Genomic DNA, 56,031 nt, shown 5'->3' on the forward strand with positions numbered 1-56,031 from the left:
CTCCGAATCGTAGGAGCCTCAAACGGCGCCCACACCTTGGCACTCTCGCGCCGGTGGAGGAGCCGTCCACAGCATCAATAGCGGACTTCACCTTTAGCCCACCAATTCAAAGTCCGGCAGCTTGAACGTCTTGTTGTTCAACGCCTCCATGGGTCCGTAGCACCGCATCGCCGGTAGTGGGCGCTTTCCCGCTGTTGGTATCCAGTTGGCTTCCAGGCCGTCGGGGGCTTTTGGCCCGGTGTAGATGGTCACGCCGCCATCAGGGTTCTTCTTCATCTTATCGAGGTCGAACGACGACAACGTTGTTCGGTTCGAATTGCTGTAGATGAACGAGCATGTGGCGCGGTCATACACCGTCAGCGCCCAGAACTGCCTGACGGGCATATCCTTGGGCACGTCGATTTTATACGTCTTGCCCGCTTCCAGCCGCTTCCCGTTATTGTCAGCGAGCGCCATGAAATACTGCGTACCCGGATTGTCCGTCAGCATTTTCGGCATATAGGTGCACCAGAAATATTCGGCAGCGCGCTCGATGAGGTCGATCCGGTCGTCGTAAGTGAACGTGAAGGTCCGATTGTCATCTGTCTGGAGCAGCGAGGCGTAGTGCCGGTCTGGCCAATAGAGCTTGTTGGCGGGAAAATTGTCATACCACGATTGCGTGAAGTACCAGGCATCGATCGCGGCCTGCCGCATCGCGCGCTTGGCGGTCGCGTCCGGCGCAAACGGTTTGCCTTTCTCGATGCCGAGCGACTTGATCATGCCCATCATGACCTTGTCGTGCTCCTTTACGGGTTCGACACTCACGATGGCGTGCATGTCCTCGAAGAGCCGCTCGTCATAAAACGGCAGAGTGGGATAGCGCTCATTTGCCGGATCAACGAATTTCTGCTGCGGCGGATTTCCTGCCTCGGAGAGGTAATACATTCGCAGGCGCTTCGCATATTGGTACGCATCAGTCGTCGTCTTGCCCGGTGCTGGAATGGAGCGGAAAGCGAAGGCGACGCGATAATTCGGCGAGGGAACGTGGATGTAACCGTTCGGGACGTTTCCCTTGAAGTCGGGAGGCGTGAAAAGCAACTTTCCGCCCTGTCCCTTGTCGAGACCGGTAGGACCGACGTCGGCGATAGTGAGTTGCCACGCATCGACAACTTGCCCGTAGAGACTGCCGTCGGGTCCAGCCACCGGAAGTTCAAGCACGGCCGGTCCCTTGCGGAGATCCGTGAACGCGGTGATGTAAGGGGTCGTGCTGTTCGCTGTGATAGCTTCCAGCTTCGGTGTCGCGGTCGCCGAATAGGCAATGATGTCATTGTCCTTCATTCCGAGATCGGCGAAAGCCGCGCGTCGGAACGCATAAATCGCACTGGCCTGCATGCACCACAGAACACCCTCGAAGGCACGCTGATATTTGATTTGATAGTCGAAATCCTTGATCGAGCAGGTTGAGCCCGGCGGGGGCTGGCCTCCAAGCGGCTCGCGCCCATCTTGGGCCATGGCCGATGCAACGAACCCGGTTTGCGAAGCCGCATAGATAGAGGCGAGCGCTCCGGTAGCGGTTGGCAGGAAGAACTCTCGGCGGTTCATGGCATTACTCCAAGACTGTTCGGGAACTCGGTAGTAAACAGTATGGCGAACCGCGCGAAGGTTGTCCTGCGACTAATGCGTGCAGCCGTCCGCTCTGGGTCATTCGCGACCGAGTTGGCCATCGGCAAGTCCCGGCATGGTCCGCTATGCCGCCGAAAGCGGAAGTGAGCTATCCTGCGGCGACGCAGCAGGAATGACGCTGATGACCGAGACTATCGCGCCCGTCGCCCAGCCTGTCCCTCGACCGCGATCCAGAAAGCCCGCGACTGTTAGCGCGTCAGCACTGGCGCAGCATCTCGATTGCAGCCGGACCTATATCGACAAGCTCGAAGCCGAAGGCGTGATCCAGCGGCAAAGTGACGGTTTCGATCTCGATGCGGCGCGGGTGGCTTACCTCCGCTTCCTGCGGCGCGAGCGGCGGCAGTCGCCGCGCAGCGAGGCAGACGCCGAGCATGCAAAAGCAAAGGCGGCGTTGCTTCGCCTCCGCATCGCCGAGAAGCAGCGCGAGTTGGTGCCCCGGGCCGATTTTGATGCGGTCATCGATGGCATTGCCGGGGTCGTTCTCACGCACCTAAGCGGCATGGCGGCGCGGTGCTCCAACGATCTGGCGGTGCGGCGCAAGATCGACGCTGTGGTGCATGAGGTCCGCAAAGAAATGGCGAAAGTCGCCCTTGAGATGGTCGACAAGAACGGCGAGCCGCCGCTCAGCTTGCGCGGCCTTCTCGGCCTGTTTCTGCGAAAGCAGCGCGACAAGCTCGGCCGGGTCCATCGCCTTCATGGCGTAGACCTTGCTGCGCGCGACATCGACGCCGAAGGCTGGGCTGTAGTCTCCGATCTTGGTCGAGCACTGCTTGCCGGTCGTGGGATGGGTGAATTTGAAGTTGAAGGCCGTCACGCCGGACGCGGTGCGGCTGATGTACAGGCCCGGGGCTTTGCGGTCGTACACCTTGTCGCGCTGATCGACCCGCTTCTCGCACATGCGGTCGGTCAAGATGATTGCGGAATTGCGGCCCCGCTTGGCGGGCTCGGTGGTCGTGGTAGTATCGGTCATGGTTTCAGGCTCCGTGAGGGTTTGAGATCATGGGCTCGGCTTTGGGCCTCTCAGTCCTTGGAGGGTCGCGAGAGGCTTTAGGGCCGGGCCCTAGATTTGGCGAAACGCACGGAAACGCCCTGCAACAGGCTACGCGAAAACTGCTTGTTTTGAAGGGTTTTGTTGGTTTCGGCGTGTTTCACCGGGCTTCAAAATATAGCCCACACGACTTCGCCGTCCGCCTTGTGCGTGCTCGTCAGTCGGGCAATCGGCGTCCACCGCATCTCACCCAACACCCGTGACGATCGCGAAGCGCCCCTCGATCGGGTGAGACGGACAGGTTATTAAACTGATTTGCACTTCTGAAAAACAGAAATGTCTTTCGTGTCCGGACTTGCCTCGTCGGGCAAATCAGTGATTGAGCCTGGACGGCTCCAGTGGAGCCCGCGTTGCCCCGTGCAATCGGTGGATTACGCTTGGCCCAGAACTGTGTACTCACAAATCTGATGGCGTGACGCGACGAAGCGCATGTCCGCTTTGGTCACAAAGCGGCAGAGGTCGAGTGGCGGAGCAATTGTCAGAAGGCGTAGTATCGCAAAATAGTAAGGCAGCCCCGTTGATCTTGCTCACTATTCCAGTTGAATTGTGGTCGTGGATCCAGATTATTCTTCCGCCCAAGCGGCGGAACGGTGACGGAGGTCCAGCATGCGCGACGTATCGGGCGTCTACCAGAATGCCCGCACGCGCGTGGTGCGGCTCAGTGCTGTCATGTCGGGGTTGTTCGTCCTTCTCAGCATTCCCGTGCTGATCTTCATCCTGGCCTATAACTACCGGCAGAACGCAGCCGCGATCAATGCGACCTTGAACGACGTGGTCACCAAGACAAAACAAGTCGGCATCGAGGACGCGGAGAACCTGATCAATCCGGTCGCGGCTACGTTAAGGTTGATCGCGGCCGCCGCGGCAGAAAACCCGGAGCAATTTCGGAATGAAACGAGCCGGGATATGCTCTACCAGGCGCTCACCTCGGCGCCGCAGGTGGATGCGGCCTTCGTCAGCTTCGAGGACGGCTTTCATCGGGTCGTGACACGGATGGACGACGACCGCAGGCGTTCCGATCCGAACATCCCAGTGTCTGCCAACTGGCATTCCAGCTACATCGACGCCTTCGCAGGGCAACCGCGACGACTCCGGCATCGCACCTTCTACGATACCTGGCCGCATGTCGTGGGGGCATATGACGTGGAGACGATCGAGGACATCAGAACTCTTGCGGGCTACCAAGCGGCAAAGGCGACCCGATCCCTGATCGTTGAGGGACCTTGGCCCAATCCGGACACCGGCTACCCGGTCATTACTCTCAGGTACCCAATCATCAATGACGAGACCTTCATCGGCTGCGCCTCGGCCAATATCACGCTCGACGTGCTGTCCCGGTTTCTCACCACTCATCGCGCGAGTTCGCACAGCACCACGATCATCGCCGACCCGACGAAGGGTACGATCATTGCGTATCCCGACCCCAAGAAAACGGTGCGACGAGAGAGCAATCGCCTCGAACTCACCACGCTTGACACCATCGCCGACGACAACGTGCGCGAAGCCAATCGGCTGCATAGTCAGAACAACAGCGACGATTTCCTGTTCTCCTCGCCTCAGAACGGCGAAGAGATCAGCGCCTCGTTCACCCGCATTCCCGGCAATTTCGGACAGCCGTGGGAGATCATTATCCTGACACCCACCGATGACTTCGTCGGTACGCTCAAGCGGACCAACCGGCAGATGATCGTGCTGATCGCAGCCTTGACCGGCATTGAACTGGTGTTGATCTATTTCTTCGCGCGACGCTTGTCTCGGCCGATCGAAAACATATCGCGGGAACTTCGATCAGTCGAAGACCTTACGTTCTCGCACGCGACACGACCGTCGTCGAAGATCAAGGAGATAAGGGAACTGCAAACGGCATTGTCGCTGTTCGAGACTTCGCTGCGCTCGTTCTCCTGTTTCGTGCCGCTCGACGTGGTCCGCGAACTGATTAAAACCGGAACGCCGCTGACGCTTGGTGTCGAGCCGCGCTTCATGACCGTGCTGTTTGCCGATCTGCAGGATTTTTCCAGTCTGGCCGAGCAGATGACGCCAAACGATCTGCTCGCGCAATTGTCGGTCTACTTCGAGACCGTCTCGCAGGCGATTGCAGAGGAGCACGGCACAGTCGACAAATTCATCGGCGACGGCGTTATGGCTTTCTGGGGTGCGCCCGCTCGGCGCGATGACCATGTGCTGCGCGCGTGCTGCGGAGCGCTGCGGTCCGCACGGCGAATGCAGCAGCTCAATGCGGACTGGCGCGCGCAAGGACGGCCACTGCTGCGGCTCCGCATCGGGCTGCATTGCGCTGAGGTGCTGGTCGGCAACGTGGGTTCAAGCGAGCGCTTGAGCTACACTGTCATGGGCGACGGGGTTAACGTCGCCGCGCGTCTTGAAGGCATCAACAAGACTTTCGGAACTACGATCTGCATCAGCGACAGCGTGGTCGAGGCAGTCGGGTCCGACATCGTCGCCAAGCCCATTACGAAGGTTCAAGTCAAGGGTCGCAAGCACGAATTCATGATTTATGAGCTGTTGGGGATCAGAACCAGCGACGATCCGGAGCTGGCCCCGCCCGAGGGATTCGAAAAACTAGCTGAGATGACCTAGGGCGGCGTAGAGCCGATGACAACGCCTATTCCGCTGAAATCCCGATAAGCGGTGCACAAAGCGCCCCATCAATTGGTAGCCCATCTAGGAAGAGGGAGGTCCGCTTCGGGTCCAACCGCAGATCTCGCACCGCCTGCTCGACCCTCACGCCACGCACTGCGAGGCCTCCGCGGGATCGCGCGCGAATAGGCGCGTATTCTGTGCCTGGTTTTTAGCACGGCCAGCAACACGAAAGCTGCGCCAGGTGATTTTACTCATTCATGAGCGCGGTGGCGGCAACATTCAGAAAACCTCCATGACGACTTCGCCCAATCCATCAACGGTGAACAGCGCGCGGTCTCCGCTCGCAATTGAAACCGTTGGAATAACGCTGCCCGTGATTACCACCATGCCAGCTTTTAAATCACGACCACGCTCGGCAAGATGATTGGCAACCCAGGCAAGCGTTGCGTAGGGATCCTCTGCGTTGCCTTCGCCAACCGTTTTGCCACTAATGCTGAGCCGACCGGCAATGCCGACAAGGTCTCCGGCCTGAACCGCCTGGGGGTTACCCAGGACTATTCCGCCGTTCCAACAATTCTCGACGATCAACGACGAGGCATCGGTGGTGTTGTAGTCCGCGTGCCGGTCCTCGATGAGTTCGAATGCAGGCATCGCGCTCGCGACAGCAGGCGCAACAGCGTCGCGCGTCCAAGGTGCACCCGGTGCGGGCAAATCAGCTCCGAGTTTCAACGCAATCTCGCTTTCGACACGCAGATTAACGAAATCCGCCGCCCGTAGCTTCGCCGGCGACGTATGGATCGTTCGTGCAAAGATCGCTCCGCCGCATGGATGCGTGATGCCCATCAATTTCTGCATCACCTTGGTTGTGGTGGCAATCTTGGCGCCGGCAACGGGGCCATATACTGGCTCCGCAAGCCGATAATAGACCTCTTGCGCTGCGTAGGCCTCGGCGATGGATGTGGGCCGCAACTCGCTGGGCAGATTGCAAAAGGTCTGACGCCGCTGTCTCGCATTCCACATCCATCGCGCCATCGAATCCAGGCGATCGTTGTCATCCATAGTGCTTCTCCGTTGATCCCCGAACGAGATTGGGCCAGGTGTTGCCAGAGACTCGCGACCATCGCAATCCACGCGTCCGCCCCCTGTGCTTAGGAAGCCAATGATCCCGAACGGCTGCCGCGCTTCCGCCACCGCAAGCCACGACGCCGCCGCACCACCCAGAACGCAGAGAGATTGTCGCCTTCTCATGCCCGCTCCCTAAATATACCTCATAGTAATCGCTCGGATCGGCGCTTTGGTAGGGCTGAAACAAGCTTCGCAACCACATGAAGATGCTTGCTGATGCCGCCGCGGTTAAGACTCGGAAGTGTCTGGCAGCCCGATCGTTGGTCCGTTTCTGCTCCAACGTCCGAGGTAGTCGCCACCAATGGAAAGACGGCTCAAGGCCAATTGCGGTCATTCGGGATCACTCGGTCCGGGCTCGCGGTTCAGGTACTGTCCTCGGAAACTCGAGCCGATCGTGAACTGCGGATGACCGCCGGGCTCGGCGCGGCCCAGGTCCAGACTTCAAGTCGACTTGACACATAGCAATGCTAGGCATAGCATATCTATGTATTGGCGACCATCGGAGAGGGCGCACAAACATGCGCAATCGGCGTGACGTACTGGCGCTCGGGTCATTTAGCGCGATAGGGCTCATCTCATCCCGCAACCCTGCTTTCGCTGCCGGGGACCATCCGCCAGCGGTTAGTTCCGAGGCCGTCGGGAGCTCGCTTCTCGATCGGTATGTGGCGGCGGTGAATGCGCATGACACCGCCCTCTTCCCGGAACTGTTCACCGAGACCTACATTCAGCATTCAGGGCGAAGCCAATCCGGCCTCGCTGCTCAGATCGAGAATTATCATCGGATTCTGGCGTCAATGCCGGACCTCCAGTTGCGGGTCGAGGACCGCATCATTGCCGGCGACAAGGTGGTCGCACGCAGTACGTATTCGGCAACTCACACGCAAACGATCCGGGACATTCCGCCAACGGGCAAAGCCTTCACATTCAGGACCATTGATATTTGGCGCATCGAAGACGGCAAGTTCGCCGAGCACTGGGACCTTACAGACATCGCGGACGCGCTGAACAAACTGCGCGGCGGGTAGTTGGGCAGTCGCGTCGCGCTTCAGACGGAGGCCACTCTTGTTTGGGCAGGTGCATTTTCCCCAAACTTGACTGCTCGAGAGGTGAGGCATAGCGTTCAAAAACATGGAAGGAGAAATGCTCAAAGGCCACCTTGACTTGATCATGCTGGCCACTCTGGCGGCCGGTCCGGCCCATGGCTACGCCGTAATCGAGGCGATCAAGCGCAAGAGCGGGCAAGCCTTCGATCTGCCGGAAGGAACGATTTATCCGGCGCTTCATCGTCTCGAGCAAACAGGTCTCCTTTCCAGTCACTGGACGACGGCCGAATCCGGACGAAAGCGGAGGGTGTATGCCTTGACCCGCCGCGGCCGTCGCGTGTTGGCCGAGCGGTGCGCAGTCTGGGAGCGATTTTCCGTTGCAATCGATGGGCTTCTGGAAGGAACGGAGCCATGCAAGAGTCCGGCATGATTGAGGCCTATACGGAATCTCTCGCGGGCAAGCTCAATTTCAATCCATCCCTTTCGCAACGTGTGCGGCAGGAGATTCAAGATCACTTGTGGGAGGCCGCAGCGGCTGACCCTTCGGGCAATGGCCGTGAAGCGGTCCAACACGCCATTGCTAATTTCGGGGATCCGCACGTCATCGCCGCACAGTTTGCGACCGCGTGGCTCGCCAGACAGACTTGGAAGGTCGGCGTCACCATCATTTTGGTTATCACCAGCGTCTTTGTGGCCATGAAAGCCCGCGTAACTTGGTACGCCGCGGCGCAATGGATATTGAGCGATCACGTGAGGGCCGTCGCCAAGATCGTTGGTTTGATCGATGCTTGCGCTTTCTATGTGTCGGTCATTTTGGGGATCGCCGGGTGCGTCTACGTAATCGTCCGCCGTGCGCCTACAACCGCTCTGTGCGCATCGCATTGCAGCAGGCTTCGTCACCTCCTCCTCCTGAGCGCCGTGTCAGCGGCCGCACTCAGCGTCTCGGTGATCGGTGATGGAGTGCTAACTGCACTGCGGGTGGTTGGAAGAGAATTCACCGTCGAGTTCGTTGTCCCGATCTTTTCGATAGCCATCGAAATTGTGTGCGCCGGCATTCTCATCTTTAGCGTTCGAAGTATCGTTGTCCGGATGGTGCACACGGCAGCCCTGCTCAAGGCGTAACATCGACTTCTCCTGTGGACGCCTGACGGCAGCTCAGGCGCAAAAATGCTAAACACTCGAACCGAGCACACTGCGGATCGTTGCGAAGCTCTCCGAGAATGATGCCTTTGCCCGATACCAACTCGGCTGCAGGCTCCCAGGTAGAGAAATATCTTCAGCGTCTTGGAATCGATCGGCCTCTTTTATAGCTCCGTCGACCCGCGCGTTCATTATCACCATCTGATTTGCAGCTGCATCGCCTCCCTGCGAGCGGTCATAGAGCGTTGCTTCGACTATTACCGGTGCGTCGATGTCGGTCGGAACATTCTCAAAAATGATGCCTCATTCTGTGAAAGGGGAACACGCAAGTGCGCGAGTGGTCGCGACAAAAAGCTAAACAAGCACCCATGCACGCAGACCATCGGCAAGCCAGTCGTTCATCATCGCACGATGGTGACAACTCTCGGTGATGTCCGCAAGCGGCGATCGATCCCGAGAGACGAGGCCGAAATCCGACCATTCGGGTCTATCTTCAGATACTCACCGCAAGCGGTGCCGAAATCTGTGGTGTGGGGCAACGCCAAGCATTGCCCCATAAGCCCTGTAGGGCCCAAACCATGGAGCCGCGCCGCCTGGCCGTTCCAGGCCCATTCTGCCTGCTGGCGTCAACTCGCAGTCGTTCAGCACACTCCTATCGGGATATTGCGCATCAAACGAAGCCGGATTTTGAGTCGCCCACGTCGGGCACTGGGCACTTGCAGAGCTTATCACGCCAATCGACATAATCGCTGCAATAATAATAGTCCTGAATCTAATCATAGTCGCACTCCGAACGTCCTCTTTTCGTGCGGAGCATTCGCGCTGGCCGGAATCGGCTGCTCTGTTGAAAGCGTTTCCTTCGAAGTTTTTTGGACAAGAAATATCTAGGAATGCTTGTGAGAAAAGGTACCCGGTGAAAAATCACGCCTGCGCGAACGGCCGATCGGCATGCTCACCATTGCGTGACCCGCGTCCGCATCCCCACAATTGCTGCGAACGCGAACGACAATTGCGCGTTTCCGCTTTTCGTGGCGCGCTTTGAGTGTCACCATCCTCGCAAAGAACGGGAGGGCCGCTATGCGCTGGTGTGTCTCGGTCGGGGCGGTGCTTGTTGCGGGGGCGATGGTCGGAGGTGACATCGCTGGCATTGCCGCGCCGAGCCAGAAATCTCGATTCGTCGACACCAGCCACAATGTGCCATCCGTCAACGTCGAGCTCGTGATCGCCGTCGACATCTCCTACTCGATGGATATGGACGAACTTGCCACCCAACGCGAGGGCTATGCACAGGCTATCGTCTCGAAAGACTTCCTTCAGGCGCTGAGGGCCGGTCCGCGCGGCAAGGTGGCCGTGACCTATTTCGAGTGGTCGATGTCGGGCGACGAAAGGATCATCATTCCTTGGCGAGTGATCGACAGTCCGGAATCGGCGGATGCCGTGGCCGCCGAGATCATGAAAGCACCGGTTCGCCGAGGTTCGAGTACGTCGATTTCCAGCGCGATCAATTTCGCAGTGCAGCTGTTTCAAGAGAATCCCTATCGCGGTCTGCGGCGGGTCATCGATATTTCCGGCGATGGGCCGAACAACGACGGAGCCCCCGTAGTCGGCGCGCGCGACGCCGCCGTGGCGAAGGGCATCATCATCAACGGCCTGCCTATCATGGTGAAGGAGCCATCCTATTCGACGATCGATATCGAAAATCTCGATTTCTACTACGAGGATTGCGTGATCGGAGGGCCGGGCGCCTTCATCATGACGATCAAGGATCGCGAAAAATTCCAGGAAGCGATCCGGACCAAGCTTGTTCTCGAAGTTGCGGGCCTCACACCGGAGCGCCGGATCGCCCCAGCCTCCGACAAAGAGCCCCGGGTGCCCTGTCTGATCGGCGAAAGAAAATGGCAGGAGCGCAGGGGGCGGTAAGTGCCGAGACAGTCCTTCAGAGCCGCCGCACGTACAAATTTGGATCGCAGTTATCATGATCGCAGCCAGCGCCCACGCGCCAGCCCGCTTTGTGACGAGATACCGTTGAAAAGCTGAAAATGTGCCCAGGGCACATTTCTCACAAAGAGCTCGTATGCGTCAGTGCGATCACGCACGTTGACCGAGATCAATGATCGGAAGCATTCGCTGAACCATCCTAGCCGGCAATGTGTGGACGTTCCGGATCGCAGCAAGTGGGCCGCTAGTCCAGATAATCGGGAGGTGAAGCATGTACCGGCACATTCTCATTCCGACAGATGGGTCGGAACTGGCGTGGCGCGGGGTGGCGCATGGGTTGGCGTTGGCGAAATCCGTTGGAGCCAAGGTATCTGCAATCTATGTTGTGGAACCGCTTCTTGCAGTGACAGGCGACTTTGCGAGCGTGCTGGATCGCGTAGCAAATGCGGCCAAGGAGGCTGGTGTATCGTGCGAGACAGTTCAGGTGGAGAACACGCCACCTCATGAAGCCATCATTGCCGCGGCCGCGGACAAGGGCTGCGATCTCATCGTTATGTCATCGCATGGGCTCAGTGGACTTTCCATGCTTCTTATCGGCAGTGTGACAAACAAGGTGCTGACCTACGCGAAGACCCCCGTACTGGTTTGTCGATGAATAGCAGGCCGCTCGATGGGCCAAATTACGGCTAGGGAGACGCTTATTTTTCCCGCGCGTGCTGGTCGAACACGCTCAGCACGGCGAGCGTCATGGCCTCAACCCCGGTCTGGATAGTCGGCTTCGGCACTGGCGCGAACAGGGGCGAGTGGTTGCCGGGCAGTTGCGGACCTGCGCCCTCGCGGGCGGCAGCGACGCGCTCCGGTTCATACACGCCGATATTGAAGAACATCGAGGGTACGCCGGCGTTGATGAATTCCGAATAATCTTCGCTGGGCGCGTTCGGCGGCACAGGCCCGATGAACTTGTCGCCGAACGCCGCTTTCAGCACTTTTTCTGCCGTGGCGACCACGCCGGAATCATTGATCACGGCCTTGGTGCCTTCGGTGATCTTGATCTCCGGCTCCGGCGCATTCGACATGGCGGCGACCGCCTTCGCTGTCCGCTCGATACCGGCGAACATCCTGGCGCGCACCTCCGGCTTGAAGCTGCGAATGGTGCCTGCCAGCACCACATCGTCGGGAATGATGTTTACCGCGGTGCCGCCGTGGATCGTACCGATGCTGACAACGCCAAATTCGGCGGGGTCCTTTTCGCGGCTGATCACACTTTGAACATCGACGACAAAGCGCGCGGCCATCATCACGGGGTCGATGGTCGCCTGCGGCAACGCGCCGTGACCACCGCGGCCGCGGAATTTGATGTAGAGGCCGTCGGCGTTCGAGGAGCCGATCCCGACGCGATAGAGCACGGTGCCATGGGCGAAGGGGCCATCGTGCAAAGCGAAGCCGAAATCGGGCTTCGGAAATCGCGTGAACAGGCCGTCCGCCAGCATGGCCTTGGCGCCCGACACAATTTCCTCGGCCGGCTGGGCGATGAACATCAGCGTGCCGCGCCACTGGTCCTTCAGGCCAACGAGCGTCCTGGCCGTTCCCACCCAGATCGCCATATGAATGTCGTGACCGCAACTGTGGGCCACGAATGTTTCACGTCCTTGCCAGATGGTCTTGTCATGGCTCGCGTAAGCAAGGTCGGTTTTCTCTTCCATCGGCAGCGCATCGAGTTCGGTGCGTACCATGATGGTGGGGCCGTCGCCATTTTTGTAGATCGCAACCAGCCCGGTCTTGCCGACGTGCTCCGTCACCTCGAAGCCCAGGGCCTGCATCTCGGCGGCCAACTTGGCTGCCGTCTTCTCTTCCTGAAAAGCGATTTCGGGGTGAGCGTGGATGTCCTTGTAGAGCGTGTCGAGTTTTGGATAGTCGCTCTCGACCGATCTCTCGATGGCGCTCTTCAGGCTGACGACGTCAAGTTCAGCACGGGCTTGTAGCGGCAGCGAAGCGGACAGCGCAGCGGATGCAAGCAGCGTTGCAAGAAATCTGGTCATGGCAAATCGTTCCAGGTTAAACCCAGGTGTTCGCTAGAGCTTTACGACCTCGCTGGCTCTGGCGAACATTACCATATCTGGTCCTCGAGCATGATCCGGAAAAGTGTATAGCGGTTTTCCCTGGTGACAAACGCGTAGCGTTTGCGCGGAGATCATGCTCAAACAGAACTGCGGCTCGAAGCCGCGTCATGCGTCCCGCGCGTAGCTCTTCAATCGTGCGTCGAGCACCGCGAGGAGATCGTCGCGGGTGGGGTCGCGCGAGCCCTTCAGCCAGGCGGCCGCGAGCGGAAGGCGCCCGGCACGGCTGTTGCGCTTGAGCTTCAACGGCACGAAGCGGACGCCCGAGATCGCCATCCGCGAGGTCCAGCGCGGCACGATGGCAACCCCGAGCCGCGCGGCGACCATGTTGACGATCGTCTGCTTCTCGTCGGCGATCTGGTGGATGCGCGGCGTCAGGCCGGCTTCTTCGAACAGCTTCACGGTGAGATCGTGGCTGTGCGGACGCGCGCGGCGTTCCGGCACGATCAGCGGCTGGTCAGCGATGTCGGGCAGCGTGACCTGCTTGCGCCGCGCCAGCGCGTGTCCCTGCGACAGCACGACGATAGCCGTCTCCTGCAGCAATGGACGAAATTCGATGCGCTTGTCGGCGCGCTCCGGTGGCCGCACGAAGGCGAGATCGAGCGCACCCGAGAGCAGCCTAGGCAGCAGGCGGATGGTCTTGTCCTCGAGAAGCTGCACCGCCACGTCGGGATGATGGCTACGAAAATCGCGCAGCAAGGAGGGCAGCAGCCCGGCCGCGGCGCTGTCGACCGCGCCGACCCGGAAGCGCCGTGTCGACGGCCGGCGCCGACGCTTGCGAAAGCCGTCCTCGATGGCTTCGGCCTGGCCGAGCAGCGCGCGCCCGTCACGCAGCAGCGTCGCGCCGTCCTCGGTCAGCGACACCGCGCGCGTGGTGCGGGCGAACAGGCGAACGCCAACATCCTCTTCCAGCAGCTTGATGTGGCGGCCGAGCGCCGACGGCAGCATCTGCAGGCGCTGCGCCGCGCGGCCGAAATGCAGCTCCTCGGCAGCCGCCACGAAGCAGCGGAGCTGATGCAGTTCCAAGGCGCTTTCCTTTCGCTCCTGTGCGTCCGCCCCCATCATTGCGAGCGTAAGCGAAGCAATCCAAGCTGCCGCGCCGAAAGAACGGATTGCTTCGTCGCATCCGTTCCTCGCAATGACGGCAATGATTATATCATTTTTTTGTATAAACCCGAGTGGATTGAGTGGAAAGGGCCAAGCCTCTTAACCTTCCCGCCGACGCGGCAAAATTGCGTCCCATTCAAGAACAACATGAATCCGAGGGAGGCCCATGGAAAGCGAGCTTCAGACGCGCGTGCTGCGCAAGATTTCCCTGCGCATCGTTCCCTTCATCATGCTGCTCTACTTCGTGGCGTTCATCGACCGCGTCAATATCGGCTTCGCGTCGCTGACCATGAACAAGGACATCGGCCTGTCGCCTACGGTGTACGGCTTCGGGGCCGGAATTTTCTTCTGGGGCTACTTCCTGTTCGAGGTGCCTTCCAACATCATCCTGCACAAGATCGGCGCGCGGATCTGGATCGCGCGGGTGATGATCAGTTGGGGACTGGTGTCGGCGGCGATGGCGCTCGTGCAGGGCGCGACCAGCTTCTACGTGTTGCGCTTTCTGCTCGGCGCCGCCGAGGCCGGCTTCTTTCCCGGCATCATCCTCTATCTTTCCTACTGGTTCCCGGCGCGCCAGCGCGCGGCCGTCACCGCGCTGTTCATGGCCGCGGCGCCGCTGTCGACCGTGCTCGGCTCGCCGGTGTCGGGCGCCTTGCTGGAAATGGACGGCCTGCTCGGCCTCAAGGGCTGGCAATGGCTGTTCGTGCTGGAGGCCGTGCCGGCCGTCCTGCTCGGCTTCGTCGTGCTGGGCTTCCTGACCGACCGGCCGGAGCAGGCCAAATGGCTCGCCGATGACGAGCGCGCATGGCTGGTCAAGACCATGAAGGCGGAAAACGACGGCAAGGCCGCGACCGCAAGCCACAGCATCTGGAGGGGATTGGCCGATCCGCGGGTGCTGGCGCTGTCGCTGGTCTATTTCGGCACCTCTGCGGGCCTCTACACGCTCGGCGTCTGGGCGCCGCAGATCATCAAGCAGTTCGGCCTGTCGGCGATCCAGATCGGCGTGTTGAACGCGGTGCCGGCGACTGTCGCCGTCCTCGCCATGATCCTGTGGGCGCGCCATTCGGATCGCACCGGCGAACGCACCTGGCACGTCGTGCTCGCCTGCCTGGTGGCCGCAGCCGGACTTGCGCTCGCGGGACTATGGACGAGCCTCGCCGCCGTGATCGCCGCGCTGACGCTGGTCAATATCGGCATCTCTTCGTCGAAGCCGCCGCTGTGGAGCATGCCGACCATGTTCCTGTCCGGCTCGGCCGCCGCAGCCGGCATCGCCACGATCAACTCGATCGGCAATCTCGGCGGCTTTGTCGGGCCGGCCATGATCGGCTGGATCAAGGACCGGACCGGCAGCTTTGCCGGCGGACTGTTCTTCGTCGGCGGGCTGCTCGTGATCTCAGCCCTGCTCACGCTGCTGCTGTCGCGCGCAAAAGGCACGCCGGCGCCGGCTGGACCCCAACCAACTCCCGCCCGAACCCGCTAACAACTTATCCGGAGACATCCCATGCGCACTCATTCCATCGCCGCCATTCCCGCCGACGGCATCGGACCCGAAGTCATCTCCGCGGGCATCCGCGTGCTCGACGCGCTGGCCAAGCGCTCCGGCGACCTCGCCTTCACCTTCAAGACCTTCGACTGGGGCTCGGACTATTACAAGAAGCACGGCGTGATGATGCCGGCCGACGGCTTGACCGAGCTCAAGAAGTTCGACGCGATCTATTTCGGCGCGGTCGGCGCGCCCGACGTGCCCGACCACATCACGCTCTGGGGGCTGCGGCTGCCGATCTGCCAGGGCTTTGACCAGTACGCCAATGTGCGGCCGACCAAGATCCTGCCCGGCGTCGCCTCGCCGCTGCGCGATGTCGGCGTCGGCGCTCTCGACTGGGTAATCGTGCGCGAGAATTCCGAAGGCGAATATGCGGGCATGGGTGGCCGCGCGCACAAGGGCCTGCCCGAAGAGGTCGGCACCGAAGTCGCGATCTTCACCCGCGTCGGCGTCACGCGCATCATGCGCTTTGCGTTCCAGCTCGCGCAGTCGCGGCCGCGCAAATTCCTCACCGTGGTGACCAAGTCGAACGCGCAGCGCCACGGCATGGTGATGTGGGACGAGATCGCGGACGAGGTGTCGCGCGAGTTCCCCGACGTGACCTGGGACAAGATGCTGGTCGACGCCATGACGGTTCGCATGACGCTCAATCCAAAGAGCCTCGACACGATCGTCGCAACCAACCTTCATGCCGACATCCTCTCCGACCTCGCCGGCGCGCTGGCCGGCAGCCTCGGCGTCGCGCCGACCGGCAACATCGATCCGCAGCGCCGCTTCCCATCCATGTTCGAGCCAATCCACGGCTCGGCTTTCGACATCACCGGCAAGGGCATCGCCAATCCGGTCGCGACCTTCTGGACCGGCGCGCAGATGCTTGAGCATCTCGGCGAGAAGGAGCCGGCGGCACGGCTGATGGCGGCGGTCGAGAAAGTATGCGCGGCCGGCGTGTTGACGCCCGACGTCGGCGGCAAGGCGACGACGAAGGAAGTCACAGAGGCCGTGATCGACGCGATCCACGGATCGAACGTGTAAGCCGAGAAGCCGGGTACCGCATCTTCTCCCTCGCCCCGCTCGCGGGTCGAGACGAGCGGAGCTCACGCTTAGAGGGTTGGGGTGAGCGGTGCCTCAGCGCGGCCAGCCATAGATGACTCGCGGACATCCGCCTCACCCGGATCGCATCTCCGATGCGATCCGACCTCTCCTCGCAAGCGGGGCGAGGTGACTCCGAGGTCAACCCCAAAAGCAAACCGCCCGCTTGCTTTCGCAAACGGGCGGCTTCGCGGCCATTCAGGTGTTATGGGGGCATATCGCCTGAAGGCTCAGCTCTGCGGCGGCTGATCGTTCGGCGGGGTCGGACGGGTCCGATGCTGCGCCATGAAGGCATCGAACTCTTCCTTGTCCTTGGCGTGGCGCAGGCGATCGAGGAAGTTCTTGAACTCGACCTGCTCCTCCTCGAGCCGGCGCAGCGTTTCCATGCGGTACTCGTCGAAGGCGCGATTGCCGCTCGACGGCGGACCGAAGCCCCAGCCGAAGCCGCGGCCCTCCATGCGGCTCTTCATCCGATCCATCTTGTACTGCATGCGCTCCATCTTGCTCGCCCAGCGATCCCGATCGTGGTGGCTCCAGCAACCCATCTTTCTGCTCCCGAGTGTGAAAAAGAGAAGGGCAAGACCAATCGGCCACCAGATGATGAAGCCGAGGATAGTCACGGCGATCCAGCCGGGATGCCAGGGGCTCTCCAGCATACGCGGGCGATAGGGCTCTTCCACCGGACCGCGCCAACGATTGACATCTGCGGTGTAGGACATTTCCTTCTCCATGACGGCATCACGCCGTTGTGAATGTAAATAACATTTACATAGGTAGCCGATCCCGAGGGAAAGTCAAGCGGAGCGGATGACGCACCTGCCCAATTATTTTTGTAATTTTATTTCGGCCTGCCCCAGGGGCCCGCCGGCTTTTCCTCCGCAGCGGCAGCCTCTGCCCTGCGGTCGATCGGGAAGCCGAGGCCGCGCAGATAGATCAGGACCTCGGCCTCGAGCAGATCCTCTGGCGACATCGGCAGTTTGCGGCGTGCGGCGTCGCCGCGGCCGAACAGCGAGGCAACGCCATGCGACATCGACCAGATGTGCAGCGCCATCATCATCGCCGGTGGACGCGGCATGCCGGGCGGCGCCAGCGCGGCGAGCCGTTCGGCCGCGGCGCGAATGATTGCAAACGCGCGCTCGCTTGCGGCCATCAGCGTCGGGTTGGAGTCGACAGGCACACCGGATTCGAACATCGCCGAGTAGAACGCGGGCTCCTCGCGCGCGAAGCCGAGATAGGCCTTGCCGACACGCTCGAACGCCGAGATCGTGTCGGGGCGGCCGTCGTCCCAGGCCTGCGTCAGCACCGATTCGAACTGCTCGAAACCGCGCTGCGCGATGCTGGCGAGCAGTTCGTCGCGATCGCGGAAATGCCGGTAGGGCGCGGCGGGGCTGACGCCCGCCATCCGCGCGGCATCGGCAAAGGTGAAGCCGGCCGGCCCCTTTTGCGAGATCAGGTTAAGGGCGGCCTGTAGCAACGCCTCTTTCAGATTGCCGTGATGATAGCCGCGCTCGGCGCGGCGTTCGTCCTTGCGCCAGCTCATGTGAACGATCTTTACATGAGCCGGCGGGAAAGGTCACTAGCGGCTGGCCGCAGACCGGGCCCCTGGTTCGGAACGCGCGTTTCGCGCTCCTCACCAAGAGGGCTTGTTGGCGAATTAGCGGCCCGGAATCGGCAACACCGGCATGATCTCCACGGAGTCCCCCGGGAAGATGGCGAAGTGCGGGTGATTCTCGAACAGTTTGGCGGCGGCCTCCTGCGAGGGCGCGCGCACCACGGTGAAGCCGGTCAACTGGTTGACGACATCAGCGGTCCCACTGGCATCGATCTTCTTGGTCTTGCCGAGCGGGCCGCCCATCTCAACGATCACGCCCTGGTGCTTCTCGACCCAGGCTCCCCACGCGGCCATCCCCTGTTGCTCCTTGGCGCGCCGTTCAGCCTCCGGCATCGCGTGCCAGGCCGCCATCCGCGCGCCGTTCTTGCTGCCGAGATAAACGGCGAGGAAGGTGTCGTTGGTGCTCATGCTGCTTCTCCTCTGCGGTTGATAAATTGACGATCGTCGCGTGGCTTAACGGAGTGCCCTTCCCCAGCCCTGCGGCGCCTCGAAAGTAGCAGCGGCTTGCTGCACCTCCTCGGAGAAATCGGACATCTCCTGTACCTGGCGGATCTCGATGATCTCGTTGGCCGAGGCCGGACACTTCTTGGCCCAATCGATCGCCTCCGCGCGCGAGGCGACGTCGATCATCCAGTAGCCGCCGATCACTTCCTTGGACTCGGTGAAGGGACCATCGGTGACGACCGGCCTGCCCGTGGCAAACGACACCCGCGCGCCCGATGAGGGCGGATGCAGACCGTCCAGCGTGATCAGCACGCCGGCATCCTTGAGCGCCTGGTTGTATTTCATCATCGCGGCGACGCGCTCGGGATCGAGATCGATCTCCGGCGGCGCGGTCTCATAGCCAAGCGGGATCATCAGCATCATGAAACGCATGTGGGGTCCTTTGGTTTTCGCGTAACAATCTCGGACTTCCGGTTCATCGCGGAGGCGATCGCCCCGGAATGACGCTGTGCGTCACTTCTTCGCAGTCTGCGCGCGCAGGCGCTCCTCCTGCTCGCGCAGTTCGGGGGTGAGCGCCTCGCCAAAATCCTCGACGGCGAACACCTGGCGGATCTCGACCTCGGAGCCGCCATCGAACGGCGCGCGCTTCATCCAGTCGAGGGCCTCATCGAGCGACTCGGTCTCGATCATCCAGAAGCCGGCAACGAGGTCGCCGGAGAGGGTGAACGGACCGCGGGTGACGGTGCCTTGCCCGCCTGCATATTTGATGCGCGCGCCCTTCGCGGTCGGGTGCAATCCCTCGCCGGCCTGCATCACGCCCGCCTTGACCATTTCCTCGTTGAACTTGCCCATCGCAGTCAGGAGTTCCGTGCTCGGCATGACACCGGCCTCGCTCTCCCTGTTCGCCTTCACGATCACCATGAACTTCATCGTCCTGTGCTCTCCTGTACCGGGCCGTCGGAGCCCGCGCCTGGCTGAAAGACGAAACCGGTCTTAAATTGCCGACATCGCCGGGACAATTATTTTCCAGGTCATTGACGTCGCAGGCGCGGCAGATTCGCGGCCCGGAATCAGCGCTCCTGCCTGACAAGTGCGCCGTCCAGGTAGGACGGGCCGAAATAGACGTCGACCCGCTTCACCTTGTCGCCGTCGAAGACGAAGAATTCGGTGTTGCGAAAATTCTTGCCGTCCCTGGCGACGCAGCGATAGGTGACGTAGGCCTCCGGCCCGTCGACCATGATCCGCTCGATCTCGTGGCGGCTGATCCAGTCGCTGGTCCGCCAGCACCGCGCGAAATAAGTCGGCTTGTCGATGCCTTCGCCATAGGGCGTGTTGAAGCAAAATTCCTCTGAAAACGTCTGCTCGACCGTCTTGCGGTCGTTCGCAAGATAGGCGGCGAAGATGGCGCGGATGATCTCCGCCTTGTTGTCGGCCGCTGCCATGTCATCTCCACGCGCTGCGGTCTACGGCGATCGCAGGGAAAATCCCCCAATCGTTGAGACCTCGTCTGGAAGACGAACGGCAACGCCCGAACACGACACTAAGGCCGGGAATTTTGCGAGTGCGCGCGCCGGGCCGGAACCGCCCTCAGCCCTCCCTCGGCACCATGCCGAAATAGGGCTCGGCCTCTTTGAGCACGCGGGCGAAGGACGGTCGCGACGTGAGACGCTCCAGATAGGCCGCAAGACGCGGATGTCCGTCGCTGAACGGCTCATTCATGTTGCCGTAGAACAGGGCCGGCGCGGCCGCGCAGTCGGCCAGCGTGAAGCGCTCGCCCACAGCCCAGCCGCCATCGGCGAGCTGCTGCTCGAGCATCGCATAGGAGGCGCGGAGCCGCGTCCGCGCTTCGGCCACGCCGTACGGATCCTTTTTGTCGGCCGGGCGCAGCCGGTCGAGCACGATCTTCTGCATCGGCAAATGGACGTAGAGATCGAACACGCGGTCGCTTAGCCGCGCTTGAAGCGCGAGCTTGGGATCATCGGGGACGAACCTGGTGGCGCCGGGATAGTGCCGGTCGAGATAGTCGATGATGACGCTGGATTCCGGCACCGTCTCTCCCCGCGTGCTGTCGCCGAGCACGGGAAATTTGCCGATCGGCCACAGCCTGAGCAGCGCCGCGCGCTCGGCGGGATCACCCAGATTGACCAGGTTTGGCGTGAACGGCGTGCCGTTGTCGTAGAGCGCGATCAGCGCCTTCCAGCAGAACGACGAGAGCGGGTGGTAATGCAGTGTGAGCGACATCGAAACTCCCAATCATTGGTCAGCGGCCACAGGACGGGGTGCCGGCGGCCGGGCCGACATATCGTGCTGGAATTATTTCGCTGGAATCCGTGTCAGTTGACACGTCCCGGTAAAGATCGCAGACGGTCTAGCTCGTCCGCAGCCAGCCGTATACCCAAACGATCGACCCCGCCATGACCTCGTCTTCGCCCAAAGTTGCCCTCGTGACTGGCGCCGCGCGCGGCATTGGGCTGGCAACCGCAAAACGCTTTCTTGCGGAGGGCTGGCGCGTCGCGCTGCTCGACATCGAGGGCGCATTGCTGGAAAGCGCGGTCGCGGCGCTGAAGACTCCCGGCAACACCCTCGCGCTGACCTGCGACGTCTCCAACGCCGAGGGCGTGGCGGTGGCAATCGCGGCGATCAACCAGCGCTTTGGCCGGCTGGATGCGCTGGTCAACAATGCGGGCGTGGCGGTGTTCGCGCCGGTGCTGGAGACTCCGGATGCCGACTGGAGCCGGATCATGGCGGTCAACCTCACCGGCCCGTTCCTGTGCACCAAGGCGGCCGCCCCTTTGATGCGCGAGCATGGCGGCGGCGCGATTGTCAACATCACCTCGATCTCGGCGGTGCGCGCCTCGACGCTGCGGGCGGCCTACGGCACCAGCAAGGCGGGGCTCGCGCATCTGACCAAGCAGCTTGCGGTGGAGCTCGCATCCGTCGGCATCCGCGTCAACGCGGTCGCGCCGGGGCCCGTCGAGACCGCGATGGCGAAGGCGGTGCACACGCCGGAAATCCGCGCCGACTATCACGACGCAATCCCGCTCAACCGCTACGGGCTGGAAGGCGAGCTGGCCGAAGCGATCTTCTTCCTGTGCTCGGATCGCGCGAGCTACATCACCGGACAGATCCTTGCCGTCGACGGTGGCTTCGATGCCGCCGGCATCGGGCTTCCGACACTGCGCGGCCAGCGGCGGAACGGCTAACGCGCGATGAGATCAGGATGAATCATCATCGCGCCCTAGCTTGTTGTTTGCGCATGATCTCCGCGCAAACGCTAAGCGTTTGTCGCGAGGGAAAACCGCTACACACTTTTCCGGATCATGCTTTAGCGGCTGACAAATTCCGGCCGCATCCGCCAGCGTAACTGGCGGAGACGATGTCAACCGCAAGGGAACCGCCGATGCGCAAGATGGCGATGAGTATCCTGGCGGTGGCTGCGCTGGCCACTGCCGTCGCGCCCGCCCGCGCCGAAGTGCGCATTCTCGCGAGCCCCGGCGGACAGGTCGGCCCGTTCCTCGAATTGTTCGAAATGGTGCGCGCATCGGGCGAGCGCGTCGTGATCGACGGTCCATGCCTGTCGGCCTGCACGCTGGTGCTCTCGATGGTGCCGAACGACCGCATCTGCGTGACGCGGCGTGCGGTGCTCGGCTTCCACGCCGCGCGCTCCGTCGACCGGCGCGGCCGGATGTATGCCGAGCCGGAAGCATCTCTGGAGGTGCTGGACGCCTATCCAGCCGCGGTGCGCGGCTGGATCATCCGCCGCGGCGGATTGACGTCGCGGCTATTGCTGCTGCGCGGGCGCGAGCTCGCTGCGATCTATCCGCGGTGCCGGTGAGGCGCTCCCTGCGCCGGTCATCCTTGAGGTGCTCGCGAAGCGAGCCTCGGCGATGAACAGCCCCGCCGGTGGCCGTCGCCCTTCGAGACGCGCTACGCGCTCCTCAGGGTGACGGTACAGGAGCGCGGCTGCCGACCGAACTGACGCCTACGTCCCCTCCATCGGGCAGTTCACCATCCAGGGGATACCGAACTGGTCGACACACATGCCGAAGCCGTTGGAGAAGAAGGTCTTGCCGAACGGCATGGTGACGCTGCCGCCCTCGGCGAGCGCCTTGAACCGCCGCTCGGCGTCGGCGGGATCTTCGACCTGCAGCGAAACGGAAAAGCCCTGCGGCTTCTGGAAATGGCCGGGCGGAGAGTCCGACGCCATGATGATTTCGCCATCGATCGTGATCATGGCGTGCATGATCTTGTCTTTCCAGTCCGGCGGCATCTGCATCTCCGGAGGTCCCTCCCCGTAGGGAAACGTCGCCTCGATCTGCGCGCCCAGCACCTTCTGGTAAAATTTCAGCGCCGCTCCGCAATTGCCGTTGAAGTGGAGATAGGGGTTGACCTGCATCGCATGCTCCTTGGGCTAGCTACTTTTCGGTCAGCTTTTTCAGATTGGCGAGACCGGCCTCGAAATCCTTGCCGATCATGTGGTCCAGGTTGATGAACACCTGCATCAGCTTCGACATGAAGACCGCCGGACCATACATCGTCCATGTGACGTTGGTCGCATCCTCCTGCGGCAGCATTGTGAATTCGGCGGTGTTGTGCCCCTCGAACGGCTTGAAGAAATCGAGCTTGATGACGACCTTCGATGGCGCCGATGCCTCCAGGATCTCCATCCGGCCGGAGCCGACATTCTTGTCGCCGTCCCAGGCATAGACCGCGCCCTTGCCGCTCTCCGTGCCGCTGTAGCTGCGCTTCATCGCGGGATCCTTGTTTTCGTAGGGCGACCAACGCGTCCACTGGTGGAAGTCGCTGATCAGCGGGAAGATCCGCTCCGCCGGGGCCCTGATGCTCGCCGCGCGCGTGACCTGCAACGTACTCGACTTGGCCGCCGCGAGGACGAGGACGACCGCAATCGCGATTGCGAGGATGACGGCGATGATGGCAACGATCTCGAGCATGACTGTCTCCGTGAGGATAAATTCAGGAACGATTTAGCGGCGAAAGGAAATCAGGTTTCGCAGGTCGCGCGGCCCTACACCATCAGGCCGAGATTGGCTCTTGGAATCGTCGGCATGGCGGGCTCCGCAAGGCCTGGTGACGCTCTGTCGCCACGACGAACGGGCGAACGCAAAGCCGACAAACTGAGCGAGGTTTTTTGTGAGTTCGTCAGAGCCGGGCTCATGCCGGCCATCCACGTCTTCGCTTGCTGCAACAAGGACGTGGAGGCCGGGCATGACGACGGAGCAAAACCTGACTGCTACTTCCCAGCCTTCGCGTTGCGCGGCTGGCTGTCGCGCATCAGGCGGTCGATATGCATGCGGATGTGGGCGGCTTCGGCGGTGGTGTTGGCGAGCGCGATCGCGCGGTCGAAGGCGACGCGGGCCTCGTCGTTGCGGCCGAGTTGCATCAGGAAGGCGCCGCGCACGCCGAAGTAATGGAAATAGTTGGAGAGCCGCGGCGCGAGCGGCTCGATCATCTCGAGCGCAGCCTCGGCGCCCGTCACCTTGGAGACCGCGACCGCGCGGTTGAGCGTCACCACCGGCGACGGCTGCATGATCTCGAGTGCGCCATAGAGCAGATCGATCTGCTTCCAGTCGGTATCGTCCGGCGTTTCGGCGCGGGCATGCAAGGCGGCGATCGCCGCCTGCACCTGATAGGGTCCGCTCCTGCGATGCCGCATCGCCTTGTCGATCAGTGCGAGCCCCTCGGCGATCAGCTTCTGGTTCCAAAGGCTGCGGTCCTGATCCTCGAGCAGGATCACCTGGCCATCCGCATCGAAGCGCGCGGCCGCGCGGGCATGCTGCAGCAACAAGAGCGCCGTCAGCCCCATGATCTCTGGCTCGCTCTGGAACAGGCGGAGCAGCAACCGCGCCAGGCGGACTGCCTCCTCGCACAGGGGGCTGCGGATTTCCGCGGTGTCGCCGCTTGCCGAATAACCCTCGTTGAAGATCAGGTAGATCATCGCGGCAACGGAGGCGAGCCGCTCGCTGCGCTCGGCCGCGCCCGGCGTATCGAACGGCACCTTGGCACCGGCGACGCGCGCCTTCGCCCGCGTGATGCGCTGTTCCATCGCGGCCTCCGAGACCAGGAACGCGCGCGCGATCTGCTTCACGCCGAGGCCGGAGACGATGCGCAGCGCGAGCGCGATCTGCTGCGTTGCCGGCAGGTCCTTGTGGCAACAGATGAACAGGAGCCGCAGGATATCGTCGCGGTAATGCGAGCCATCGAGCCGTTCGGCGATCTCGTCCTCGGCGTCGTCAAGGTCGGAGATCGCCCGGTCATCCTCGGGCAGCGGCTGCTGCTTCTTGTTGCGTCTGATATCGTCGATGGCGACGTTGCGGCCGACCATGATCAGCCACGCCGCGGCATCGCGCGGCGGGCCGTTCTGCGGCCAGCTCTTCAACGCCCGCAGGCAGGCATTCTGAAACGCTTCCTCGGCGGTATCGAGATCACGGAAATAGCGCAGGAGGGCGCCGACCGCCTGGGGACGCGCCGAGGTCAGCGCGGCATCGATCCAGGCGGTATCGGTCACGTTCCAGCCCTCCCCGGGTTGAAGACGCCGACCGGGCGGATCTCATAGGCGCCGCCGGGATTGGCGGCGCCGAGATCGCGTGCCACATCCAGCGCCTCGTCAAGGTCCTTGCAGTCGACGATGTAGAAACCGAGCAGTTGCTCCTTGGTTTCGGCGAAAGGGCCGTCCAGCACCAGCGGCGGGTCGTCCTTGCGCATCGTAGTGGCCGCCGTAGTCGGCAACAGCCGCGCCACCGGGCCGAGCCGGCCCTGCCTTGCGAGCTTCTCCTGCACGAGGGACAATTTTTGCATCACCGACGCGTCCTGCTCCTTGCTCCAGGAACCGACCATGTCTTCGTCGTGATAGCAGAGGATGGCGTACAGCATCGAAAGGGCATCTCCGTTCATCTCAAGGACGCACGATTATGCCCGTTACCGACAAGGGCGCGAAAGAAATTTTGCCCACGGTTCCGGCACCTGGAGCATTATCGGTTCTGATGGAATCAGAACCGAAGCCTTGTATTCTGGTTTTGACGCGTTTTCTTCACGCGAACCGGTGGGCCGCTTCGCTCGAAAACGCTCTGGTTGGAGGTACCGAAATGAGCAAGGGCGCGCTCGCGCTGCTGGTGCATGGTGGCACCGAGAATTGGTCGCCGCAGCGCTGGAAGGTGCGGTTCGACGATGTGTGCCGCGACCGCCGCGTCCTGCTGTTGCCGGACCCCGCGCTCGATCCGGCCGAGGTGTATTATGCAGCGGTGTGGAAGCCGAAACCCGGCGAACTCGCCGCGTTCGGCAATTTGCGCGTCATCTTCAATCTCGGCGCCGGCGTCGACGCGCTGATGGCTGACGGCTCGCTGCCCGACGTACCGCTGGTGCGGGTCGCGGTCGATGACCTGACCGAGCGGATGACCGAATATGTCGTGCTGCATGTGCTGATGCATCACCGCCAGGAGCCCTATTTGCGGGAATCGCAGCGCGTGAGGCGCTGGGCGCCTCGATATCAATGGGCGGCCAACGCGCTCACCATCGGCATCATGGGCCTCGGCACCCTCGGCGCCGCCGCGGCGCGCGCGCTGCGCGGGCTCGGCTTCCGCGTGGTCGGCTGGAGCCGCAGCGGCAAGCGGATCGACGGCATCACATGCTTCCACGGCGCCGCCGGATTGGACGCGTTCCTGCGCGAGACCAACATCCTGGTCTGCCTGCTGCCGCTGACGCAGGATACGCGCCACATCCTCGACCGCGACGTCTTTTTGAAGCTGAGCCGCGCGTCTCCACTTGGCGCGCCTGTTCTGATCAATGCCGGACGCGGCGGCTTGCAGAACGAGGTCGACATCCTGCATGCGCTCGACGATGGCACGCTGGGCGCAGCCTCGCTCGACGTCTACGAGACCGAGCCGCTGCCCGAGGATAGCCCGTTCTGGAGCCATCCCAGGGTGGTGCTCACGCCGCATAACGCCGCCGATACCGACGCCGATGAGATCTCGAAATATGTCGCGCGCCAAATCGGGCGGTTCGAGGCTGGCGAGCCGCTTGACAACGTGGTCGATCGCGAGCGGGGCTACTAACTTGGCCGCCCCCGGCGACGGCTAGGCTTTCGCCGGCAGCGCGTGGGCGAAACTCCAGGAATGGCCGAACGGATCGATGATGCGGGCGTAGCGGGCGCCCCAGAAGGAATCCCATGGCTCCAACGTAACGGTTGCGCCGGCGTCCATCGCCCGCTTCACCGCTGCGTCGCAATTCTCGACTTCGAGATGCATGGTGACGGACGTGCCCTTGATCCGGTCCGGCGGGAACACGGCGTCGACGCTGTGTTGGCCGCGATGCTCCGGGAAATCGTCCACCAGGAAAATCCGCGCGCCATTGACGCGGATTTCGGCATGCATCAGCCGCTTGCCATCCTGTGCCGGAACGCGCATGACCTCGGTGGCGCCGAGCGCCTTCTTGTAGAAGTCGACGGCAGCATTGCCGTCGCGGACGACGAGATGCGGAGTGACAACCTGCACGGGTTCGGACATGATTCAAGGCCTTTCCTGAAAGACAGAACGCGGCACGGCGCCGCCACGGCACCATGACGAATGCGGCGGTCTGCATCCGACATAGGGTCGCACATTTTTTCGGCCTGCGTGCTCAGGTCGCCATGGCCGAGACCACGTCGATGCCGGACTCGAGCCGGACGCCTGTTCCAACTGAAGACGAGCGGAAACGCCTCAGCCCGACATCGAGCGGGAAGAAAACCGCGACGGCTATTTGGGCCCGCACATCACGTCGAGGGCGCCCTTCACGATCGCTTCGAGCTCCTTGCGCGGAACGCACGCACGGGCGCGGATCGCGATGGTGTGGATCGTGCTGGAGGCGAGATGCGCCAGCGCGGTCGTATCCGCGCTCCCGGCCAGCTCGCCGCGTTCCTTGGCGAGGCGGAAGCAGTTGGCGAACGCCTTGTCGAGCTCGGTCAGGCCTTCCAGCACCATGGCGCGGATCGCGGGATCCGACACCGCCTCGGACCCTGCGGTCATCACCGTGAAGCAGCCGCGCGGACCTGCCTCGCCGGACAGATAGATGTCGAGCGCGATCGCGTAGATGCGCTCGAGCCGCTGTCTGAGCGGCGCCTCGTCGCGAAATACGGCGCCCATCGCGGCGCGCGCGTCGTCGCGATAGCGCCGGTAGCTCTTGATGTAGAGCTCGCGCTTGTCGCCGAACGCGCCATAGAGGCTCGGCCGATTCATGCCGGTCGCGGCGCTGAGGTCGTCGAGCGAGGTGGCGGCAAAGCCGGCGCGCCTGAACAGGTCGAGCGCCTTTCCGAGTGCGACGTCGGGCTCATAGGCGCGAGGCCGCCCGCGCCTCTTCGGAACTGCGGGCGCTCCAATTTTGGCAGCAGGTGGCGGCTTATTCTTTTGTACCATTTTGAACAAAAATCCTTGACCGAACCAATATTATGCACAACAGTACAAAAATCAATCGGCCGGGAAACCCGCGCCATACTGCCAAGGAGGCAAGCATGGACCTTTATTTCTCGCCCCTCGCCTGCTCGATGGCAACCCGCGTTGCCCTCTATGAAGCGGGCCAGCCGGCCAACTATCTCGAGGTCGACCCCAGGACCAAGCAAGTCCGCAACGACGGCTCCGACTTCATCAAGATCAATCCGCTTGGGCTGGTGCCGACGCTGCGGACTGACGACGGCGTGGTGCTGACCGAGAACGCGGCGATCCTGCAATATGTCGCCGACCGCTTCCCACAAGCCGGTCTCGGTACTGCCTCGCCTGCCGAGCGCTCGCGGCTGCATCAATGGCTCTGCTTCATCGGCACCGAACTGCACAAGGGGCTGTTCGTGCCGTTGCTCGACAGGAAGGCGCCACCGGACGCGAAGGCCTATGCACTCGAGAAGTACGTATCGCGGCTCGATTATCTCGAAGACCACCTGAGGGGCCGCGACTATCTGCTCGACCATTTCAGCGTCGCCGACGCCTACCTCGTCACCGTCATCAACTGGACCATGGCGACGCCGCCGGTGGAGCTTGCGAAGTGGCCGGCGCTGAAGGCCTATTATGAGCGGCTGCGGGCCCGGCCTTCGGTCGCCAAGGCGATCGCGGAAGAGTTCGAGCTCTACAAGGCCGAGCTCGCCCGGCGCAAGGCGGCGGCGTAAGCCTCGCTTGCTCGCTCTCCCCGTTCTTCACGGGAAGAGCGAGATGGGCTCTCGCCGCGACGGCAAATCAAAACGGGCTGTCTCCCAGGCCCGGCGCATCTGCCGGTCGCGGGCCCGGTGCGGACCAGTGGAAGCGGCGGTCCTGTTCGGCGATCGCGATATCGTTGATCGAGGCCTCGCGGCGGCGCATCAGGCCGTGCTCGTCGAATTCCCACTGCTCGTTGCCATAGGAGCGGAACCAATTGCCATCCGCGTCATGCCATTCATACTGGAATCGCACCGCGATGCGGTTGCCGTCGAATGCCCAGAGATCCTTGATCAGGCGATAGTCGAGCTCCTTCGCCCATTTGCGCGTCAGGAAGGCCACGATCGCCTCGCGGCCCTGAAACACTTCGGAGCGGTTGCGCCAGCGACTGTCCTCGGTATAGGCGAGCGCAACGCGGGCGGGGTCGCGCGAATTCCAGGCATCCTCCGCCATGCGCGCCTTCTGCGCGGCGGTCTCGCGGGTGAACGGTGGAAGCGGCGGGCGTGACATGGCGGACCTCAGTCGTTGTTGACGCGCGAGTTTATCGCGATGCGAACTGAAGTCGATGGCGAGGCGGCTATCGGCTGATGACTAAATTTTGGGAACGGAGCACATCGTTTTATCCGCCCAGCCATGTGACCGGGTCTGCGAACAAACGACGACGGCTGCAATCTAGTGCGGCGCGCAGTATTGCAGATGAAACCACATAATTCTTGTCCGTCCCGAGCTTCCACGCGATATCAACCGCACGTTGAAACTTTGCTCGTATGGAGAGGACGCAAATGTCCCGACTTCTCAACCGGCGCAAATTCATTCAGGCTTCGCTGGCGACAGCGGGTGGGCTTGGTCTGCCCGCGGCGCGAGCCGGCCGTGGTGAACACGACTCCTATGTGGAGGCGATCGTCATTGGCAGCGGCTTCGGAGGGGCGGTGGCCGCGTTGCGTCTTGGCGAGGCTCGCATCGAAACCATCGTGCTGGAGCGCGGAAAACGCTGGCCTATCACGCCAGCCGGCAACACTTTCAGCAACAAGGAAAATCCGGATGGCCGGACCACGTGGCTGAGCAACACGACAATCCTGCCCAGTCCTCCATTCCAGGACTTCCCCATCGACGTTTTCACCGGCGTTCTCGACCAGAAGAAAGCGGTGGACAGCGGCCTCGCGGCATACCGCGGGGCGGGCGTCGGCGGTGGTTCGCTGGTCTACGGCGGCATCGCGCTCCAGCCACCCAAAGAGTTCTTTCACAAGATCTTCCCCCGAACGCTGGACTATGACCGGCTGAACCGCGTCTACTATCCCCGCGTTCGCGCGATGCTCGGTGCAACTCCGATCCCCGATGACATTCTTCAGACGGACGCTTTTCTGTCGGCCCGCCTTCTAATTGCGCAGGCGACAAAGGCCGGCCTCACCATCACCAAGCCCGACATGGCGTTTGACTGGCACGCCGTTCGCGAAGAGATGGCGGGCAAACGGGTTCCATCCGTCATTGCCGGTGAGATCTACTTCGGCACCAACAGCGGAGCCAAGAACAGCCTGGATCGCAACTATCTTCCGAAGGCTGAAGAAACTCGTCACGTCGAGATTAAGCCGTTGCATCTGGTCACCTCGATCGAAGAATCCAAGCGCGGGTACCGCGTCTTCGCCAACGAGTTGAATGAGCGGGGTCACGTCATCTCACAAAAATCCTTCGAGTGCCGTTACCTGTTCCTGGCGGCGGGATCGATTGGAACTTCGGAGCTGTTGGTGCGTGCGCGGGCCCATCGCACCTTGTCCAATCTGAACGACGCGGTGGGTCAATTCTGGGGGCCGAATGGAGACTCCGTCGCGGGCATCGTCACCCCCCAACAGACAAACATCAATCTTGGAGTTGGCGGTGTCGTCAAGGTCAACGATTTTGACAACCCGATTGCTCCAGTAGCGCTGGAAATATTTTCGGCGGTGCCCCTCGCTCCGGCAGGGGTGCTTTTTGTATTGGGGCAGCAGATATCCAAACCCGACGGCTACCTAGCCTATAACAAGTCAACACAATCCGTCGATCTGTTCTGGCCGAGCACCTCGCAGGACACTGTGAAAAATGCTGCGGCCATCACGAAAACTTACAATCGGTTGAACCAGGCAAACGGCACATCCCTGGCCGGTCCTGTGGATTCCCTGGTCAGTGCGCATCCGCTCGGGGGCGCTGTCATCGGCGCAGTCTGCGACAACTTTGGAGAGGTCTTCGGCCACCGTAATCTGTTCGTCATGGATGGTGCGCTCATCCCGGGATCTGCAGGTTGCGTCAATCCGGCGCCTACGATTGCCGCTCTGGCTGAGCAGAGTATGGATCACTTCCTCGATCATTGAGATCGGCCAGGGAGCACGGTTTCGCGTCACAACTTATGTCGGCGAGCGGACCGCTGCCCACAGGTGTTCCTGATGTCTCGAGGGACCGGCCCAGTTTCACTCGCTGTATGACTCGAGCGCTACCGGATTTTGACACGGCCAAACTAATCAATATCCGCCTTCATCAGCGCCCGGATCCCCTTCGGGATCGGCTGCGCGCGGCCGCCGCTGATGAAGGCGACGCGGACCTGCGCCTTCACGAGCACGTCATGGCCGCGCCTGACCTCCTGCGCCAGCATGATCGAAGCACCCTTCACCGCGATCGGCCAGGTCACGACATCGAGAATGTCGTCCATCCGCGCCGGCTTGAGGAAGTCGAGCGTCATCGAGCGCACGACAAAGGCAAAGCCACCGGTCTCCTGAGGCGTCTCCTCGAACAGCGCCTGTTGCTCGGCACCCATCAGCCGGAGATGGTTGGTGCGCCCGCGCTCCATGAAGCGCAGATAATTGGCATGATAGACGATGCCGGAAAAGTCGGTGTCCTCGTAATAGACGCGGACTCGCATATGGTGGCGGCCGTCGCGGATCTCGCCGTCTAGGTGAGGTGCTGTCACGCCTATTCCCCGGAATTTTTCGCCTCCGGGGGAATTAGCGTAGCCGGGACCGAGCGTAAAGCGCCGCAACCGGCCGAACTCCGGCCGCTCAATGCGACAATCTCAGTTTCCGCATCTCGCATAGACGAGACAGGCAATAGGCCCGGTACAATCGGTTGATGAATTCCCACATGATCGCACCCTCTGCAGGATCACGGCGAGACATTTCATGGGATTACAGCGATAGGTTCCTCGCGCTCTGTTTCCTGCTGATTTCCTCGGATCAGGAAAATGGTTTCATCTGGCTTCCCGACAACGAAACGCACGGCCTCGTGAACGGGAACGCATCAGATGAGGGTCAGGAGACGACCGTCCCCTTCGTGCCCAGCGTCACCTGCACGATTTCAGGGGGAACACCGAGGCGGAACGGCATGATGCTGCAGCCGAGGCCGCCGGAAACGATGACATCGCATTTCAGCTTCAGATGTCCGTACACAAGCTTCACGCCGCGCTTGGCCGGCACCGCGGGCGACCAGCCGAGCAGCCGGACCTGCCCGCCATGGGTGTGGCCGGACAGTTGCAGCGCGACGCGCGAGGGCACGCGCAGCGCGATGTCGGGCTCATGCGCCAGGAGAATGACCGGCGCATCGTCGGTGACCTTGGCGAGCGTCGCGCCGAGATCGTCGACGCCGACGCGACTGATGCGCCGGTAGCGCCGTGCCGGCAGATAGGCGAGCTGGTCGCCGAGCCCGGCGAGCCAGAACGGATGGCCGTCCTTGGCGAGGCGCACGACGTCATTTTCGTAGACGGGAATCCCTGCGCCTTCGAGCGCGCGTCGGGCAATCGGCATGCCCTGTCCCTGCCGCTGCACGGTCTTGTCTTCCCAGTAATCGTGATTGCCGAGGATGGCATGCACGCCGAGCGGCGCCTTCAGACGCGCGAGCACCGCAGCCCACTCGGAGGCCGGGATGAAGCGCGTGACGTGGCGATGGCCTGCGACATAATCGCCGAGCATGACGATGATGTCTGCGTTCAGCGCATTGGTGCGTTCGACGATCGCCTCGATGTGATCGAGCGACATCCAGGGATCGCAGGCGTGGACGTCAGCGAGAACGGCGATCTTCAGGGGGAAATCCGCCGGCCATTGTCGCGGCGACAGCTCATAATTGACGAGACGGAGCCGGAACACCGGCTCGCCAAACCCGTAAGCAGCAGTCGACGCGCTGACGGCGGTCAATCCGCCAACGGAGCGAAGAAACTGACGACGTGAAATCATGACCGTCGGATCGGTGATGCTTGATCCAGTCCGACCACGATGCGATCGCGGTTCGGCCCTCCATTTGAGCATGATCTCCGCGCAAACGCCATGCACTTGTCGCGAGGGGAAGGCCGCTCCACACCTTCCCGGACGGTGCTTTAGCCCCGCAATTGAAGCGGAATTGAGCCCCCGCTTGCGCAGAAAGCCGTCAAATGCCCGCCGGCAGCTTGGAGCGTGCGCTGCGTCAACACGCATTTTCAACTTTTCGGGAAACCCGCTCAGTCGTCGTCGCCATTGCCGCCAAACAGGCCGAACTGCGCCGGATCGCGGTTTGGCTCGGCGAGGCCGAGATGGCGGAAGGCGTGCGAGGTCAACAGGCGTCCGCGCGGGGTGCGCTGCAAGTAGCCGCACTGAATCAGATAGGGCTCGATGATGTCCTCGATTGCATCGCGCGGCTCCGACAGCGCCGCTGCCATGGTCTCGACGCCGACTGGTCCGCCGCCGTAGTTCATCGCGATGGTGGTGAGGTAGCGGCGGTCCATCGCGTCGAGGCCGGCGCTGTCGACCTCGAGGGCGCTGAGCGCGCGGTCCGCGATGCCGCGATCGACGGAAGTGGCGTCCGCGGCGGAGGCAAAATCGCGCACGCGGCGCAGCAGGCGGCCGGCGATGCGCGGCGTGCCGCGGGCGCGCCGCGCGATCTCGTTGGCGCCATCCGCGGTCATTCCGATATTGAGCACGCGGGCGCCCCGGGTGACGATCTTCTCGAGCTCTTCCACGGTATAGAAGTTTAACCGGATCGGAATGCCGAAGCGGTCGCGCAACGGATTGGTCAGCAGGCCCGCGCGCGTCGTCGCACCGACAAGGGTGAATTTTGCGAGTTCGATCTTCACAGAACGCGCCGCCGGTCCCTCGCCGATGATCAGGTCGAGCTGGAAATCCTCCATCGCCGGATAGAGCACTTCCTCGACCGCCGGGCTCAGGCGATGGATCTCGTCGATGAACAATACGTCGCGCTCTTCGAGATTGGTCAATAACGCCGCAAGGTCGCCGGCCTTGGCGATGACAGGCCCCGACGTGGCACGGAAGCCGACGCCGAGTTCGCGCGCCACGATCTGCGCCAGCGTGGTCTTGCCGAGGCCGGGGGGACCGACGAACAGCACGTGATCCAGCGCCTCCCCGCGCTTGCGCGCCGCCTCGATGAAGATCGACAGATTGGCCCGCGCCTGCGCCTGCCCGACGAATTCGGTCAGCGACTGTGGCCGCAACGCGGTGTCGCCGACATCGTCGGAGCGGCGCTCGGGCGTGACCATGCGAGAGGGCGTGTTCACTTCGACAATTCCTTCAGGCCGAGCCGGATCAATTGCGCGGTCTCGGCCTTCTCGCCGGCGCTGCGCGAGGCGGCGGCAATCGCAGCAGCGGCCTGCGGCTGGCCGTAGCCGAGATTGACCAGCGCGGAGATCGCGTCCGTCACCGGACGCGGGGCGCGGTTGTTGTCGATCGCGCCGGAGAGCTGCACCACGGCGGGATCGACGGTGGCAAAGCCGGGCGCCTTGTCCTTCAATTCGCTGACGATGCGTTCGGCGACCTTCGGACCAACGCCCGGCGTGCGGGCGACCGCCGCCTTGTCGCGCAGCGCAATCGCGTTCGCAAGGTCGGTCGGCGGCAGTGTGCCTAGCACCGCAAGCGCGACCTTGGCGCCGACGCCCTGTACGGTCTGCAGCAGGCGAAACCACTCGCGCTCGTGATCGGAGCGGAAGCCGAACAGTTTGATCTGGTCCTCGCGGACATAGGTTTCGATCGACAGCACGGCGGCCCCGCCCGGCGACGGCAGCGCCTGCAGCGTGCGGCCGGCGCAATGCACCTGATAACCCACGCCGCCGACGTCGAGGATCACATAGTCCTCGCCGTAAGAATCGATCAGGCCCTTGAGCTTTCCGATCATAGGCTCGCAACCCTGAGCCGCAGCGCGGCGCCCTGACGGTGATGGGCATGCGTGATCGCGATCGCGAGCGCGTCCGCAGCGTCAGCGGATGGCGGTTCGGCCTTCGGCAAGAGGATCTTCAGCATCACCTGAATCTGGTTCTTTTCGGCATGTCCGGCGCCGACCACGGTCTTCTTGACCTGGTTCGGCGCGTATTCGGCGACCGATATGCCAAATATCGCGGGCGCCAGCATGGCAACTCCACGCGCCTGCCCGAGCTTCAGCGTGGCGACGCCATCCTTGTTGACGAAGGTCTGCTCCACCGCAGCTTCCGACGGCTTGAGGTCGCCGAGCACCGCCGCGAGCCCCTCATGGATCGCGAGCAGGCGGCTCGCGAGAGGGAGATGGTCTGGCGGCGCGACCGAACCGCAGGCGACATAGACCAGCCGGTTGCCCTCGGTCTCGATCACGCCCCAGCCGGTGCGGCGGAGGCCCGGATCGATACCGATGATGCGGACAGGGGAGCGAATCGACTGGGATGTCATGGGGTAGTGATACCGCCATCGCGCAGTGAACGAAAACATAAAGAGAACGTCATCCCCTGCCTCAACCAGTCATCCCCGTGAAAGCGGAGCCCCAATACGCCGGGATCTCACGTCTCAAATACGGGTCTCTGGAATCGCCGGAAGGGACGGGCAATGACAGTTGTGCGGCTGGCTTACCCGGTCATCTTCGCGATCAGCGTCTCGGACACCTCGAAATTGGCGAACACGTTCTGCACGTCGTCGTGTTCGTTGAGCATGTCCATCAGCTTCAACAGCTTTTCGCCGGTCTCGTCGTCGACGGTCACGGTGTTCTGCGGCTTCCAGGTCAATGCCGCCTTGCGCGGCTCGCCGAACTTCGCCTCCAGGGCCTTGGCGACCTCGCGGAACGTCTCCTGAGAGGCGTAGACCTCGTGGCCGGCTTCGCTCGACTGCACGTCATCGGCGCCGGCCTCGATCGCGGCGTCCAGCATCGCGTCGTCGGAGGCAACGCCTGAATCATATTCAATGATGCCGGTGCGGTCGAACAGGAAGGCGACCGACCCGCTTTCGCCGAGATTGCCGCCCGACTTCGTGAAGAAGGAACGGATGTCCGACGCGGCACGGTTGCGGTTGTCGGTCAGCGCCTCGACGATCACGGCAACGCCACCGGGGCCGTAGCCCTCGTAGCGGATCTCGTCATAGTTCTCGCCCTCGCTGCCCAAGGCCTTCTTGATTGCGCGCTCGATGTTGTCCTTGGGCATGTTCTCGGCGCGCGCCGCGACCACGGCAGCACGCAGCCGCGGATTCATCGCCGGATCCGGGGTTCCGAGCTTGGCCGCCACCGTGATTTCGCGGGCAAGCTTGCCGAAAAGCTTCGACTTCTGGGCATCCTGCCGGCCCTTCCGATGCATGATGTTCTTGAATTGGGAATGGCCGGCCATGCGAGTCTCTTGGAAGCGGAGGTCAGATGGGTTGAAAACGCGGCTTATAGGCCCGTCGCGGGCCAAAATCAAAGATCGGCGAGCATTGCGCTCAAGCCAGCGGTATCGCGTGCTGGAATAAGAGGCAGTTGTTAACCCTGACTTCATGCCCGGATGCGAGGATTGCGCTGTCCTATCCTGACGTCCAAGAGTTTCCCAAGAGCAGCCCAATGGCTTTCGGTTTGTTTCGCAAGCGAGGACCGGAGCCGGTTGCACCTGTCCTCGAACCAAGGGTTCCCGTGGCGGCACCGGCGTCCGTCGCTCCCGCCTCCGCTGAAAGCGATTCGGCCAGGGAAATCCTGGAGCTTCTCGAGCTCGAGCTCGGCGCGATGATCCGCCAGCTCGAACGCGCTGCCGGTTCGGTGGCCGACGGGGCCGAGGCGACCGCGATGACGCTCGCCACGATTCGCGCGCGCACTGACGCCCTCACCGGCCGCACCAGCGCCGCCCAGACCACCGCGACGACCTTCTCGGAGGCCGCCGATCGGTTCACCCATTCCGCCGAAGGGATCGGCCAGCAGGTGCGGAGCGCAAGCCAGCTTGCCGACGATGCCGCAGCCGCTGCCCGTGAGGCCACCGCCAATGTCGATCGCCTGCGCGAATCCTCGGCCGCGATCGGCAACGTCGTCAACCTGATCGCGCAGATCGCGCGGCAGACCACGCTGCTTGCGCTGAACTCGACGATCGAGGCGGCGCGTGCCGGCGCCGCCGGCAAGGGATTTGCCGTCGTCGCAACCGAGGTCAAGGCGCTGGCGGTCCAGACCCAGAACGCCACCGAGGAGATCACGCGGAAGATCGAGGCGTTGCAAAAGGATGCGACGGGGTCGGCCGACGCCGTCCATCGCATCTCGCAGGCGATCGAGGCGATCCGACCCGTGTTCGAGCACGTCAACGGCGCGGTCGCCGAGCAGAACCAGATCACTGGCGAAATGGGACAGAACGCGGCCTCCGCCTCTCATTTCATCGCCTCGGTCGGCGACAGCGCCGGCGAAATCGACAGCGCGACGAGGCAAGCCGAGGCGCATGGCGACGATGTCGCCAAGGCCGGCAAGGCGGTGACGGCCTTCGCCAAGAAGCTCAGGGCGCGCTGCGCGGTGCTGCTGCGGCAGAACGAACGCGGAGATCCGCGCAAGAACGAACGCCTGCCCTGCAGCCTCACGATCGAAATCAAGACCGCGCGCGGCGTGATCACGGCGCCGGTCTACGAGATCGCCATGGCCGGCATCCTGATCAGTGGGCCCGATGCCGACAGGCTGCCGATCAACGAGAGCCTCGAGGCGACGCTGCGGGATGTCGGCGCATGCCGGATCCGCGTCAGTGAGCGCTCCAAGGCGGGCGTGCAGGCGCGCTTCGAGGCCACCAATACCGCGCTGCGCGACAAGATCGAAGACAGGATGTGGGCGATCCACGAGGAAAACGCCGAGTTCGTCACCCGCGCGATAGAAGCCGGCGCGGCATTGACAGGGATCTTCGAGGACGGCATCGCGAGCGGCGCCATCACGATCGAGGACATGTTCGACACCAACTATGTCGAGATCGCAGCCACCAATCCGGTGCAGTACCGCACCAGGATGCTGGACTGGGCGGAGAGGACGCTCCCGACTTTCCAGGAGGCGTTCCTCGCCAAGGACAAGCGCATGGCGTTCTGCGCCATGGTCGACCAGAACGGCTATCTGCCGGTACACAACAAGATCTACTCACATCCGCAGCGGCCGGGCGACGTCGCCTACAACACAGCCAACAGCCGCAATCGCCGTATCTTCAACGATCCCGCAGGCCTTGCCGCCGGCCGCAACCAGCGCGCCTATCTGATCCAGAGCTATCCGCGCGACATGGGCAACGGCAACACCGTGATGATGCGCGAGATCGACGTCCCGGTCCGCGTGCGGGGACGGCACTGGGGCGGCTTCCGGACCGCCTACCGGCTCTGACCGGAAATCAAGGCGCGATGAGATTGATCGAAGCTCTCGATCGCGCGTTCGGCCTCGCCGCACATCAACGAGACCAACGCGCGAAAACTAAGCCAAGCCAAAGTTTGGATTGAGCGCGATCACCTGCTCAATTTGGCGTGAGCCCAGTGGGTCTCATTCACCGCTTTGAGGGCGTTGAGGTCGGTCGCCGGGTTGCTCTATTACTGGTTGTGGTGGTAAGGCCTTCCCGCCCTCAGTCAGGGACTGGAAATGCGCTGGAATGCTTAATCCTAATCGCTTGATGGACTTCAACGTCAGACCGCTTTCATTCTGGCGAAGGCAGCCGAACCACCTGATTGAATTCGAGGTCAAAAGGATATCTCGCGAGATCGGCACAGCGGGATTTGCCGCCAAGTATGGCGGCGGCGTGATTCTGCTGATCAACCGTGAACTAGCTGAGCACATGATCGACCGACTCGATGTCACGGCCCCGTGCCTGATCGCATTCGAGGCTGAGTTCGGCGGGAGCTCAACCCTTGTCATCAACGAAGAGATGCGAACAAAGATGCTCGCTGAACTGCGAGCGTTCCTCGATCCATCAGCAAGACCGACCAGCCAGACCGCCCAATGATTTTTGATCTCATCCGGGCATCGGCAGCGCTGATGGTCCTGTTCGGTCACGCCTTCGCGATTTTCCCACAAAGCTTTGGACCACTCGAATGGCCGCAGCAGATCGGCGTCGTCATCTTCTTTCTCTTATCCGGATATCTCATCTCGCAGACCTTGCATCGCCGGTTGCTCGATCCGAACTCTACGTTTCTTGACTATGCGATCGACCGTTGGTCCCGGATCTATTCCGGTTTCTTGCCCGCGCTCCTTCTGGTCGCGATGCTCGACTATTACAGCATCTCGCATTATCCGGGCACCAGCTCCGAAACAGTTGCCAGATTTACGCTTCCAGAGTTCCTTGCCAACGCTTCTATGTTGCAGGCGCCCGCCGTAATTCTGCCTTTCGGGTCCGCCGCACCATTCTGGACGGTCGCGATTGAGTTCTGGATTTATATGTTCGTTGGCTTGCTGGCCTTCGCGATCAGAGATGGCCTCACTGTGCCCGTCATTATCGGCATAGTTCTTTCAGGACTGATCCCGATACAGTCCCTCACCGAAAACAATGTCGTGCTCGTCCCTTGGCTGCTTGGAGCAGGCAGCGAACAGTTGATCGCCTCCAAAACGATCCGGCTCATACCCAAGTGGGCATTCTGGTCTGCGGGGATCGGTTCGCTAATCTGGCTCGCAGTCCAGATTTGGGGGGGGCAACCGATCTACTCCTATCCGGTCTTTTTCCTCTCCGCCGCGACCCTCGCCGCGTTCCTGGCGCTTTGGGATCGCACAAAACCCACACCACCGGCCATCCTCAACGACGGCGTCAAATGGTGGGCAGATTGGTCATATTCGCTGTACCTGTTGCACCATTCGATCCTGATGTTTAGCGCTACCGCCTTCAACGGCACTTATCGAATGCTGGTGGGAATAATCGGATCGATCATCGTCTCAATCGTTTTCGCAAAATTCACGGAAGCCCACCACAGGAGATTAGCTGCCTATCTCAAAGCGCTGGCTAGGCGTCGATTGTGCCACTCTGTATCCATGTTCCGGGAGCCCCGCTAGCCACGGCACTCCGGGAAAGGCTAGCTGAGCCAGAATGCCGGCGCCGCGGGCGCGAGCCGCCCCCCAACCCGCACCGGTGCAATCTTCACGGCGAGGCCGGTCGCGTCGTCGGTCTCGACCGCGACGCCGCTCAACGTCGCGGGCCCGGAGGCCGGCTCGAAGCGGCCGGACGGGATTCCTGTAAGGAAGCGCTGCAGCGGCTCTTCCTTCTGCATCCCGATGACAGAGTCGTAATCGCCCGTCATGCCGGCGTCACTGATATAGGCGGTGCCGCCAGGCAACACCTGGTGGTCGGCCGTCGGCACATGGGTATGAGTGCCGACCACGAGGCTGACGCGTCCGTCGCAGAAGAAGCCCATGCCTTGCTTCTCGCTGGTCGCTTCACCATGAAAATCGACCACGATGGCGTCGGCCGCCTCGCGCAACGGACAGGCTTCGACCTCACGCTCCACCGCGCTGAAGGGATCGTTGGACGGCTCCATGAATACCCGGCCGATCGCGTTGATGACGAGCGCGCGCTTGCCGTTCTTGGTCTCGATCAGCGCGGAGCCGCGGCCGGGCGAATGACGCGGGAAATTCACCGGCCGGATCAGGCGTGGCGCGCGGTCGATGAAGACCAGCGCCTCTTTCTGATTCCAGGCGTGGTTGCCGAGCGTGATGGCATCGGCGCCGGCATCGACCAGCTCCTGATAGATCGACTCGGTGATGCCGAATCCGCCGGCGGAATTCTCGCCATTGACGATGACGAGATCGAGCGACCAGTCCTTCACCATGCCGGGGAGATGATCTGAAACGGCGGTACGGCCGGTCCTGCCGACGACGTCACCAACGAAGAGAATGCGCAATGCTAGGAACTCCGGAAATCGAATGTCTTGCGCTCCGTTAGCACATAATCGAGCGCGACGTCGTGCGACAACACCGGGATCGCCTTGGTTTCCTGCACGGCGAAGGCAAGGCCGACGCCGATCACGTGCTTGGCCTTGCGCAGATGCGCGAAGGTATAGTCGTAATAGCCGGCGCCATAACCGATACGGTGGCCGATCCGGTCGAACGCCGCGAGCGGGACCAGCATCACGTCCGGATGCACCTCGGCCGCGGCCGGCGACGGCTCGGGGATTCCGAGTGGCCCGAGCATCAGCCGCTCGTGCGACGACCAGGCGCGGAAGGTCAGCGATTGGCCGCGCGCGTTGATGCAAGGCAATGCCAGCCGCGCGCCGTGCCCGACAAGCTTCAGCATCAGTGGCATCGGATCGATCTCGCTGCGGATCGGCGAATAGCCCGAAACGATCATGCCCTGCTCAACAGCAAACGGCGTGCCGCGCCTGGCGAGAGCTTCGGCTGCCGCGCTGCGCTGCGCGTCGCTCAGCGCGTCGCGTTTGGCGAGCGCAAGGGACCGGAGTTCGGCCTTTGATGGGGATGCGTGCATGACCATCTTCCGCTGTCATCGTCTGCCGCAACAGCGGACGATCCGGTATTCCAGAGACGCTTGCATTCTTGCGGCCAAGCCGCGGCGTACCGGATACCCCGCACGCGCAAGGGGGCATTGCACTGCAATCGGACCGCCGCAACGCGACGACAAGGCAACAGCAAAAAAACAGAGTGCGAAGCCGCAGAGGCCGTTGGAGCGCTCGATCCCGGAGTTCCCTACGAAAGTAGGTGGGCACCATATGTCCGGGTCCACGGACCCGGCCAGGGACAGTTCCCTAAAGGATCGATAAGGCCCCGGGGATATATGGCTCCTGACGCGCGACGCAGCTTCGCGGAGCCAATGTAGCGACGAAGTGGCTTCTCCGCCAGCGGCAAGGCTGCAATGTTGGAGGTTGTGCGCAATCCTCTTCACCTTCCACCGGAGGGGAGGCAGCGCATCACCCAATCGCGATCCCGCCGCCGATCGTGCGGTTGAGGACCTGTGTCGTACGCTCGATCCGCTCGGCGGCGGCGTTGAGCGCATTGGAGACGGCTACCTGGGTTGCGCGGGCGCCATCGGCGGCAGCCGTGCGTGCATTGCTCAGCGCCTCGACCTCGTCCTCGAGTTTGCGAATGCGCGAACCGGCATCGAGCAGTTCGTCGCAGGCGGTGAGCGCCGCCATTACCGTAAGCCGCGCATCGCCGATCTCGCCGAACTTGCCGCGCAGGGAATCGATGCGCGTTTCCAGATTCTCGGCGAGCTTGAGCAGGCGTACCTCCTGGCCCTCCTCGCATGCCATCCGATATTGCCGGCCGTTGATCGTGACGTTGATGTAGCTCATTTGCTCTCTCCGCCCTCAAGCACGGCGCGGACCGCGCCTATCGCCGCGTCGAGTTTTTCTGCGATCTCGCGATTGGTGCGTTCGAGCTTGCGTGTCTTCACCAGCGAGCCGTCGAGTTCATCGGCAAGCCTGGATCGATCGGCGCCGAGCGCCTGGATCCGGCTTGCGAGTTCATTTTCGTCGCGATCGGCCTCGCGCCGCCGCTCCACCGAACTCTCCAGCGCGTCAAGCGCCGCCATCAGCCGTTTGGTGGCGGCGTCGATATCGGCGAGAGGTGCCTCGACGTTGTTAGACCCGTTGGCGGGACGATCACTCATGAGACGCGGCGCGGACCCTTCGTATCAACCTGCAGGGTAAGCCTGCTGGACAAGCCTGCCGCACGGCAAAACCGGCGTTTCGGCAAGCCCTTAGGGGATGAAATTTACGTGGCAAGCGAGCCCAGCGCAACGCCACCGCAGAACTATGCACCGATCAATCGACTTGCCCGGTTTTGGGCAACTTTTCTCCGTTCCAGCGTGTTTGATCGCCTTGGACTTGGGGAATTGAGGTGCTAATCCACCCCGAACCCCGTAAAGGCCCTCACGCGCGCCTCGTGGCTGCCCGCCCCGATGTGTCCTGCAAGCAAGCTCCTCATTTCACGCGGATTTTCATCATGTCGCAGGTCGATCATACCCGTATGGCCAATGCGATCCGTGGCCTCGCCATGGACGCCGTCGAGAAGGCGAAATCCGGCCATCCGGGGCTGCCGATGGGCGCCGCCGACATCGCGACAGTGCTGTTCACGCAGTTCCTGAAATTCGACGCCGCCGATCCGGCCTGGCCCGACCGCGACCGCTTCGTGCTGTCGGCCGGGCACGGCTCGATGCTGCTCTATGCCTTGCTCTATCTTACCGGCAACAAGGCGATGACGCTCGACGAGATCAAGCGCTTCCGCCAGGTCGATTCGCTCACTCCAGGTCATCCGGAAAACTTCCGCACCAACGGGATCGAGACCACCACCGGCCCACTCGGCCAGGGCATCGCGACCGCGGTCGGCATGGCGCTGGCGGAGAAAATGCTTGCAGCGGAATTCGGCAAGAAGATCGTCAACCATCACACCTATGTGCTCGCCTCCGATGGCGATCTGATGGAAGGCATCTCGCAGGAAGCGATCGCGCTGGCCGGCCACTGGCGGCTGAACAAGATGATCGTGCTCTATGACGACAACGGCATCTCGATCGACGGCCCGACCTCGATCTCCGACTCGGTCGATCAGGTGAAGCGTTTCAAGTCCGCCGGCTGGGCGGCCGAGCTGATCGACGGCCAAGATCCGAAGGCGATCGCGGCGGCAATCACCCGCGCGCAAAAATCCGGCAAGCCATCGCTGATCGCCTGCAAGACCACGATCGGCTATGGCGCACCGACCAAGGCCGGCACCGCCAAGGCGCATGGCGAAGCACTCGGCGCCGACGAATTGAAGGCCGCCAAGGAGAATCTCGGGATCTCGCTCGAGCCGTTCTCCGTCCCCGATGACGTGCTGAAGGCCTGGCGCGAGGCAGGCAGCCGCGGCGCTGCCGCGCACAAGGACTGGGACGCGCAGTTCGCGCAACTGGGTACGCGCAAGCGCGCCGAGTTCGAGCGCCGCCTGCGCCACGAGCGTCCGCAGTCGCTGGCGAAGGCGCTGCGCGCGCACAAGAAGGCGCTGCTCGAGAACCCGCTCAACGTCGCCACCCGCAAATCGTCGGAAGCCGCGATCGAAGTGATCGCAGCCGCGATGCCGATGGAGTTCGTGGCCGGCTCCGCCGACCTCACAGGCTCCAACAACAACAAGGCAAAGTCGGCAGTGGCATTCGGCGCCAAGACGCCGAAGGGCCGCTTCATCCATTATGGCATCCGCGAGCATGGCATGGCGGCTTGCCTGAACGGCATCTTCCTGCACGGCGGCTTCGCGCCGAATGGTGCGACCTTCCTGGTGTTTACCGACTATGCGCGCGGGGCGATGCGGCTGTCGGCGCTGATGGGCACAGGGGTCGTCTATGTCATGACTCATGACTCGATCGGCCTCGGCGAAGACGGGCCGACGCACCAGCCGGTCGAGCATCTTTCCGCGCTTCGCGCGATGCCCAACATGCGCGTGTTCCGCCCTTGCGACGCAGTAGAGACCGCCGAGTGCTGGGAACTTGCGCTCAATCGCATCGACGGGCCGACGGTGCTGGCGCTGACCCGTCAGAACTTGCCGCAGCTCCGCACCAGTGCGCCGAACGACAATCCCTGCGGTCATGGCGCCTATGAGCTGGTCGCCGCGCAAAGTGATGCAAAAGTGTCATTGTTCGCCTCCGGTTCCGAGGTCGAGATCGCGGTCGCCGCGCAGAAGCAGCTTGCCGAGCGCGGCATCCCGACGCGGGTGGTTTCGGTACCCTCGCTCGAATTGCTGCTGTCGCAGCCCGCGGAGCGGCAAAACGCCGTCATCGGCAATGCCCCGGTCAAGGTCGCGATCGAGGCCGCGGTGCGCTGGGGCTGGGACGCCGTGATCGGCCATGATGGCCTGTTCATCGGCATGCACGGTTTTGGCGAGAGCGGGCCGGCCAAGGATCTTTTCAAGCACTTCGGAATTACTGCCGAGGCCGTCGTTAATGGTGTTCTGAAGCGCGTCTGACGCCGCCCTGGAACGCGGCGGCCGAAGGTTGAGCTTGACGCGAAAAAGGACTACCTAAGCTGCATCTTTTCCGCCCGCGCCCGGCCGAACCGGGCGTTCCGCCGTAAAATCCTCGTGGGAGCGCCTCCTGCGGGGCTGGCACCAGCTTAGAGGAGATACGAGCATGGCAATCCGCGTTGGCATCAACGGTTTTGGCCGTATCGGCCGCAACATTCTGCGCGCCATCGCCGAGTCCGGCCGCAAGGATATCGAGGTGGTCGCCATCAACGACCTCGGCCCGGTCGAGACCAACGCGCATCTGCTGCGCTTCGACTCCGTACATGGCCGCTTTCCCGGCACCGTGACGATCGAAGGCGACTCGATCAACCTCGGCAACGGCAGGATCAAGGTCACGGCCGAGCGCGATCCCACAAAGCTGCCGTGGAAGGACCTCGGCGTCGACGTTGCTCTGGAGTGCACCGGCATCTTCACCTCGAAAGACAAGGCTTCCGCACATCTCACCGCCGGCGCCAAGCGCGTGTTGATCTCCGCGCCGGCCGACAACGCCGATGCCACCATCGTCTACGGCGTCAACCACGACAAGTTGACCAAGGACCACATGGTGATCTCCAACGGCTCCTGCACCACCAACTGCCTCGCGCCGATCGCCAAGGTGCTGAACGACACGGTCGGGATCGAGACCGGCTTCATGACCACGATCCACGCCTACACCGGCGACCAGCCGACGCTGGACACCCTGCACAAGGACCTCTATCGCGGCCGCGCGGCGGCGATGTCGATGATCCCGACCTCGACGGGTGCCGCAAAGGCGATCGGCCTGGTGCTGCCGGAGCTGAAGGGCAAGCTCGACGGCGTCGCGATCCGCGTGCCGACCCCGAACGTCTCGGTGGTCGATCTCAAGATCGTCGCCAAGCGCGCGACCGATCCCAAGGAGATCAACGAGGCGATGAAGCGTGCCTCCGAGCAGCAGCTGAAGGGTATCCTCGGCTACACCACCGCGCCGAACGTCTCGATCGACTTCAACCACGATCCGCACTCCTCGACCTTCCACATGGACCAGACCAAGGTCATGAACGGCAATCTGGTGCGCGTGATGTCGTGGTACGACAACGAGTGGGGTTTTTCGAACCGCATGGCCGACACGGCTGTCGCGATCGGGAAGCTCGTTTAAGAGAGATTATCCGTCATGCCCGGCCTCGCGCCGGGCATTCTCGTCTTGGGCCTTCGCATTCAAGACGCAGGAAACGCCTCATGACCAAGACATTCCACACCCTCGACGACGTCAACGTGAAGGGCAAGCGGGTGCTGCTCCGCGTCGATCTCAATGTGCCCATGGAAGGCGGCCGCGTCACCGATGCCACACGGCTCGAGCGCGTCGCTCCCACCATCACCGAGCTCTCCGACAAGGGCGGCAAGGTCATCCTGCTCGCCCATTTCGGCCGGCCCAAGGGCCGCGATCCCAAGGACTCGCTGAAGCCGGTCGCCGAAGCGTTGTCAAAGGTCATCAAGAAACCGGTCGCGTTTGCGGACGACTGCATCGGCGAGGTGGCGGCCAAGGCGGTCGGCGCCATGAAGGACGGCGACATCCTCTGCCTGGAGAACACGCGTTTCCACAAGGAGGAGGAAAAGAACGACGCCGGTTTCGTCGCCGAGCTCGCAAGGCTCGGTGATATCTGGGTCAACGACGCCTTCTCGGCGGCGCATCGCGCGCATGCCTCGACCGAAGGCCTGGGCCACAAGCTGCCGGCCTATGCCGGGCGCACCATGCAGGCCGAGCTCGACGCGCTGGAGAAGGCCCTGGAAGCGCCCACCAAGCCTGTCGTCGCGATCATCGGCGGCGCCAAGGTATCGACCAAGATCGACCTCCTGGAAAATCTCGTCACCAAGGTCGATGCGCTCGTGATCGGCGGCGGCATGGCCAACACGTTCCTGCACGCGCAAGGCATCGCTGTCGGCAAATCGCTCGCCGAAAAGGACCTCGCAGCAACTGCGCTGCGGATCCTCGAGAAGGCGAACGCCGCCAATTGCGCAATCATCCTTCCCGTTGACGCCGTCGTGGCCAGCCAGTTCGCTGCCAACGCCCCGTCGCACGCCTACGGGCTCGACGCGATTCCCGCCGACGGCATGATCCTCGATGTCGGGCCGCAATCGACCGCGCGCATCCACGCGGCGATCGACGATGCCGCGACCCTGGTCTGGAACGGCCCGCTCGGCGCCTTCGAGCTGACGCCGTTCGACCGCGGCACCGTGGTATCCGCCAAGCACGCCGCCGCGCGCACCAGGGCGAAGAAGCTGATCTCGGTCGCCGGCGGCGGCGACACGGTGGCGGCGCTCAACCAGGCCGGCGTCGCCGGCGATTTTTCGTACGTCTCGACCGCGGGCGGCGCGTTTCTTGAATGGATGGAAGGTAAGCCGCTGCCCGGCGTTGAGGTTCTGAAAAAGCGCTGAATCATATCGAGACGCGCGAAAGGCGCTGCAAGTACAGGGAGAATTCGAATGGCTCGCATTACGTTGCGGCAACTGCTCGACCACGCGGCCGAACATGATTACGGCGTACCGGCGTTCAATATCAACAACATGGAACAGGCGCTGTCGATCATGGAGGCGGCCTCCGCGGTGGACGCGCCCGTCATCATCCAGGCCTCGCGTGGTGCGCGCTCCTACGCCAACGACGTCATGCTCAGGCACATGATGGACGCGGTGACCGAGATCCATCCGCAGATCCCGGTCTGCGTGCATCTCGACCACGGTAACGAGCCCGCGACCTGCATGACGGCGATTCAGGCCGGCTTTACCTCTGTGATGATGGACGGCTCGCTGAAGGCCGACGGCAAAACCCCCGGCGATTGGGACTACAATGTCGGCGTGACCAAGACCGTGACCAATATGGCCCATCTCGGCGGCATCTCGGTGGAGGGCGAGCTCGGCGTGCTCGGGTCACTCGAGACCGGAATGGGCGACAAGGAAGACGGCCACGGCGCCGAAGGCAAGCTGTCGCACGATCAGCTTCTCACCAATCCCGACGAAGCCGTGAAATTCGTTCAGGAGACCAAGGTCGACGCGCTGGCGATCGCAATGGGCACGTCGCACGGCGCCTATAAGTTCACCCGCAAGCCCGACGGCGACATCCTTGCCATGAAGGTGATCGAGGAGATCCACCGCAAGCTGCCGAACATGCATCTGGTGATGCACGGCTCGTCATCGGTGCCGCAGGAGCTGCAGGAAATCATCAATGCCAATGGCGGCAAGATGAAGCCGACCTGGGGCGTCCCGGTCGCTGAGATCCAGCGCGGCATCAAGAACGGCGTGCGCAAGATCAACATCGATACCGACAACCGCATGGCGATGACCGGCCAGATCCGGAAAGTCCTGAAGGACCATCCGGAGGAGTTCGATCCGCGCAAATACCTGAAGCCCGCGATGGAAGCGATGACCAAGCTGTGCAAGCAGCGCCTGCAGGAGTTCAACACCGCAGGCCAAGCCAGCAAGATCAAGAAGGTGCTGACGACAGCGGAAATGGCCAAGCGCTACGCCAAGGGCGAGCTCGACCCGAGGATCGCCTGATAATCCTTCCTCTCCCCGCTCCGCCGGGGAGAGGGTCGGGATGAGGGTCCAATTCCGCCTCATTAGCCTCCCCCTGCGACGAACGTTAACTCGGCAATTGCCCGAGAACGGTCTATTTTTGCGGGCAAGCCGGTATCGATTTGGGAGGACTTCTCAATGAATCTGACTGACCTCAACAAAGTTGCCCTCGCCATGGTCACCCCGGGCAAGGGCATCCTCGCCGCCGACGAATCCTCAGGCACCATCAAGAAGCGCTTTGACGCCATCAGGGTCGAATCGACCGAAGACAACCGGCGCGACTATCGCGAGATGCTGTTCCGCTCGCAGGAGGCGATGAGCAAGTACATCTCCGGCGTCATCCTCTACGACGAGACGATCTGGCAGAACGCGAAGGACGGGACGCCGCTGGTCAAGCTGATCGAGGAGAGTGGCGCGATCCCCGGCATCAAGGTCGATGAAGGCACGCAGGCGCTGCCGAACTGTCCGGGCGAACTCGTCACCGTCGGTCTCGACAAGCTCGCCGAGCGCTTGAAGAAATATTATGAGCGCGGGGCGCGCTTTGCGAAATGGCGCGCGGTGATCGATATCGGAGCGGGAATCCCGTCCATGACAGCGATCAGCGTCAATGCGCACGCGCTCGCGCGCTATGCCGCGCTGTGCCAGAACGCGCAGATCGTACCGATCGTCGAGCCCGAGGTGCTGATGGACGGCGACCACGACATCGACCGCTGCTACGACGTGACGCAGCGCGTGCTGAACAAGACCTTCCAGGAATTGCGGGTGCAGCGCGTTGCGCTCGAGGGCATGGTGTTAAAACCCAATATGGCGATCGCGGGCAAGAAAAGCCCCAAGCAGGCGTCAGTCCAGGAAGTCGCCGAGAAAACCATCCGCCTGCTCAAAAGCTGCGTGCCGGCCGCGGTGCCCGGCATCGCCTTCCTCTCGGGCGGCCAGAGCGACGAGGAGGCGACTGCGCATCTTGACGCCATGAACAAGATCGGTGGTCTGCCCTGGCGGCTGACCTTCTCCTACGGCCGCGCGCTGCAGGCGGCGCCGCAAAAGGCGTGGTCCGGCAAGACCGATAATGTCCCTGCGGGCCAGCGCGCCTTCTCGCATCGTGCGAGGATGAATGGCCTCGCCAGCACCGGCAAATGGGCCGCCGGCCTCGAAAAACAGGCGGCATAGTTGGCCGCCAAACCCTTACCGGGCCGGCCGACGCCGCGTCTTTATCTGGCGACGCCGCTCGTCGACGATCCAGCGCAGCTCGCCGCAGATCTCCCAGGCCTGCTCGCCGCCGTCGATGTGGCTGCTGTGCTGGTGAGGCTTCGCGAGACCGATCCGCGCGACATGATCTCGCGTGTCAAGGCGTTGGCGCCGGCCATCCAGAATGCCGGCGCAGCGCTGCTGATCGACGGCCAGCCCGAACTCGTGGCACGCGCCGGCGCCGACGGCGCGCATCTGACCGGCCTCGCCGCGATGGAAGATGCCATGCCGTCGCTGAAACCCGACCGCATCGTCGGCGTCGGCGGGCTTGCGACGCGCCACGACTCGATGGCCGCGGGCGAAGCGGGCGCCGATTACCTGCTATTCGGCGAGCCCGACGCCAAGGGACAACGGCCGTCGTCGGAGGCGATCGTCGAGCGGCTGCAGTGGTGGGACGAATTGTTCGAGCCACCCTGCGTCGGCTTCGCCGCTTCACGCGACGAGGCCTATGAGTTCGCCGCAGCGGGCGCGGATTTTGTGCTGGTTGGTGACGTCATCTGGTCCGATCCCCGCGGCGCGAGTGTGGCCCTGATCGAAATCGGCGAGGCGATCGCGCGGGCGCATGCCGCGACATTCGGAAAAGTCAGGGCCGAGGGATAACGCCGGAATGAAGCTGCTGCGCCCGATGGTGGTTGCGCTCGGCGCGATAGTCGCGAGCGGCGCGATGGCGCAGCTGTCGATCGCGCCGCCGGCTGCACCGGCCGCCAAGAAGGAGGCTCCCAGGGAGAGCGCCAAACCGAGACACCACTCCCCGACGGCGAAGAAGGCTGCGCCCAAACCGGCGTCAACCCCCGCGCCCTCGCCGTCCCCGGCTCCCTCAACGTCCCCGGCGCAAGTCTTCGAGGATCCAAACGTCGATCTCGTCTACGGCGCCTATCAGCGCGGGTTGTACAAGACCACGTTCGACCTCGCGATCGCGCGCGCCCAGTACAACAACGACGCCAAGGCAATGACGATGCTGGGCGAGCTCTATGCCAACGGCTTCGGTGTCAAGCGCGACTACGTCAAGGCAACCCAGTGGTACCAGCGCGCCGCCGATGCCGGCGACCGCGAGGCCATGTTCGCGCTTGCGATGATGAAGATCGCCGGACGCGGCGGACCCGTGAACAAGGATGAAGCGGTCAAGCTCCTGGCGTCGTCGGCCAAGCTCGGCGAGCCCAAGGCGGCCTATAACCTCGCACTGCTCTATCTCGACGGACAGACCTTGCCGCGGGACGTGAAGCGTTCCGCCGAGCTTCTGCGCATGGCCGCGGACGCCGGCAGCCCCGAAGCGCAATATGCGCTCGCGACCTTCTACAAGGAAGGCACCGGCGTGCCGAAGGACATGGAGACCGCGGTGCGGTTGCTGCAGGCAGCTTCGCTCGCCGACAATGTCGATGCCGAGGTCGAGTATGCCATCGCACTGTTCAACGGCAGCGGGACGCCGCGCAACCAGACCGCGGCGGTGGCACTGTTGCGCAAGGCGGCCCGCCAGAACAGCGCGATCGCACAGAACCGCCTCGCCCGCGTGCTGGCGACGGGTCAGGGCGCGCCGCAGGACAAGGTCGAGGCGCTGAAATGGCACTTGATCGCCAAGACCGCCGGCCGGGGCGACCCCGAACTTGACGAGATGTTTGCCGACATGAGCCCGGCCGACCGCGCCAAGAGCGAGGCGGCCGCCCGGAAATGGATCGGAAACAACGTCAAATGACGCCTTGACGACGCGAGCTTCACAAGGCACCCAGTCCGCAACTCAAGGCGGTCTGTGTCGTTCCCTTTGCCCCGTCATCCTGAGGAGCGAGCGGAGCGAGCCTCGAAGGCTGCACGGCCCAGGCCGGCATCGTCCTTTGAGACGCGCTTCGCACTCCTCAGGATGACAGGTAGAGTTTTGCGTAGCTGCCTCCAACCACCTCCACAGTTCGAGTCACAAGCCTCATCATGCTTTATTCCGCCCTCATCAATGTCATGGTCAAGGCCGCGCGTCGGGCCGGCCGCAGCCTCAAGCGTGACCTCGGCGAGATCGAGCATCTCCAGGTGTCGCTGAAGGGACCGGCGAATTTCGTCTCGCTCGCCGACAAGCGCGCCGAGGAAATGCTCTACACCGACCTCGCCAAGGCCCGCCCCGGCTATGGGTTCATCGGCGAGGAAGGCGGCACCCGAGAAGGAAGCGACACGAGCCACACCTGGATCGTCGACCCGCTCGACGGCACCACCAACTTCCTGCACGGCATCCCGCAATTTGCGATCTCGATCGGCTTGGCGCGCGAGGGCACCGTGATCGCAGGCGTGATCTACAACCCCGCCAATGACGAACTCTACATCGCCGAGCGCGGCAAGGGCGCCTTCCTCAACGACCAGCGGCTACGCGTCGCCGGCCGCCGCAAGCTCAACGAATGCGTCGTCGCCTGCGGCCTGCCGCATATCGGCCGCGGCAATCACGAACTGGCTCTGCAGGAGATGGCCGCGCTGCAGACCAAGGTCGCGGGCTTCCGCCGCTTCGGCGCCGCCTCCCTCGACCTCGCCTTCGTCGCCGCCGGCCGCCTCGACGGCTATTGGGAGCGCAACCTGCAGCCCTGGGACATCGCCGCAGGCCAGATCATGGTGCGCGAAGCGGGCGGCATGGTGTCGGGCATCGAGGGCAGCGACGATCCGCTGCAAACCGGCCATGTGGTGTGCGGCAACGAGTTCGTGCACGGCGAGCTGATCAAGATTCTGAAGCCCCTCGGGCAGTAGCGCGGCCATTCGCTCTAGGCCTAATCATCATCATCCTCATCGCGAGATTCACCACCGAGGGTCAGGCCCTCGATGGTCGTAGCGCCATTCGCCTTGATCACCCGGCGGAGCGGGACCGAACTCTCGTTTCGCAACGCCTCCATCAGAGGTTCCGAATGGGTGACAATCCAGATGTCGGCACGGCGCGACGCCTTGGCGATCAGCCGCGCCAACGGTGCCAACAGCGATGGATGCAGGCTGGTCTCGGGTTCGTTCAGCGCGATGAACGGCGGCAGCCGATAGCCCATGAATACGGCCAACAGGCAGATGTATTTCAGCGTCCCATCGGATAGCTCGTGAGCCTTGAACGGACGCGGCATATCCGCCAGCCGCAGCTCAAACTCACACCAACCATTTCCCTCCCCTGCGCTGAGCTCCGCACCCGGGAATGCATCGTCGATCGCGTCCTGCAGGTCGGACGCATCTTGCCTGATCGTGTAGAGTGTCGCGAGAGCGGCAGCCAGATCGCTGCCATCGGCACTCAGAGAGGGTGTGGTGATCGCGAGACAAGGCTTGCGGATCGGCGACGCCGGATCGGTGCGGAAGTCGTGATAGAATCGCCAGCTCTGCATGGCGTTTCTGATCAGGTCGATCTCGGGACAAGTCTTGCCGTCGACGAAACTGGCAAGCGCGGTTTCCGACGGCAGGACCGCATCCTTGTGGTCGCTCCATGCACCGCTCTCGCCGCGGACGCTGACGAGCGAATTCGTCCGCTCCATCAGCAGAACTTTTCGCTTGCCGTTAGTCGCCTCGATGCTTTCGGACTTGATCATCGGCTCGCCGGAAAATGCCGCCTCGAGCGGACCCGGAAATCCGAGCTCGATGGAATATCTGAAGTTGTCGAATCCGGTTGCCAATCGCAGCCGTCCATCCTCGCCGCGCTTGCGAATACCGGACCAGCAGACGGAGTTCAATCCGCCCTCGTCGGCTATCGTACGCGTGATCCGGCCCGTCGCCGCGTCGCGCAGCAGCGACAGGGACTTGTATAGATTGGATTTGCCGACACCGTTCTCGCCGACGAACACGGACAGAGGCTGGATAGGCATGAAGAGCCGGCGAATCGAACGGTAGTTCGAGATCGAAATATCGGTCGGACGCATGCCTTGTTATGAATGCGCAGGTTGATTGCGCGCTCCCCGTTCAATCCAGAGGTGTAGTCTGGATTACCCATCGTGGGAAAGCAAGCCGGGAGCCCATCAGCGGCCGCGACTTGCCGGCGTCGGCGGACCAAAGGCTTCGCTCTTCTCCGCGACCTTCTCCCGGTCCCCAGCCAGCACGCGCTGGACGCTGACGAAGAACACCGGTACCAGGAGCAGCGCGAGAATGACGACGGCGATCATGCCGCCCATCACGCTGGTGCCGAGCGCCTGCTGGCTCGCGGCGCCGGCGCCGGTCGCGATCACCATCGGAAGCACGCCGCAGACGAAGGCGAGACCGGTCATCAGGATCGGACGGAAGCGCAGACTGCACGCCTCCACCGTCGCCTCGACCAGCGGCTTGCCCTGTGCGCGCAGGTCCTTGGCGAATTCGATGATCAGGATAGCGTCCTTGGCCGCGAGGCCAATGATCGTGATCAGGCCGACCGTGAAATAGACGTCGTTCGGCAGGTCCCGCATCGTCGCGGCGACCACGGCGCCGAGAATGCCGAGCGGCACCGTGAGCAGCACGGCGAGCGGAATAGTCCAGCTCTCGTAGAGCGCGGCGAGCAGAAGGAACACGACCAGCACCGACAGCGCCAGCAGGAACGGCGCCTGCGAGCCCGACAGCTTTTCCTGCAGCGACTGGCCGGTCCACTCATAACCGAACCCGCGCGGCAGCTTGTCGGCGAGCCGCTCCATCTCGGCGATCGCATCGCCCGAGGTGAAGCCGGGCCTCGCCTCGCCCGAGATGCGCACCGCCGGATAGTAATTGAAGCCCGCAATTTGCGTCGGCCCTTTCGACCACTCGATGGTGGCGAAGGCCGAAAACGGTACCAACTGCCCGCGGCTGTTCTTGACGTTGTAGTTCAGGATGTCGTCCGCGTTCATGCGGCTCGTGCTGTCAGCCTGCACGATGACGCGCTGCATGCGGCCGCGATTCGGGAAGTCGTTGATGTAGTTCGAGCCGAGGTTGGTCGAGATCGTGTTGTTGATGTCCTCGAAGGTGACGCCGAACGCGCCCGCCTTCTCGCGGTCGATCATCAGATTGACCTGTGGCGCCGGCGGCAGGCCTTCGACATAGACTTTCTGCAGCACAGGACTCGCATTGGCCTCGGCGACCAGTTGCTCCGATGCGGCAATCAGGGCCGGATAGCCCTTCTGGCCGCGGTCCTGGAGGCGGAACGAGAAGCCCGAGGAGTTACCGAGGTTGTCGATCGGCGGCGGCTGAAGCGCCGAAATCCTGGCGTCGCGGACCGACGACAGGTCGCGGTTGATGTCGGCGACGATCGCGGCCGCGGAATCCTTCGGGCCGCGCTCCGACCAGTCCTTGAGGGTAATGAAGGCCTGCGCCGTGTTCATGCCCTGGCCGAGGAAGCTGAAGCCGGTGAGGAACGTCACGTTCTCGATTCCGGCCCGCTCCATCAGGTATTTTTCGACCTTCTCGACCGCGGCTTCGGTTCGCGCATAGGAGGATTCGGACGGCGTCTGCACGTCGGTCGTGATAAAGCCCTGATCGTCCACGGGAAGGAAGCCGCCGGGCAGGCGCACAAAGCCGAACGCAACGCCGATGAAGAGCGCGGCATAAATCAACATCAGCCGTCCGGTCCGCTTCAGCGAGGTCTGCACCGTGCGCGTATAGCCGGCGCGGCCAGAGTCGAGCACGCGGTTGAACCAGCCGAACAGGCCCTTGCGCGCATGGCCGTGCCCTTTCTGCACCGGCTTGAGCAGTGTCGCGCACAGTGCGGGCGTCAGCGACAGCGCGAGTAGCGCCGAGAACCCGATCGCCGCGACCATGGTTACCGAGAACTGGCGGTAGATGATGCCGACCGAGCCCGGGAAGAACGCCATCGGCACGAACACCGCCATCAGCACCAGCGTGATGCCGATGATCGCGCCCGTGATCTGCGACATCGCCTTCTTGGTCGCCTCCTTCGGCGGCAGGCCCTCTTCGGCCATGATGCGCTCGACGTTTTCGACCACGACGATGGCGTCGTCGACGAGGATGCCGACCGCGAGCACCATGCCGAACATGGTCAGCATGTTGATGGAGAAGCCCGCGATCATCAGCGTGGCGCAAGCGCCGAGCAGCGCGACGGGCACGACGATGGTCGGGATGATGGTGTAGCGGATGTTCTGAAGAAACAGGAACATCACGATGAAGACCAGCACCACCGCCTCGACCAGCGTCATCAGCACCTTCTCGATCGAGGCCTCCACCACCGGCGTGATGTTGTAGGGGATCTCGTAGGTGATGTTGGCCGGGAAGAAGCGCGACAGCTCCTTCATCTTGGCCTCGACCGCGCTTGCGGTCGCGAGCGCATTGCCCTTCGGCGACAGCAGCACCGAGAGGCCGGCGGTCGGCTTGCCGTTGAGGCGGGTGTTGAACTGGTAGCTCAGACCGCCGACCTCGATCCGAGCGACGTCGCGCAGCCGCACCGTCGAGCCGTCCGGGTTGGCGCGCAGGATGATCGCGCCGAACTCGTCGGGCGAGGAGAGCTGGCCCTTCACCAGCACCTGCGCAGAAATTTTCTGCGTGTCCGTGCTCGGCTCCGCGCCGATGCTGCCCGAGGCGACCTGGGCATTCTGCGCCGTGATCGCCTTGTTGACGTCATCGGCCGAAAGG

Annotated in this window: 56 protein-coding genes and 1 other RNA gene (1 of these 57 only partly in view); 24 read left to right on the top strand and 33 right to left on the bottom strand. The window is 62.9% G+C overall.

Going from position 1 to position 56,031, the window contains the following annotated elements; all coding sequences use genetic code 11:
* Nucleotides 1–93 precede the first annotated feature (93 nt).
* The 3 genes from JQ553_RS25085 to JQ553_RS25095 form a co-directional block, all read right to left on the bottom strand.
* Nucleotides 94–1,581, bottom strand: a complete 1,488-nt coding sequence (locus JQ553_RS25085; protein ID WP_212502715.1) for a DUF1254 domain-containing protein — start codon at nt 1,579–1,581, stop codon at nt 94–96.
* A 277-nt stretch (nt 1,582–1,858) separates the two neighbouring features.
* A complete protein-coding gene (locus tag JQ553_RS25090; RefSeq protein ID WP_212502716.1) occupies nt 1,859–2,152 on the bottom strand; it encodes a hypothetical protein in 294 nt (97 codons plus the stop codon).
* Nucleotides 2,153–2,632: a DUF4102 domain-containing protein gene (locus JQ553_RS25095; protein WP_212502717.1), complete on the bottom strand. Its 480-nt coding sequence runs from the start codon at nt 2,630–2,632 to the stop codon at nt 2,153–2,155.
* Nucleotides 2,633–3,316: 684 nt separating this feature from the next.
* Here JQ553_RS25095 and JQ553_RS25100 point away from each other — a divergent pair.
* The gene (locus tag JQ553_RS25100; protein WP_212502718.1) at nt 3,317–5,305 is read left to right on the top strand and encodes an adenylate/guanylate cyclase domain-containing protein; all 1,989 of its coding nucleotides are present in this window, start codon (nt 3,317–3,319) and stop codon (nt 5,303–5,305) included.
* Nucleotides 5,306–5,587: 282 nt separating this feature from the next.
* Here JQ553_RS25100 and JQ553_RS25105 read toward each other — a convergent pair whose 3' ends face one another.
* Nucleotides 5,588–6,367 (bottom strand): 2-keto-4-pentenoate hydratase, encoded by a 780-nt coding sequence (locus JQ553_RS25105; RefSeq protein WP_212502719.1) that lies wholly within the window; start codon nt 6,365–6,367, stop codon nt 5,588–5,590.
* Between the two features lie 584 nt (nt 6,368–6,951).
* Here JQ553_RS25105 and JQ553_RS25110 point away from each other — a divergent pair.
* The 5 genes from JQ553_RS25110 to JQ553_RS25130 all read left to right on the top strand — a co-directional run bounded on the left by JQ553_RS25110 (nt 6,952) and on the right by JQ553_RS25130 (nt 11,209).
* Nucleotides 6,952–7,458, top strand: coding sequence for an ester cyclase (locus tag JQ553_RS25110; RefSeq protein ID WP_249144581.1), 507 nt, complete (start codon nt 6,952–6,954; stop codon nt 7,456–7,458).
* A gap of 115 nt (nt 7,459–7,573) precedes the next feature.
* Entirely contained in the window at nt 7,574–7,906 is a 333-nt protein-coding gene (locus JQ553_RS25115; protein WP_212502721.1) for a PadR family transcriptional regulator, read from the top strand.
* On the top strand, nt 7,888–8,598 hold the full coding sequence (locus JQ553_RS25120; RefSeq protein ID WP_212502722.1) for a hypothetical protein: 711 nt from the start codon (nt 7,888–7,890) through the stop codon (nt 8,596–8,598). Before JQ553_RS25115 ends, JQ553_RS25120 begins: the two co-directional genes overlap by 19 nt.
* A gap of 1,095 nt (nt 8,599–9,693) precedes the next feature.
* Nucleotides 9,694–10,536 (top strand): DUF1194 domain-containing protein, encoded by an 843-nt coding sequence (locus JQ553_RS25125; RefSeq protein ID WP_212502723.1) that lies wholly within the window; start codon nt 9,694–9,696, stop codon nt 10,534–10,536.
* A gap of 289 nt (nt 10,537–10,825) precedes the next feature.
* Nucleotides 10,826–11,209, top strand: coding sequence for a universal stress protein (locus JQ553_RS25130; protein ID WP_212502724.1), 384 nt, complete (start codon nt 10,826–10,828; stop codon nt 11,207–11,209).
* A 43-nt stretch (nt 11,210–11,252) separates the two neighbouring features.
* Here JQ553_RS25130 and JQ553_RS25135 read toward each other — a convergent pair whose 3' ends face one another.
* Together JQ553_RS25135 and JQ553_RS25140 are read right to left on the bottom strand one after the other, a co-directional pair.
* Nucleotides 11,253–12,593: an amidohydrolase gene (locus JQ553_RS25135; RefSeq protein ID WP_212502725.1), complete on the bottom strand. Its 1,341-nt coding sequence runs from the start codon at nt 12,591–12,593 to the stop codon at nt 11,253–11,255.
* 186 nt (nt 12,594–12,779) lie between these two features.
* Nucleotides 12,780–13,697 carry a LysR family transcriptional regulator gene (locus tag JQ553_RS25140; protein WP_212502726.1) on the bottom strand — a complete coding sequence of 306 codons (918 nt, stop codon included), beginning with the start codon at nt 13,695–13,697 and terminating at the stop codon, nt 12,780–12,782.
* Between the two features lie 247 nt (nt 13,698–13,944).
* On the opposite strand from JQ553_RS25140, the gene JQ553_RS25145 reads away from it, so the two are divergent.
* Complete coding sequence (locus tag JQ553_RS25145) at nt 13,945–15,258, top strand: MFS transporter (RefSeq protein WP_212502727.1); 1,314 nt, start codon at nt 13,945–13,947, stop codon at nt 15,256–15,258.
* A 21-nt stretch (nt 15,259–15,279) separates the two neighbouring features.
* Entirely contained in the window at nt 15,280–16,353 is a 1,074-nt protein-coding gene (locus tag JQ553_RS25150) for a tartrate dehydrogenase (RefSeq protein WP_212502728.1), read from the top strand.
* Between the two features lie 287 nt (nt 16,354–16,640).
* Here the strand turns inward: JQ553_RS25150 and JQ553_RS25155 are convergent, their stop codons facing one another.
* From JQ553_RS25155 to JQ553_RS25185, 7 genes are all read right to left on the bottom strand, one after another.
* Entirely contained in the window at nt 16,641–17,129 is a 489-nt protein-coding gene (locus tag JQ553_RS25155) for a DUF2852 domain-containing protein (protein WP_212502729.1), read from the bottom strand.
* 119 nt (nt 17,130–17,248) lie between these two features.
* Nucleotides 17,249–17,950, bottom strand: coding sequence for a TetR/AcrR family transcriptional regulator (locus JQ553_RS25160; RefSeq protein ID WP_212502730.1), 702 nt, complete (start codon nt 17,948–17,950; stop codon nt 17,249–17,251).
* 114 nt (nt 17,951–18,064) lie between these two features.
* On the bottom strand, nt 18,065–18,430 hold the full coding sequence (locus JQ553_RS25165) for a YciI family protein (RefSeq protein WP_212502731.1): 366 nt from the start codon (nt 18,428–18,430) through the stop codon (nt 18,065–18,067).
* 45 nt (nt 18,431–18,475) lie between these two features.
* Nucleotides 18,476–18,898: a YciI family protein gene (locus JQ553_RS25170; RefSeq protein WP_212502732.1), complete on the bottom strand. Its 423-nt coding sequence runs from the start codon at nt 18,896–18,898 to the stop codon at nt 18,476–18,478.
* A gap of 81 nt (nt 18,899–18,979) precedes the next feature.
* Nucleotides 18,980–19,396, bottom strand: coding sequence for a YciI family protein (locus JQ553_RS25175; protein ID WP_212502733.1), 417 nt, complete (start codon nt 19,394–19,396; stop codon nt 18,980–18,982).
* Nucleotides 19,397–19,536: 140 nt separating this feature from the next.
* Nucleotides 19,537–19,908, bottom strand: coding sequence for a nuclear transport factor 2 family protein (locus JQ553_RS25180; protein ID WP_212502734.1), 372 nt, complete (start codon nt 19,906–19,908; stop codon nt 19,537–19,539).
* A 145-nt stretch (nt 19,909–20,053) separates the two neighbouring features.
* On the bottom strand, nt 20,054–20,707 hold the full coding sequence (locus JQ553_RS25185; protein ID WP_212502735.1) for a glutathione S-transferase family protein: 654 nt from the start codon (nt 20,705–20,707) through the stop codon (nt 20,054–20,056).
* Between the two features lie 173 nt (nt 20,708–20,880).
* On the opposite strand from JQ553_RS25185, the gene JQ553_RS25190 reads away from it, so the two are divergent.
* Together JQ553_RS25190 and JQ553_RS25195 are read left to right on the top strand one after the other, a co-directional pair.
* Nucleotides 20,881–21,669: an SDR family NAD(P)-dependent oxidoreductase gene (locus JQ553_RS25190; protein WP_212502736.1), complete on the top strand. Its 789-nt coding sequence runs from the start codon at nt 20,881–20,883 to the stop codon at nt 21,667–21,669.
* A gap of 197 nt (nt 21,670–21,866) precedes the next feature.
* Nucleotides 21,867–22,301 carry a hypothetical protein gene (locus tag JQ553_RS25195; RefSeq protein WP_212502962.1) on the top strand — a complete coding sequence of 145 codons (435 nt, stop codon included), beginning with the start codon at nt 21,867–21,869 and terminating at the stop codon, nt 22,299–22,301.
* Between the two features lie 147 nt (nt 22,302–22,448).
* Here JQ553_RS25195 and JQ553_RS25200 read toward each other — a convergent pair whose 3' ends face one another.
* From JQ553_RS25200 to JQ553_RS25215, 4 genes are all read right to left on the bottom strand, one after another.
* Nucleotides 22,449–22,862: a VOC family protein gene (locus tag JQ553_RS25200; RefSeq protein WP_212502737.1), complete on the bottom strand. Its 414-nt coding sequence runs from the start codon at nt 22,860–22,862 to the stop codon at nt 22,449–22,451.
* Between the two features lie 19 nt (nt 22,863–22,881).
* On the bottom strand, nt 22,882–23,418 hold the full coding sequence (locus tag JQ553_RS25205) for an SRPBCC family protein (RefSeq protein WP_212502738.1): 537 nt from the start codon (nt 23,416–23,418) through the stop codon (nt 22,882–22,884).
* Nucleotides 23,419–23,717: 299 nt separating this feature from the next.
* Nucleotides 23,718–24,992 (bottom strand): RNA polymerase sigma factor, encoded by a 1,275-nt coding sequence (locus tag JQ553_RS25210; RefSeq protein WP_212502739.1) that lies wholly within the window; start codon nt 24,990–24,992, stop codon nt 23,718–23,720.
* The gene (locus JQ553_RS25215) at nt 24,989–25,357 is read right to left on the bottom strand and encodes a YciI family protein (protein WP_212502740.1); all 369 of its coding nucleotides are present in this window, start codon (nt 25,355–25,357) and stop codon (nt 24,989–24,991) included. Before JQ553_RS25215 ends, JQ553_RS25210 begins: the two co-directional genes overlap by 4 nt.
* Nucleotides 25,358–25,569: 212 nt before the next feature.
* On the opposite strand from JQ553_RS25215, the gene JQ553_RS25220 reads away from it, so the two are divergent.
* Entirely contained in the window at nt 25,570–26,535 is a 966-nt protein-coding gene (locus tag JQ553_RS25220; protein WP_212502741.1) for a glyoxylate/hydroxypyruvate reductase A, read from the top strand.
* A gap of 21 nt (nt 26,536–26,556) precedes the next feature.
* Here the strand turns inward: JQ553_RS25220 and JQ553_RS25225 are convergent, their stop codons facing one another.
* The gene (locus tag JQ553_RS25225; RefSeq protein ID WP_212502742.1) at nt 26,557–26,985 is read right to left on the bottom strand and encodes a VOC family protein; all 429 of its coding nucleotides are present in this window, start codon (nt 26,983–26,985) and stop codon (nt 26,557–26,559) included.
* Between the two features lie 228 nt (nt 26,986–27,213).
* A complete protein-coding gene (locus tag JQ553_RS25230) occupies nt 27,214–27,870 on the bottom strand; it encodes a TetR/AcrR family transcriptional regulator (RefSeq protein ID WP_212502743.1) in 657 nt (218 codons plus the stop codon).
* Between the two features lie 95 nt (nt 27,871–27,965).
* Between JQ553_RS25230 and JQ553_RS25235 the strand changes: the two genes are divergently transcribed.
* Nucleotides 27,966–28,610 (top strand): glutathione binding-like protein, encoded by a 645-nt coding sequence (locus tag JQ553_RS25235; protein WP_212502744.1) that lies wholly within the window; start codon nt 27,966–27,968, stop codon nt 28,608–28,610.
* A 67-nt stretch (nt 28,611–28,677) separates the two neighbouring features.
* Here the strand turns inward: JQ553_RS25235 and JQ553_RS25240 are convergent, their stop codons facing one another.
* The gene (locus JQ553_RS25240; protein WP_212502745.1) at nt 28,678–29,145 is read right to left on the bottom strand and encodes a nuclear transport factor 2 family protein; all 468 of its coding nucleotides are present in this window, start codon (nt 29,143–29,145) and stop codon (nt 28,678–28,680) included.
* Nucleotides 29,146–29,417: 272 nt separating this feature from the next.
* Between JQ553_RS25240 and JQ553_RS25245 the strand changes: the two genes are divergently transcribed.
* Nucleotides 29,418–30,977, top strand: a complete 1,560-nt coding sequence (locus JQ553_RS25245; RefSeq protein ID WP_212502746.1) for a GMC oxidoreductase — start codon at nt 29,418–29,420, stop codon at nt 30,975–30,977.
* A 143-nt stretch (nt 30,978–31,120) separates the two neighbouring features.
* On the opposite strand, the gene ybgC is transcribed toward JQ553_RS25245, so the two are convergent.
* The 6 genes from ybgC to JQ553_RS25275 form a co-directional block, all read right to left on the bottom strand.
* Nucleotides 31,121–31,570 carry a tol-pal system-associated acyl-CoA thioesterase gene (gene ybgC, locus JQ553_RS25250; protein ID WP_312015197.1) on the bottom strand — a complete coding sequence of 150 codons (450 nt, stop codon included), beginning with the start codon at nt 31,568–31,570 and terminating at the stop codon, nt 31,121–31,123.
* A gap of 337 nt (nt 31,571–31,907) precedes the next feature.
* Nucleotides 31,908–32,825, bottom strand: a complete 918-nt coding sequence (locus JQ553_RS25255; RefSeq protein WP_212502747.1) for a metallophosphoesterase — start codon at nt 32,823–32,825, stop codon at nt 31,908–31,910.
* A gap of 260 nt (nt 32,826–33,085) precedes the next feature.
* Nucleotides 33,086–34,135 carry a Holliday junction branch migration DNA helicase RuvB gene (ruvB, locus tag JQ553_RS25260; RefSeq protein ID WP_212502748.1) on the bottom strand — a complete coding sequence of 350 codons (1,050 nt, stop codon included), beginning with the start codon at nt 34,133–34,135 and terminating at the stop codon, nt 33,086–33,088.
* Nucleotides 34,132–34,749, bottom strand: a complete 618-nt coding sequence (gene ruvA / locus JQ553_RS25265; protein ID WP_212502749.1) for a Holliday junction branch migration protein RuvA — start codon at nt 34,747–34,749, stop codon at nt 34,132–34,134. Before ruvA ends, ruvB begins: the two co-directional genes overlap by 4 nt.
* The gene (gene ruvC / locus JQ553_RS25270) at nt 34,746–35,273 is read right to left on the bottom strand and encodes a crossover junction endodeoxyribonuclease RuvC (RefSeq protein ID WP_212502750.1); all 528 of its coding nucleotides are present in this window, start codon (nt 35,271–35,273) and stop codon (nt 34,746–34,748) included. Before ruvC ends, ruvA begins: the two co-directional genes overlap by 4 nt.
* 173 nt (nt 35,274–35,446) lie before the next feature.
* Nucleotides 35,447–36,193: a YebC/PmpR family DNA-binding transcriptional regulator gene (locus tag JQ553_RS25275; protein ID WP_212502751.1), complete on the bottom strand. Its 747-nt coding sequence runs from the start codon at nt 36,191–36,193 to the stop codon at nt 35,447–35,449.
* Between the two features lie 209 nt (nt 36,194–36,402).
* On the opposite strand from JQ553_RS25275, the gene JQ553_RS25280 reads away from it, so the two are divergent.
* The 3 genes from JQ553_RS25280 to JQ553_RS25290 all read left to right on the top strand — a co-directional run bounded on the left by JQ553_RS25280 (nt 36,403) and on the right by JQ553_RS25290 (nt 39,810).
* Nucleotides 36,403–38,163, top strand: coding sequence for a methyl-accepting chemotaxis protein (locus tag JQ553_RS25280; RefSeq protein ID WP_212502752.1), 1,761 nt, complete (start codon nt 36,403–36,405; stop codon nt 38,161–38,163).
* A gap of 280 nt (nt 38,164–38,443) precedes the next feature.
* Nucleotides 38,444–38,773 (top strand): hypothetical protein, encoded by a 330-nt coding sequence (locus tag JQ553_RS25285; RefSeq protein ID WP_212502753.1) that lies wholly within the window; start codon nt 38,444–38,446, stop codon nt 38,771–38,773.
* Entirely contained in the window at nt 38,770–39,810 is a 1,041-nt protein-coding gene (locus JQ553_RS25290; protein ID WP_212502754.1) for an acyltransferase, read from the top strand. Before JQ553_RS25285 ends, JQ553_RS25290 begins: the two co-directional genes overlap by 4 nt.
* A 20-nt stretch (nt 39,811–39,830) precedes the next feature.
* Here JQ553_RS25290 and JQ553_RS25295 read toward each other — a convergent pair whose 3' ends face one another.
* The 5 genes from JQ553_RS25295 to JQ553_RS25315 form a co-directional block, all read right to left on the bottom strand.
* The gene (locus tag JQ553_RS25295; RefSeq protein WP_212502755.1) at nt 39,831–40,655 is read right to left on the bottom strand and encodes a TIGR00282 family metallophosphoesterase; all 825 of its coding nucleotides are present in this window, start codon (nt 40,653–40,655) and stop codon (nt 39,831–39,833) included.
* A 2-nt stretch (nt 40,656–40,657) separates the two neighbouring features.
* Nucleotides 40,658–41,236 (bottom strand): 5-formyltetrahydrofolate cyclo-ligase, encoded by a 579-nt coding sequence (locus JQ553_RS25300; protein ID WP_212502756.1) that lies wholly within the window; start codon nt 41,234–41,236, stop codon nt 40,658–40,660.
* 174 nt (nt 41,237–41,410) lie between these two features.
* Nucleotides 41,411–41,571: non-coding RNA, 6S RNA (gene ssrS, locus JQ553_RS25305), on the bottom strand.
* Nucleotides 41,572–41,675: 104 nt separating this feature from the next.
* Nucleotides 41,676–42,059 (bottom strand): cell division protein ZapA, encoded by a 384-nt coding sequence (locus JQ553_RS25310; protein ID WP_212502757.1) that lies wholly within the window; start codon nt 42,057–42,059, stop codon nt 41,676–41,678.
* On the bottom strand, nt 42,056–42,376 hold the full coding sequence (locus tag JQ553_RS25315) for a DUF4164 domain-containing protein (RefSeq protein WP_212502758.1): 321 nt from the start codon (nt 42,374–42,376) through the stop codon (nt 42,056–42,058). Before JQ553_RS25315 ends, JQ553_RS25310 begins: the two co-directional genes overlap by 4 nt.
* 335 nt (nt 42,377–42,711) lie before the next feature.
* On the opposite strand from JQ553_RS25315, the gene tkt reads away from it, so the two are divergent.
* From tkt to JQ553_RS25355, 8 genes are all read left to right on the top strand, one after another.
* Entirely contained in the window at nt 42,712–44,694 is a 1,983-nt protein-coding gene (gene tkt / locus JQ553_RS25320; RefSeq protein ID WP_212502759.1) for a transketolase, read from the top strand.
* Nucleotides 44,695–44,857: 163 nt separating this feature from the next.
* On the top strand, nt 44,858–45,865 hold the full coding sequence (gene gap, locus JQ553_RS25325) for a type I glyceraldehyde-3-phosphate dehydrogenase (RefSeq protein WP_212502760.1): 1,008 nt from the start codon (nt 44,858–44,860) through the stop codon (nt 45,863–45,865).
* Nucleotides 45,866–45,945: 80 nt separating this feature from the next.
* The gene (locus JQ553_RS25330; RefSeq protein WP_212502761.1) at nt 45,946–47,142 is read left to right on the top strand and encodes a phosphoglycerate kinase; all 1,197 of its coding nucleotides are present in this window, start codon (nt 45,946–45,948) and stop codon (nt 47,140–47,142) included.
* 48 nt (nt 47,143–47,190) lie between these two features.
* A complete protein-coding gene (fba, locus tag JQ553_RS25335) occupies nt 47,191–48,258 on the top strand; it encodes a class II fructose-bisphosphate aldolase (RefSeq protein WP_212502762.1) in 1,068 nt (355 codons plus the stop codon).
* 156 nt (nt 48,259–48,414) lie between these two features.
* Nucleotides 48,415–49,440 (top strand): class I fructose-bisphosphate aldolase, encoded by a 1,026-nt coding sequence (locus JQ553_RS25340; protein WP_212502763.1) that lies wholly within the window; start codon nt 48,415–48,417, stop codon nt 49,438–49,440.
* The gene (locus tag JQ553_RS25345; RefSeq protein ID WP_212502764.1) at nt 49,441–50,118 is read left to right on the top strand and encodes a thiamine phosphate synthase; all 678 of its coding nucleotides are present in this window, start codon (nt 49,441–49,443) and stop codon (nt 50,116–50,118) included.
* A 7-nt stretch (nt 50,119–50,125) separates the two neighbouring features.
* A complete protein-coding gene (locus tag JQ553_RS25350) occupies nt 50,126–51,208 on the top strand; it encodes a tetratricopeptide repeat protein (protein WP_212502765.1) in 1,083 nt (360 codons plus the stop codon).
* A 227-nt stretch (nt 51,209–51,435) separates the two neighbouring features.
* Nucleotides 51,436–52,230, top strand: coding sequence for an inositol monophosphatase family protein (locus JQ553_RS25355; protein ID WP_212502766.1), 795 nt, complete (start codon nt 51,436–51,438; stop codon nt 52,228–52,230).
* Nucleotides 52,231–52,250: 20 nt separating this feature from the next.
* On the opposite strand, the gene JQ553_RS25360 is transcribed toward JQ553_RS25355, so the two are convergent.
* Both JQ553_RS25360 and JQ553_RS25365 read right to left on the bottom strand, forming a co-directional pair.
* A complete protein-coding gene (locus tag JQ553_RS25360) occupies nt 52,251–53,369 on the bottom strand; it encodes an AAA family ATPase (RefSeq protein WP_212502767.1) in 1,119 nt (372 codons plus the stop codon).
* Between the two features lie 96 nt (nt 53,370–53,465).
* Nucleotides 53,466–56,031, bottom strand: partial view of a multidrug efflux RND transporter permease subunit gene (locus tag JQ553_RS25365; protein ID WP_212502768.1) — the 3' portion only. 590 nt of this gene lie beyond the right edge of the window; 2,566 of the gene's 3,156 nt are visible here — the last part of the coding sequence; the start codon falls outside the window, past its right edge — the gene reads right to left on this strand; its stop codon occupies nt 53,466–53,468.

The sequence above is a fragment of the Bradyrhizobium lablabi genome (assembly GCF_018131005.1).
Taxonomy (GTDB): domain Bacteria; phylum Pseudomonadota; class Alphaproteobacteria; order Rhizobiales; family Xanthobacteraceae; genus Bradyrhizobium; species Bradyrhizobium lablabi_D.

Excerpts from the sequence above, each read along its gene's own strand:
- JQ553_RS25085 (WP_212502715.1), bottom strand. The coding sequence starts at position 1,581 with ATGAACCGCCGAGAGTTCTTCCTGCCAACCGCTACCGGAGCGCTCGCC.
- JQ553_RS25095 (WP_212502717.1), bottom strand. The coding sequence starts at position 2,632 with ATGACCGATACTACCACGACCACCGAGCCCGCCAAGCGGGGCCGCAAT.
- JQ553_RS25100 (WP_212502718.1), top strand. The coding sequence starts at position 3,317 with ATGCGCGACGTATCGGGCGTCTACCAGAATGCCCGCACGCGCGTGGTG.
- JQ553_RS25105 (WP_212502719.1), bottom strand. The coding sequence starts at position 6,367 with ATGGATGACAACGATCGCCTGGATTCGATGGCGCGATGGATGTGGAAT.
- JQ553_RS25110 (WP_249144581.1), top strand. The coding sequence starts at position 6,952 with ATGCGCAATCGGCGTGACGTACTGGCGCTCGGGTCATTTAGCGCGATA.
- JQ553_RS25115 (WP_212502721.1), top strand. The coding sequence starts at position 7,574 with ATGCTCAAAGGCCACCTTGACTTGATCATGCTGGCCACTCTGGCGGCC.
- JQ553_RS25120 (WP_212502722.1), top strand. The coding sequence starts at position 7,888 with ATGCAAGAGTCCGGCATGATTGAGGCCTATACGGAATCTCTCGCGGGC.
- JQ553_RS25125 (WP_212502723.1), top strand. The coding sequence starts at position 9,694 with ATGCGCTGGTGTGTCTCGGTCGGGGCGGTGCTTGTTGCGGGGGCGATG.
- JQ553_RS25130 (WP_212502724.1), top strand. The coding sequence starts at position 10,826 with ATGTACCGGCACATTCTCATTCCGACAGATGGGTCGGAACTGGCGTGG.
- JQ553_RS25135 (WP_212502725.1), bottom strand. The coding sequence starts at position 12,593 with ATGACCAGATTTCTTGCAACGCTGCTTGCATCCGCTGCGCTGTCCGCT.
- JQ553_RS25145 (WP_212502727.1), top strand. The coding sequence starts at position 13,945 with ATGGAAAGCGAGCTTCAGACGCGCGTGCTGCGCAAGATTTCCCTGCGC.
- JQ553_RS25150 (WP_212502728.1), top strand. The coding sequence starts at position 15,280 with ATGCGCACTCATTCCATCGCCGCCATTCCCGCCGACGGCATCGGACCC.
- JQ553_RS25155 (WP_212502729.1), bottom strand. The coding sequence starts at position 17,129 with ATGTCCTACACCGCAGATGTCAATCGTTGGCGCGGTCCGGTGGAAGAG.
- JQ553_RS25160 (WP_212502730.1), bottom strand. The coding sequence starts at position 17,950 with ATGAGCTGGCGCAAGGACGAACGCCGCGCCGAGCGCGGCTATCATCAC.
- JQ553_RS25165 (WP_212502731.1), bottom strand. The coding sequence starts at position 18,430 with ATGAGCACCAACGACACCTTCCTCGCCGTTTATCTCGGCAGCAAGAAC.
- JQ553_RS25170 (WP_212502732.1), bottom strand. The coding sequence starts at position 18,898 with ATGCGTTTCATGATGCTGATGATCCCGCTTGGCTATGAGACCGCGCCG.
- JQ553_RS25175 (WP_212502733.1), bottom strand. The coding sequence starts at position 19,396 with ATGAAGTTCATGGTGATCGTGAAGGCGAACAGGGAGAGCGAGGCCGGT.
- JQ553_RS25180 (WP_212502734.1), bottom strand. The coding sequence starts at position 19,908 with ATGGCAGCGGCCGACAACAAGGCGGAGATCATCCGCGCCATCTTCGCC.
- JQ553_RS25185 (WP_212502735.1), bottom strand. The coding sequence starts at position 20,707 with ATGTCGCTCACACTGCATTACCACCCGCTCTCGTCGTTCTGCTGGAAG.
- JQ553_RS25190 (WP_212502736.1), top strand. The coding sequence starts at position 20,881 with ATGACCTCGTCTTCGCCCAAAGTTGCCCTCGTGACTGGCGCCGCGCGC.
- JQ553_RS25195 (WP_212502962.1), top strand. The coding sequence starts at position 21,867 with ATGCGCAAGATGGCGATGAGTATCCTGGCGGTGGCTGCGCTGGCCACT.
- JQ553_RS25200 (WP_212502737.1), bottom strand. The coding sequence starts at position 22,862 with ATGCAGGTCAACCCCTATCTCCACTTCAACGGCAATTGCGGAGCGGCG.
- JQ553_RS25205 (WP_212502738.1), bottom strand. The coding sequence starts at position 23,418 with ATGCTCGAGATCGTTGCCATCATCGCCGTCATCCTCGCAATCGCGATT.
- JQ553_RS25215 (WP_212502740.1), bottom strand. The coding sequence starts at position 25,357 with ATGCTGTACGCCATCCTCTGCTATCACGACGAAGACATGGTCGGTTCC.
- JQ553_RS25220 (WP_212502741.1), top strand. The coding sequence starts at position 25,570 with ATGAGCAAGGGCGCGCTCGCGCTGCTGGTGCATGGTGGCACCGAGAAT.
- JQ553_RS25225 (WP_212502742.1), bottom strand. The coding sequence starts at position 26,985 with ATGTCCGAACCCGTGCAGGTTGTCACTCCGCATCTCGTCGTCCGCGAC.
- JQ553_RS25230 (WP_212502743.1), bottom strand. The coding sequence starts at position 27,870 with ATGGTACAAAAGAATAAGCCGCCACCTGCTGCCAAAATTGGAGCGCCC.
- JQ553_RS25235 (WP_212502744.1), top strand. The coding sequence starts at position 27,966 with ATGGACCTTTATTTCTCGCCCCTCGCCTGCTCGATGGCAACCCGCGTT.
- JQ553_RS25240 (WP_212502745.1), bottom strand. The coding sequence starts at position 29,145 with ATGTCACGCCCGCCGCTTCCACCGTTCACCCGCGAGACCGCCGCGCAG.
- JQ553_RS25245 (WP_212502746.1), top strand. The coding sequence starts at position 29,418 with ATGTCCCGACTTCTCAACCGGCGCAAATTCATTCAGGCTTCGCTGGCG.
- JQ553_RS25255 (WP_212502747.1), bottom strand. The coding sequence starts at position 32,825 with ATGATTTCACGTCGTCAGTTTCTTCGCTCCGTTGGCGGATTGACCGCC.
- ruvA (WP_212502749.1), bottom strand. The coding sequence starts at position 34,749 with ATGATCGGAAAGCTCAAGGGCCTGATCGATTCTTACGGCGAGGACTAT.
- ruvC (WP_212502750.1), bottom strand. The coding sequence starts at position 35,273 with ATGACATCCCAGTCGATTCGCTCCCCTGTCCGCATCATCGGTATCGAT.
- JQ553_RS25275 (WP_212502751.1), bottom strand. The coding sequence starts at position 36,193 with ATGGCCGGCCATTCCCAATTCAAGAACATCATGCATCGGAAGGGCCGG.
- JQ553_RS25280 (WP_212502752.1), top strand. The coding sequence starts at position 36,403 with ATGGCTTTCGGTTTGTTTCGCAAGCGAGGACCGGAGCCGGTTGCACCT.
- JQ553_RS25285 (WP_212502753.1), top strand. The coding sequence starts at position 38,444 with ATGGACTTCAACGTCAGACCGCTTTCATTCTGGCGAAGGCAGCCGAAC.
- JQ553_RS25290 (WP_212502754.1), top strand. The coding sequence starts at position 38,770 with ATGATTTTTGATCTCATCCGGGCATCGGCAGCGCTGATGGTCCTGTTC.
- JQ553_RS25300 (WP_212502756.1), bottom strand. The coding sequence starts at position 41,236 with ATGCACGCATCCCCATCAAAGGCCGAACTCCGGTCCCTTGCGCTCGCC.
- JQ553_RS25310 (WP_212502757.1), bottom strand. The coding sequence starts at position 42,059 with ATGAGCTACATCAACGTCACGATCAACGGCCGGCAATATCGGATGGCA.
- JQ553_RS25315 (WP_212502758.1), bottom strand. The coding sequence starts at position 42,376 with ATGAGTGATCGTCCCGCCAACGGGTCTAACAACGTCGAGGCACCTCTC.
- tkt (WP_212502759.1), top strand. The coding sequence starts at position 42,712 with ATGTCGCAGGTCGATCATACCCGTATGGCCAATGCGATCCGTGGCCTC.
- gap (WP_212502760.1), top strand. The coding sequence starts at position 44,858 with ATGGCAATCCGCGTTGGCATCAACGGTTTTGGCCGTATCGGCCGCAAC.
- JQ553_RS25330 (WP_212502761.1), top strand. The coding sequence starts at position 45,946 with ATGACCAAGACATTCCACACCCTCGACGACGTCAACGTGAAGGGCAAG.
- fba (WP_212502762.1), top strand. The coding sequence starts at position 47,191 with ATGGCTCGCATTACGTTGCGGCAACTGCTCGACCACGCGGCCGAACAT.
- JQ553_RS25340 (WP_212502763.1), top strand. The coding sequence starts at position 48,415 with ATGAATCTGACTGACCTCAACAAAGTTGCCCTCGCCATGGTCACCCCG.
- JQ553_RS25350 (WP_212502765.1), top strand. The coding sequence starts at position 50,126 with ATGAAGCTGCTGCGCCCGATGGTGGTTGCGCTCGGCGCGATAGTCGCG.
- JQ553_RS25355 (WP_212502766.1), top strand. The coding sequence starts at position 51,436 with ATGCTTTATTCCGCCCTCATCAATGTCATGGTCAAGGCCGCGCGTCGG.
- JQ553_RS25360 (WP_212502767.1), bottom strand. The coding sequence starts at position 53,369 with ATGCGTCCGACCGATATTTCGATCTCGAACTACCGTTCGATTCGCCGG.